Origin of the sequence: Lysinibacillus sp. fls2-241-R2A-57 (assembly GCF_030209535.1) — a bacterium.
Lineage (GTDB): Bacteria > Bacillota > Bacilli > Bacillales_A > Planococcaceae > Lysinibacillus.
In genome coordinates, this window is sequence record NZ_JARVRU010000049.1 from 1 (window position 1) to 57,671 (window position 57,671).

Genomic DNA, 57,671 nt, shown 5'->3' on the forward strand with positions numbered 1-57,671 from the left:
GCGACGGATAGAATTGCAAGGGCGACGGATAGAATTGCAAGGGCGACGGATAGAACTGCAAGGACGACGGAAAGAAGCTGAGGCGACGGATAGAACTACCAGGGCGACGGAAAGAACCGCCAGAGCGACGGAAAGAATCCTCGGAGCGACGGAAAAAAGCTGAGGCGACGGATAGAACCACCGAAATCGAGGATAGCCCCGCCCAGCATCGAATAAAACCCCTAAACCGATCAATTCATCTTCTTAAAACAATAATTTTCTGTAAATTTCAAATATCTCGTTGAAATTTACGTTAGCGTCAATGGTATACTGATGGAAAATCGGAAGGCGATGATGATGTTGAAGACGATTCAAGAAGTGGCTAAGCAGTTTAATGTTTCAACACGGACGATTCGCTATTATGAGGAGCTTGGGCTGCTTCATCCTAATCGTTCATCTACTAATCAACGAACCTTTTCAAAAAAAGAGTTAGCGAAGCTTAAGCTTATTTTCCGAGGAAAGCGTTATGGTTTTTCACTTGAGGAGATTAAGGAAATGGTATTGCTGTTTGATTTTGATCGCACGGGTATTCAGCAATTGGAGCGTACAGTTGAATATGGGGAGCAAAAAATTCGAGAGATTGATAGTAAGATAGCAGAGCTTACACAAATGAAAAATGAGTTGCAGCAATTACAAGGTGTGTTTACTGAAAAATTAGCGACTTTAAAGGGAGAGATGCACGATGAATAGTTCGAATTTGGTAGCACGTAATGCGCGAAAGTATCCTATGAGCGAAGCGGTTATTTGTCAAGGTAGACGAGTGACCTATCGTGATTTAGATGAGCAAGTGACGCGTTTTAGTCATGCCTTATTAGATCAAGGTGTGGGACAAGGCGATAAAGTCATCATTTTTATGCCCAATGTTGTAGAGTTTGTTGTTAGTTATTTTGCAATTCAGCGTATTGGAGCTATTGTCGTTCCAGTAAATGCGAAATTTACGCTACAAGAGGTCGAGTATGTAGCGAAACATGCAGACGCTAAAGCTATTCTAGCCCATGAAGCAATTTTTGCAGCAGTGGAAAATATCACGGTAGTTCCTTTAAAAATTAAAACAGGGCAAGAGCATGCTGGTTGGCTAAACTATGAAACTCTTATTCAACATGCAAGCACTCAAACAATCGATTGCCAGTTGAATGAAGAGGATGTCTCAACGATTTTATATACATCGGGTACAACTGGAAAACCAAAGGGTGTGTTGTTTAGCTATCGCAATATATTAACGGTAGCACAAATGATTGCAGTAGAAATGGAAGTAAAGCCAGAAAGCCGAATCCTTCTCATGATGCCGTTGACGCATTCAGCTCCATTGCATTTATTTTTAATGGCAGGCGTACTTGTAGGCTCAACTATCGTGCTAACACCGACATTTACACCTGATTTGTTTATTGATTCAATCGAGCAGGAAAGGACAACACATTTCTTTGGTGCACCTGTCGCCTATTTGTTAACAGCCCAAATGCCAAGATTGCAAACAACAGATTTATCCTCGATGAAATGGTGGGCTTATGGTGGCGCACCGTTATCACAAAATGAAGTCCGTCATTTACAAAAAGCTTTCAGAACAGAAAATTTAACCTGTGTCTATGGCTTAACAGAGGCTGGTCCAAACGGTTCAATATTGCTTGGTGAAGAGCATGCAACGAAGGCAGGAAGTATTGGTCGGCGTGCACCACTTGGAGCAGAGCTGCGTATTATTAACGATGACGGAGAAGATGTTCGTGTTGGTGAAGTAGGAGAAATTGTCTTACTTGGTGAAGGCAATATGCTGGGCTATAACAAGGATGAAATCGCAACAAAGGCTGCATTTATAGATGGCTGGCTAAAAACAGGTGATTTAGCTCGCATAGATGAGGATGGTTATATTTGGATTGTTGATCGCAAAAAGGATGTTATTTTTTCAGGTGGTGTGAATATTTATCCGAAAGAAATTGAAGATAGAATTTTGAGCTATGAGGGGATATTTGAAGTTGCTGTAATAGGTGTTCCACATCCGGAGTGGGGAGAAACGGTGAAGGCCGTCTATGCCACTAAAACAGAAATTGACGAGGACGAACTTAAAGCTTACTTAGAGGAGCATCTTGCTAAATATAAAATTCCACGCATCTTTGAACGTGTGGAAGCGCTACCACGAAATGCATCAGGCAAAATATTAAAACAAACCTTGAAAGGACAAGAGGTGAGATAGCATGAAGGTTTTACAGCAGGCAGAAATGAGAACAACGAACTTTTTTAAAGATAACGACACACTTCATAAAGTTTTAGAAATGATGCTAGATAAAGAGTTTGCAGAATATGCAACACGTGAGCTAACAGATTTCGGTGAGCTTTGTGCTGGAGATATTGATGTAAGAGCCAAACATACGGATCGAGAGGGTGAACCTCGCTTACAAAGGTATAATGCATATGGTGAAGAAGTGTCAGAGGTCTGGGTTAATGATGGCTATAAAAAAACAATTGAAGAATCATACAATACGGGTATTGTTGGCTATGTGCATAAGGATATTCCGCAATTAGGTAGAAAGGGTAACTATGTGTATAGCTTTGCTCAAGGTTATATACTGTCCCATACAGAGCCAGGCTTTTATTGCCCTGTTACGTTAACAATGGCAACGGCTTATTTACTTGATCATTATGCGAGCGATGAGGTGAAGGAGCGTTTTTTACCACATGTTTGTGCAACAGGAGATACCGAGCTGTATGAGGGAGCTACATTTTTAACGGAGCGTCAAGGTGGTTCTGATGTTGGTGCGAACGTTGTAGAGGCAAGAAAAGACGGTAATCAGTATCGTTTATTTGGTGAGAAATATTTCGCGTCAAACGCAGGAATGTGTGGGGTTGCCATGGTATTGGCCCGTATGGAAGGGGCTCAAGCAGGCTCGAAAGGTTTAACTCTATTTGCGGTCCCGTGGCGCAATGAGGATGGCACTGTTAACAACCTCCGTATTCGACGTTTAAAGGATAAACTTGGTGTTAGAGCAGTACCTTCTGGTGAGGTGGAATTTGATGGTGCATTAGCTTATGTTGTCGGTGAGCCGAATAAAGGAATTTATTATATGTTGGAGGCACTTAATTTATCAAGAATTTGCAATGCTGTTGCTTCTATCGGCATTATGCGCCGTGGTTTTTTGGAGGCGAAGCACTATGTGACAAATCGTCATGCATTTGGCAAGCCTTTAACGCAATATCCTATGATTCAGGATACATTAGGGAACTTTGCTGCCAAGCTTCATGTAGAAGTTGCTACTGTTTTTGATCTAATTCAGCTCTACGATAAAGTAACAAGTGGACAGGGTAATGAACAGGACATCATTATGAATCGCTTAAATATTGCTATTATGAAAAAAGAAACGGCAGAGCAAGCGGTCCATTATGCAAGTGAAGCGATTGAATTACATGGAGGGAATGGCTATATTGAGGATTTCGTTACACCTCGCTTATTAAGAGATGCACAGGTGCTGACTGTGTGGGAGGGAACTGCTAATATTTTAGCATTAGAACTCATTCGTTTAGTAGATAAGTTTCAAGCGCATGAATTGTTTGTTCGTGTCATGGAGGAACGTCTAGAAAAACTAGCTGACAGTCCATTGCTTCAAATTGTAGAGGAGCAATTAGCAAAACTAGACTTGACATTGCGAACATTTAGCGGCTTAGATGAAGCAACGAAAACGTTTGAGGCAAAAAAGGTTGCAGAAAAAATGGCACATGTATATGAAAGTGTTGTAGCGATCGAATGGGCACATAAATTCGGCGGTAAATATGAAAAGCTAGCAGATATTTATTTAGAGAGCACATGGGCATTGCGAGAAATGGGTGCGCCAATGAAAACGGTTCAGTATTTTTCTGATATAGTTTAACTTCTTTCAGCGGGTGTCCAAATACCTGCCGAAATAGAGGAACTTAGTCTAAAAACGCCACGTCTTGTGGTAACAACTGAGTGACCAACATCATGTTGCTGACGCTGCGCTTTCGCACAAAAAACAACTGTTGCTGACGCTGCGCTTTCGCACAAAAAACATCATGCCGCTGACGCTGCGCTAGCACTACGCTTTCGCACAAAAAAACATCATGTTGGTCTAAAGCCTTCGGACGCAATTATGCCGGAGCATAATTGATTTGATTAGAAGTTGTCTCGAATCGAGGCGACTTCTATTTTTTTCATGTATAATAAAATCAACTGAAAATTATAAAGGTTCTTTACTTATGTAAAGTGAAAAGGGAAATCGGTGTCATTCCGATGCGGTCCCGCCACTGTATGTGTGAGTTTTTTCAATTTTCGCCACTGAAAATTTCGGGAAGGCATGGAAAAGCGAATGGAGCACGAGCCAGGAGACCTGCCTTTATAGAAAACACGTTACAGCCTACGAGGATAGGGTGGTGGATTTTGTAAAAGTATTTTTGTGCAAATTTGAACCCCTCATCTTTTTATGATGAGGGGTTATTTGTTTTGTATGATTGATGTCGATAAATTCACAATCGTAGGCGATAAAAGCTAAAATGCATCGATAAATCAGAAAAACAAGTTGTTAAATATAGGCACAGATTGACTAAGGGGGAGAGCCTTTAAATGAGTAGAACGTTTATAGCCTATGTAACAGCAATTACGCTTCTAATTATTAGCATCTGGTGTGGCGTAGCGATAGGCTCAGTTCATATTCCACTAGAAGTATTGTGGAATCAGGCGGCAGATGAAACAGCTGCCAATATTTTATGGAAAATTCGTTTACCTCGAGTTCTGCTGGCTGGACTTGTCGGGGCTTCTCTTGCCATTGCAGGGGCAGCTTTTCAAGGCTTATTAAAAAATCCTTTGGCAGATCCTTATACGTTAGGTGTTTCTTCGGGTGCATCAGTTGGCGCAGTTATGACGATTTTCTTTAGTATATCAATTCCAGTAATAGGGAATTATGCATTACCAATCTTCAGTATGATAGGTGCAATATTAACGATGGTAGCTGTCATGGGCTTTGCTAGAATAGTAGACCGCACGCTAAAAATGGAAACTCTTATTTTAACAGGGGTCATCTTTAGTTCATTTTTAGGCTCCTTGATTTCATTAATGATTGCATTATCTGGTGAGGAGCTACGACAAGTTATGGGATGGCTGCTCGGCTCAGTATCAATGCGAGGTTGGCCTTATGTTCAAATGATTATTCCGTTTGTGATAATTGGTTCAATCATGCTTTGGACACAAAGACGCGAGTTAAATGTTCTGTTATATGGAGAGGAACGCGCGAAGCATTTAGGTGTTAATGTTAAGCGTAGTAAATATATAATTTTGGTAGGCGGGTCAATGTTGACAGGAGCAGCTGTAGCGGTTTCTGGTACGATTGGTTTTGTTGGCTTAGTTGTACCACATATGACGCGGATGCTTTGGGGTTCAGATCACCGTCATTTATTGCCATTATCATTTTTAAATGGGGCAACTTTGCTCATTATTTGTGATTTAATAGCTCGAACAATTATTATGCCAAGAGAGCTACCGATTGGCGTAATTACTGCATTTATTGGCGCACCCGTTTTTTCTTATATTTTTTATAAGCAACGTAGAAGCAAGGGGGGACGGGCATGATTGTTGTTGAACATCTTTCTGGTGGCTATGAAGACGTGCCGATTGTCCAGGATATAAGTTTTTCCGTTGAAAAAGGAAAAATATTAGGGATTTTAGGCCCGAACGGTAGTGGAAAATCCACACTGTTAAAAGTAATGAGTGGCATACTACCAGCAACTGCAGGCACTATATTAGTAGACGGTAAAAATATTAACGCTTATAATGCCCGTGCATTGGCGAAAAAAATGGCAGTGCTACCACAATTACATGCGAATGCCTTTACAAATAGTGTACGTGAGGCGGTATCACTTGGACGTTATCCACATCAAACAGGCTTCTTTTCAAGCTGGACTGAACGCGATGAACAAGCGGTCCAACATGCGATGCTACAAACAGGTGTGAAACGCTATGAACAGACACCGATGGAATTTTTGTCGGGCGGTGAACAACAACGAGTTTTTGTAGCCCAAGCCCTTGCGCAAACGTCGGAAATATTACTGCTAGATGAGCCGACGAACCATCTAGATATTGCCCATCAACGTCAAATTTTAGATATGGTGCGAAAAGAAGCAATTGAATGTGGATTAACCGTTATTATGGTACTACATGATATGAATTTAGCTGCCCTCTATTGTGATGAATTATTACTAATGGAAGGCGGAAGAATGCGAGCATTTGGGGCACCACATGAAGTATTAATCGCTTCGCAAATTGAAGATGTTTATCATGCGCGAGTAGCGACTTATGCACATCCTGAAATTCCAAAGCCTCAAATAACAATGATGCCAGCTTCAGTCGAACATCAGCAACGTGCTGTCATCGAAAAGGAAAATTTCACTGTTACGGATCATTACATTCAGCTTCAATCAGAGTTTCCGTTAAAAACGGTTTCCTCAGCAGTCCATAATCCGGGTATCGGTTGGTATGATTGCCTATTAAATCGCTCTGTACCAATAGATTATGTCATTAGTGATGTAAAGAAAGAGGTCGCTGAATTTTTACAAAAGGAGCATTTTTCACCTACAAGTACAGTCGTTATGTTAACAGCTGTCCCGACAAATCTTGTAGCCATTAATGAATTTAAAGCATCTTTTGGTAGCGTATTTGTTGCTGTTACGGCTGGTGTTGGTAATGCAGTGGATGTGTCACGTGCACATGAAAGACAGGATGAGCCATATATTGGTACTATAAATACATGGGTCATCGTTAATGGTTGCTTATCAGAGGAAGCGTTTTTCCAAGCAATGATGACAGCTAATGAGGCAAAAACAAAGGCATTGCAATCAGAAAATATTCGTGATGAGCTTAGTGGTACGATTGCAACAGGTACTGCTACAGATAGTTTATTAATTGCGGCGACACAAAAAGGGGAAGAAATGCAGTACGGTGGCCCAATTACAGATGTAGGCAAAATTATCGGTAAAGGTGTTTTTGAAACAACTGTACAGGCAATAAAAAATTATCTTCATTCAGTAGAGGGTTTTCTGTAGCGAAAGTGAAACGTCAGCTACAAATGGTTTATTGTAGCGAAAGCAAAACGTCAGCTACAAATGGTTTATTGTAGCGAAAGCGAAGTGTCAGCTACAGATGATTTATTGTAGCGAAAGCAAAGCGACAGCTACAGATGATTTATTGTAGCGTCAGCTATAATTACGCCAAAGTGAAATTGATAAAAATAAATTCTAGGAGATGAGAGAAATGAAGCTTTACACAAAAACTGGCGATACGGGGAAAACAAGTCTTATAGGGGGACGTGTTGACAAAGATAGTTTACGCGTAGAGACATATGGGGCAATTGATGAGTTAAATTCTTTTATTGGCAAGGCAGTAAGTGAATTAGATCGTGAGTTATTCAAGGATATTTTAATTGATTTAGAAACGATTCAGCATGAGCTTTTCGATGCAGGTGGTGACCTTGCTAACGTCATGAAGGAACGACATTATAAGCTGACAGAGCAGCCAATTGAAGTGTTAGAATCTCGTATTGATGCATTATCAGATGAAGCGCCACCATTACAGCGTTTTATTTTACCAGGTGGTGCACCAGCAGCTGCAACCTTGCACATTGCTCGCACTGTAGCGCGTCGAGCAGAGAGACAAATGGTAACGCTTATGAAGGAAATTGAAGATGTACCGACAATTGTGCAAAAGTATTTAAACCGTCTATCGGATTATTTATTTGCGGTTGCACGAGTTGTTAATCATCGATTGAATGTTGCAGATATTGAATATATTCGAAGTGGCAATGTCTTTAAAAAATAACTTGATCTCCAAAAGCTGTGGATGACATTTGATATAGGTTGATTGTACTTTGAAGATTTATCGGAACAAAATCTCATTTTATCGGAATAATTTTAGCTTTTATCGGAATAATTCAGTTTTTATCAACTAAGATCCTACTTTGAAATCTAGCACACTTAAAAAAGTCGATTTGCCATCAAAAACATGATGCAAATCGACTTTTTGAGTATCTGAATACAATCAAAAGGTAGATTTATAATATAAATGAATAAATCTCTTTAGTTTTTCAATGCCCTCTAAAAAAATTCAGGGTGGCTTTTTTTCTTGTAAAATGTAAGAATATAAAATTATCAGAAATATTTCCGTTTTATGTTGACTGAATGCTCACTCATTTATTAGAATAGGAATATAATGATGAAATGATGTACATTTACGTATGAGCTAGCGAATTTATCACAAAGAGAGAAATTGACGACAAATTAAAGGGGGGACCAACCATGAGTCCATTACTAATTGCAAACATTGTTCTAACAGTCGTGGTTGTGCTTTATGCAGTAGGATTGTTCTTCTATCTGTTAAAAACACGCTATAAGTATGTTCAATTGGGGAAAAAGGTTGAGTTTGATGAAAGTGTTAAAGAACGCATTCGCTATATTATGGTCAATGTGTTTGGCCAAAATAAGCTATTAAAAGATCCAAAGAGTGGTTTAATTCACGTAATGTTCTTCTATGGATTTTTAATGGTGCAGCTAGGCGCTATTGATTTAATTTGGAAGGGGTTAGTACCTGGATCACATCTGCCACTTGGCATTTTCTATAGTGTCTTTACATTCATCCAAGAGCTTGTGGTATTAATGATTTTAGTGGCGGTTGTGTGGGCATTTTACCGTCGCTATGTAGAAAAGCTAGTACGTCTAAAACGAGGCTGGAAAAATGGTCTTGTCTTAATTTTTATTGGCGGGTTAATGGTATCAACATTGCTTGCAAATGGTATGGGATTAATTTGGCATGGTGAAGAACTATCATACACTGAGCCAGTAGCATCTGGTATTGCTGCTATTTTCAGCTTCCTACCAGCATCAGCAGCGGCAGTTGTGTTCTACGTGATGTGGTGGGCGCATTTATTAATTTTACTGACATTCTTAGTATATGTACCACAATCGAAACACTTCCACTTGATTGTAAGTCCGATCAATGTGTACATGAATCGTTTAGATCGTACAGGTACGCTAACACCAATCGACTTTGAAGCGTTAGAAAATGCTGAAGATGAAGATGATATTCCAGCAATTGGTGTTGGACGTATTGAAGACTTTACACAAAAACAAATGCTAGATTTATATTCTTGTGTAGAGTGTGGACGCTGTACAAATATGTGTCCAGCATCAGGAACAGGGAAAATGTTATCACCGATGGATTTAATCGTGAAGCTTCGTGATCACTTAACATTTACAGGTGCTGTTGTGACAAAGCAAAAACCTTGGGTACCTTATCAATTCTTTGCTAATACAAAGGGGAATCAGTTAGCGATGGCAGCTGGTGCTGAGGGCGCAGTCATTGAAGATATTTACAGCCCTTCTTTAATCGGCGATGTCATTACGGAAGAAGAGATTTGGGCATGTACGACTTGTCGTAACTGTGAGGATCAATGTCCTGTAATGAATGAGCATGTCGATAAAATTATTGACTTACGCCGTTACTTAACGATGACTGAAGGGAAAGTAAACCCTGACGCACAACGCGCGATGACAAACATCGAACGTCAAGGCAATCCATGGGGCTTGAACCGTAAAGAAAAAGAAAACTGGCGTGACCTAGATCCAACAATTCATATTCCGACAGTAAAAGAGCTGAAAAAATCAGGCGAGGAAATGGAATATTTATTCTGGGTAGGCTCAATGGGTGCATTTGATAACCGCTCACAAAAAATTGCTTTAGCTTTCTGTCGCTTATTAAACGAGGCAGGCGTGAAGTTTGCGATTTTAGGAAATAAAGAGAAAAACTCAGGGGATACTCCTCGTCGTTTAGGAAATGAGTTTTTATTCCAAGAGCTTGCTACAGCGAATATTGATGAATTTGAGAAAAACGACGTTAAGAAAATCGTTACAATCGATCCGCATGCTTATAATATCTTTAAAAATGAATATCAAGATTTTGGCTGGAAGGGCGAGGTTTATCACCATACTGAGCTATTAAATGAATTGATTGATGAAAATCGTTTAGCGTTAAATTACGAAGTTCATGAAACAATTGTGTTCCACGATTCTTGTTATTTAGGTCGTTATAACGATGTTTATGATGCACCACGCGAGATCCTACGTGGTATTCCAGGTGTTAAGCTTGTGGAAATGGAGCGTAATCGTGAGACAGCAATGTGCTGTGGCGCAGGTGGCGGTTTAATGTGGATGGAAGAGCATGTCGGCAACCGTATTAACGTAGCAAGAACAGAGCAGGCTTTAGCAACGGACGCATCAGTTATTTCTTCTGGATGTCCTTACTGTTTAACAATGCTTGAAGATGGTACAAAGGCAAAAGAAGTTGAGGATACAATCAGTACATTCGATGTTGCAGAGCTATTAGAGCGTTCTGTGTTTGGTGAAAAAGTGAAAGCTGTCGAAGAGTCTGTTGAAGAAGCAGCGGATGTGATGGTTGAAGAAGTAGTAGCTTCTGTAGAAAATGTCGAACAAGACAAGAATGCAGAGACTAACGCAGAAAAATGATAGTTATTGCAGAAATATTTTTGTTATCTGAAAAATATAAATTGCACAATAAATAATTGTTTTGTAGAATAAGATTAAATGGGAATGGGAGTTAACTTAAAACTCCCATTTTTCATAGCAAGAGGTCGAGCGAGCGTTCAGTCAACAGAAATGCTCTGATACTTCTTCTAGAACGTAAAACAAAAGGGGTGTTTTACTTGAATAGAGCTGTAATTTTAGCAGGAGCAAGAACTGCATTTGGTAAATTTGGGGGTTCACTATCAGCATTAAGCGCAAGTGATTTGGGTGCAATCGCCATAAAAGGGGCACTTGAGAAAGCGAATATTTCGCCAGATGAAGTGAATGAAGTGATTTTAGGCTCCGTTTTACAAGGGGGACAGGGCCAAATTCCTTCAAGGCAAGCTGCAATAAAAGCAAATTTACCAATAGCGGTGAAAACAGAAACGATTAATAAGGTTTGTGCATCAGGTATGCGCGCTGTAACACTAGCTGATCAGCTAATTCGATTAGGGGACGAAGAAGTGATTATCGCTGGTGGTATGGAGTCAATGTCCAATGCACCGTATTATCTACAAAATGGTCGAACAGGCTTACGCATGGGCGATTCAACAATGGTAGATGGCATGCTACATGATGGCTTAACATGTGCCTTTGATAAGGCAAGGCCACATATGGGAAGCTACGGCAATACGACAGCGAATGAATTTTCTTTAAGTCGTGAGGAGCAGGATGCTTGGTCTGTTCGTAGTCATGAATGTGCGCTTGCAGCAATTGACAACGGTTACTTTGCTGAGGAAATCGTGCCTGTGGAAATTCCACAACGTAAGGGAGAGCCGCTTCAAGTCGATACAGACGAGGCACCAAGAGCTGGTACGTCAATGGAGGTACTAGCAAAACTCAGACCAGCCTTTGACAAGGACGGAACGATTACAGCAGGTAACGCACCTGGCGTTAACGATGGTGCATGTGCTTTAGTAGTAATGAGTGAGGAACGTGCAATGCGTGAAGGTAGAGAGCCACTTGCGGTTATTATCGGCCATGAAGAGCTTGCTATTGAGCCAGAGAATTTCCCACAAACACCGGGGCTTGTTATTAACAAGTTACTGAAAAAGACGGGTAAATCATTAGCGGACATTGATGTCATTGAAATTAATGAAGCCTTTGCAGCAGTAGCTCTTGTTAGCAAGCAACTGGCAGATTTAGATGCTGAAAAGATCAATGTTAACGGTGGTGCAGTAGCATTAGGTCATCCGATTGGAGCATCTGGAGCACGCATTATTTTAACACTTGCACATGAATTAAAGCGCCGTGGCGGTGGTATCGGAATTGCTGCTATCTGCTCAGGCGGAGGGCAAGGCGATGCGATTATGATCGAAGTACCAAAAACAGGGGGACATGAATGATGGGTATTCAAAAGGTAATGGTTATTGGTGCAGGACAAATGGGCTCTGGCATTGCACAAGTTTGTGCACAAGCTGGCTATGATGTCAAACTGAACGATATGAAGCAAGAATTTTTCGAGCGCGGTTTAGGGGTGATTACGAAAAACCTGACACGTGATGTCGAAAAGGGTCGTAAAACTGAGGATGAGAAGGTGGCTATTCTAGGTCGTATTAGTATGTCACTAGATTTACAGGATGCTAGTGATGTAGATATTATCATCGAGGCAGCTGTGGAAAATATGGAAGTGAAGCAATCCATCTTTAAGCAAATTGATCAGATTGCACCGGCACATGCCATTTTAGCTACGAATACATCATCTTTACCAATTACGGAAATTGCTGCTGTTACAAATCGTCCAGAGCAAGTAATCGGTATGCACTTTATGAATCCTGTACCTGTTATGAAACTTGTGGAGATTATTAGAGGGCTAGCTACAAGTGATGAAGTCTACAAAGCCGTTGAAGACATGACAGTAAAATTATCGAAAACACCAGTGGAAGTAAATGACTTCCCAGGTTTTATTTCAAATCGTATTTTACTACCAATGATCAATGAAGCCATCTATGCACTGTATGAGGGTGTAGCATCGAAGGAAGCCATTGATGATGTGATGAAGCTCGGTATGAATCATCCAATGGGGCCTTTAACTTTAGCAGACTTTATTGGTCTTGATACATGTCTATCCATCATGGAGATCTTACATGAGGGCTTAGGTGATAGTAAGTACAGACCTTGTCCATTGCTACGTAAATATGTGGCAGCAGGCTGGCTAGGTAAAAAATCAGGAAGAGGCTTTTACGTTTACGAATAATCCTATGGGGATGGGGCGATTCAAACGAAATGGAATGATACGGGACAACATTTAGGGGTGACATTATAGATGCAATTACGATTTACAGATGAACAAATAATGATGCGTGATATGGTTCGAAGTTTTGCTCAAGAAAAGATTGAACCGTGGGTAGAGCGTATGGAAGCAGGCGAGTTTCCACGTGAGCTACTTACGCAAATGGGAGAATTAGGTTTAATGGGGATAACAACCCCAGAAGAATTAGGCGGCTCTGCGATGGATTTTACATCGTACATAATTGCTATAAATGAACTATCGAAAGTTAGTGCAGTAATGGGTGTTATTTTATCTGTACATACTTCGGTAGGAACAAACCCTATTATTTATTTTGGTAACGATGAACAGAAGAAACGTTATGTTCCAAAGCTTGCTGCAGGTGAATATTTAGGAGCATTTTGTTTAACAGAGCCTAGCGCAGGTTCTGATGCGGGCTCTCTGCAATCAAAAGCGGTGCGAGACGGGGATGAATATGTCATCAATGGTTCCAAGGTGTTTATTACAAATGGTGGAGAAGCAGATGTATATATTGTCTTTGCATCAACAGATCCTACTGCAAAAACACGCGGTATTTCAGCATTTATTGTGGAAAAGGGAACACCAGGCTTAATCATAGGGAAAGATGAACATAAAATGGGCTTACATGGTTCACGTACAGTCCAATTAACATTTGATAACTGTCGTATTCCAGCTGCAAACCTTCTTGGGGAGGAAGGGGAAGGCTTTAAAATTGCGATGGCTAACTTAGATGTAGGACGTATTGGTATTGCTGCACAATCTTTAGGTATTGCTGAAGCAGCGCTAGAAGCAGCTACTGCTTATGCCAAAGAGCGTGTTCAATTTGGCAAACCTATTGCCGCGCAACAAGGGGTTGGCTTCAAGCTTGCTGATATGGCAACTGCTGTAGAATCAGCAAAATTACTAGTATATCGTGCAGCGGATCTACGCTCAAAAGGGTTGCCGTGCGGAGCAGAGGCATCCATGGCAAAACTTTTTGCCTCACGCACAGCTGTACAAACGGCAATCGAGGCGGTACAGATTTTTGGTGGTTATGGCTATACAGAAGACTACCCAGTAGAACGGTATTTCCGTGATGCGAAGGTGACAGAAATATACGAGGGTACAAGCGAAATTCAAAAGCTAGTCATTAGTAAACATTTACTTAAATAAGTCTTATGTTATGTGGTCGAAGTTGATTTTTTACGGACGATGTCAAATGCCTGGGGAAAACCGTCAATTGCTCAGGGCCCCGGTGAACTGCTCGGGTCAAGCGACAAATCGCTCGGGTCCCGCGGTGAACTGCTCAGGTCAAGCAACGATTCGCTCAGATTTCCAAGCAAACTAGGCAATAACCACGAAAACGATATCAAATATAAAAATCAACAGTTTAGCAAGAACAGAGTCTAATTAAAAAAGGGGAAATGGACAATGAACTTTCAATTAACAGAAGAGCATGAACAATTACGTGAAATGATTCGTGATTTTGCTATTAATGAAGTGGCACCGACAGCAGCGGAACGTGACGAGAATGAAGAGTTTGATCGTGCAATTTTCGATAAAATGGCGGAGCTAGGTTTAACAGGTATTCCATGGCCAGAAGAATACGGTGGTGCAGGCTTTGATTATCTTGCATATGTTATTGCTGTAGAAGAATTATCACGTGTATGTGCTTCAACAGGGGTAACTTTATCAGCACATACTTCGCTTGCTGGTTGGCCGATTTATAAATTCGGTAATGAAGAACAAAAACAAAAATACCTTCGTCCAATGGCAGAAGGTAAACATATCGGTGCATATGGCTTAACAGAGCCAGGATCAGGTTCTGATGCTGGTGGCATGAAAACGTATGCAAAACTTGACGGCGATGATTATATTTTAAACGGCTCGAAAATTTTCATTACGAATGGTGGAGTAGCAGATACATATGTTGTATTTGCAGTAACGGATCCAGAAGCTAAACATGGCACAACTGCTTTTATCGTTGAAGCAGGCTTTGAAGGTTTCTCCGTAGGGAAGAAGGAGAAAAAACTAGGGATTCGTTCATCTCCTACAACTGAAATTATTTTTGATAACTGTCGCGTTCCAAAAGAAAACATGCTTGGAGCTGAGGGAGAAGGCTTCAAAATTGCGATGACAACACTTGATGGAGGACGTAACGGTATTGCGGCTCAGGCTGTAGGTATTGCACAAGGGGCATTGGATGCAGCAATTGAATACGGTAAAGAACGTGTACAATTTGGTAAACCGATTACTGCTAACCAAGGTGTATCTTTTAAACTAGCGGATATGGCAACTCAAATTGAAGCATCTCGACTGCTGACATACCAAGCGGCTTGGTTAGAATCAAATGGCCTACCTTATGGTAAAGCATCTGCAATGGCGAAATTAATGGCTGGCGATACTGCGATGAGTGCAACGACTGAGGCGGTTCAAATCTTTGGTGGATATGGTTATACAAAAGATTATCCAGTTGAGCGCTTCATGCGTGATGCAAAAATTACACAAATTTACGAAGGTACGCAAGAGATTCAACGTCTTGTAATCTCTCGTATGTTGACAAAATAACGTATGACAGAAAGAGATAAAAGACCCCAAGTACAGTCAACGGTAAAAGATGAAAATCTCATCGCCATTCGTCGAGAACAAATGATAGAGGGAGCCATTAAACTATTTAAAGAAAAAGGATTTCATCGTGCCACGACGAGAGAAATCGCAAAAGCTGCAGGTTTTAGTATCGGTACATTATATGAGTATATTCGTACAAAAGAAGATGTCCTGTATCTAGTATGTGATAGTATTTATCACCATGCGATGGAGAGACTTTCAAGTTATGAGATTAAGGCAGGAACTATAGAAGAGTTAAAAGAAATGATTCGAGAGTATTTCTTGCAAATTGATAGTATGGTTGATGAGCTGACAATCATGTATCAGGAAACTAAAACATTGTCAAAAGAAGCACAGCGTTACGTATTTAGTAAGGAATTTGAAATGGTTGCTACTTTTGAGCGATTACTAAAACGCTGTGTGCAGTCAGGTGAAATAACGATGACGGATAAACAAATCCATTTGGCAGCAAATAACTTAGTTGTTTCTGGACAAAGCTGGGCATTCCGTAAATGGGCGCTCCACCGTCAGCACTCTATTGACGAATTTATTGAAATGCAAACAACATTGTTTATTTCAGGCATAAAGGGGTTTTAATACGTTCCGTTAAGGGGTTGTCGGTAATTGCATAGAGCGACATTGCAATTACCGACTTTTTTTATGAATAGAAAGCTTTTCATTTAACACAAAGGTGTAATTGATTAAGGGGAGAAAGTGGGGATTTCATATGACAAAGGTAGAAGTATATCGTCCAAAAAATCACGTACGTTTTGTTACAGCATCGAGTCTTTTTGATGGGCATGATGCTTCGGTTAACATTATGCGACGTATTTTACAATCAAGCGGTGTAGAGGTAATCCATTTAGGACATAACCGCTCCGTGGAAGAAGTCGTAAATGCTGCGATTCAAGAGGATGCTCAAGGCATTGCGGTATCTTCTTATCAAGGCGGACATATGGAATACTTTAAATATATGTATGATTTGTTGCGTGAAAAAGGAGCGCCACATATTAAAATTTATGGTGGCGGTGGTGGTGTAATTTTACCACGTGAAATTAAAGAGCTACATGCTTATGGGATTGCAGGAATTTTCTCGCCGGAAGATGGTCGTGTCTTAGGTTTACAAGGGATGATTAATGAGAAAATTAAAGGGACTGATTTCCCAACTGCTACGGGTAATTATCAAGAAAAGCTTGATGCTGTAACGACAGATACACCCGAAATTTTAGCGAATTTAATAACTGCTGCAGAGTCGAATGACGATGAGGAAACGAATAAGATGCTAGAAGAAGCTCGCAAACGCTCAAAAGGGACACCTGTCTTAGGTATTACAGGAACTGGTGGTGCGGGTAAATCTTCCTTAACGGATGAATTAATTCGTCGTTTCTTAAAAGAATTCCCAGATAAACGGGTAGCGATTCTTTCAGTCGATCCGACAAAGCAAAAAACAGGTGGGGCTTTACTTGGTGACCGAATTCGTATGAATGCGATTTTCAATAATCGAGTATATATGCGTAGTTTAGCAACCCGTGGATCTCGTACAGAGCTTTCTGCTTCTATTGGGGACGTACTAAATGTAGTGAAAGTAGCGGGCTATGATTTAATCATTGTAGAAACAAGTGGTATTGGTCAAGGTGATGCGGAAATTACGAAATATACGGATTTATCCATGTACGTTATGACAAGTGAGTTTGGTGCTCCGACACAGCTTGAAAAAATTGACATGATTGATTTTGCAGATGTGATTGCCATCAATAAATTTGAACGTAAAGGCTCTGAGGATGCGCTACGCCAAGTGCAGAAGCAATACCAACGTTCGCGAGAGCTTTGGGATGAATCAATCGATAATATGCCTGTTTACGGTACGATTGCAAGTCAATTTAATGATAAAGGAACGAATGCTTTATTTGCTGCATTAGTAAATATCATTAATAAGAATACAGGAAGTAACTGGGAAACGGGTTATGAGCAATTTGCGAAAACCCAGAAGCAGGATGTTATTATTCCAAACGATCGTCGTTATTATTTACGAGAAATTACGGATACTGTGCGTGGCTATCACAAAAAATCAGAGCAGCAAGTTGGATTTGCTCGCCGTCTATTCCAATTAGAAGGAGCTATTGCAGCGGTTAAGGAAAAAGCGCCAAATGATGCACTTATCGCATCTCTTACTTCTTTAGTAGAAGGTGTCAGAGATGAATTAACGGCTGAGTCCAAACGTATTTTAGATAATTGGCAAGCTTTAAAAGAAGCGTATGCTGGGGACGAATTTGTAACGAAAGTTCGTGATAAAGAAATTCGTACGATTTTAAAGACAACAAGCCTATCTGGTACAAAAATCCCTAAAGTGGCCTTGCCGAAATTCGTAGATTACGGTGAAATTTTACGTTGGGTTTATAGAGAAAATGTACCTGGCGAATTCCCATTTACTGCAGGGGTATTCCAATTTAAACGTGAAGGTGAAGATCCGAAGCGACAATTTGCTGGTGAGGGTACACCTGAGCGTACAAATAAACGATTCCATTATTTATCAAAGGATGATGATGCAAAACGTTTATCAACAGCATTTGATTCGGTAACGCTATACGGTGAGGATCCAGATTACCGACCAGATATTTATGGTAAGGTTGGAGAATCGGGTGTATCCATTTGTACGCTAGAGGATATGAAAAAGCTTTATGCAGGCTTTGATTTATGTGCACCATCAACTTCAGTATCGATGACAATTAACGGTCCAGCACCGATTATTTTGGCGATGTTCATGAATTCGGCTATTGATCAGCAAGTGAAACTACGTGAGAAAGAACTTAGTCGACCTTTGACAGTTGAAGAATTTATGGAGACACGAGAGAAAACATTACAGGTCGTGCGTGGAACGGTGCAAGCAGATATTTTAAAAGAAGATCAAGGGCAAAACACATGTATTTTCTCAACAGAGTTTGCGTTACGTATGATGGGAGATATTCAGCAATACTTTATTGATCATAAAGTGCGTAATTACTACTCAGTATCTATTTCTGGTTACCATATTGCTGAAGCTGGAGCGAACCCAATTTCACAGTTGGCCTTTACATTAGCAAATGGCTTTACGTATGTGGAATATTATTTAAGTCGTGGAATGAATATTGATGATTTTGCGCCAAATCTATCATTCTTCTTCTCTAACGGACTTGACCCAGAGTACACAGTTATTGGACGTGTAGCACGTCGTATTTGGGCAGTTATTATGCGCGATAAGTATGGCGCTAATGAACGTGCACAAAAACTAAAATATCATATCCAAACATCTGGACGTAGTTTGCATGCACAGGAGATCGATTTTAATGATATCCGCACAACGTTACAGGCATTAATGGCTTTACAGGATAATTGTAATTCATTGCATACAAATGCATATGATGAAGCAATTACAACACCTACAGAAGAATCTGTACGTCGCGCGATGGCCATTCAAATGATTATTACGAAGGAACATGGCTTAGCGAAAAACGAAAACCCATTACAAGGTGCATTTATTGTGGAAGAATTAACGGACCTTGTAGAAGAAGCAGTACTAGAAGAGTTCGATCGTATCAATGATCGTGGTGGCGTGCTAGGTGCAATGGAAACACAATATCAGCGCGGTAAGATTCAAGAGGAATCCATGTACTACGAAATGCTAAAACATTCGGGTGAGTTACCGATCATTGGTGTAAACACATACTTAAATCCGAACCCACCTTCGGAGGACGAAATTGATAATATGGAAATTGCGCGTGCATCAACGGAAGAAAAAGAGACACAAATTCATAATTTACATGCCTTCTGGAAGCAACATGAAAGTGAAACGGAAGCGGCAATTGCTCGTTTACAACAAGTAGCTGTAAACAATGGCAATATTTTCGCGGAGCTTATGGAAACCGTAAAAGTAGCTAGCTTAGGGCAAATCACGAATGCTTTATATGAAGTAGGCGGACAATATCGTCGTAATATGTAAATCGTAAACGTGCATATATTCTATTTTATACAAAATGCTTCTGTATTTTTAAGTGTCTAGTCTTAGGATTAGGCACTTTTTTTTAATTCCGTTATAATAGAAATGTAAAAAAAGGGGAGGCGCAGTAGTTGATGAAATCAGTTATTCACTACATGATTATTTTAGCTTTAGTGCTAGGAGTTATTTTCCTTTATGATAAGCAATTTGGCGCTATTCCGATATTATTATTATCTGTCTATTTGTTTTACTTTGGGATAAAAAAAATGCGTGATATAAAAAACCAATAATTGAAGCTAGCAATGAGGATAAAACTTTGTATATAATGGGTATTATGCTTATGATATGGAAAGTTACTTTTGTGCGGCCTTTTTTGCTGCACTCCGAAAATAAAGCAATATAATTTTAAAACGTCCATTGTGATGAGGGAAAGGAAGTGCACGAATGAATTTTCGTGAAATGACAAAGGAACAATTAACGGAAGAATCGTTAATTAACTTAGCTTATGCAATTTTAAATGAAAAACGTGCCTCAGTGTCTTTTAATGACTTATTAACAATACTTCAAGAATTTACAGGCTATAGCGATGAAGAAATGAAAGCTCGCCTACTACAATTTTACACAGATTTAAATGTAGATGGCCGCTTCTTATTTAATCAGGAGGCTGGTTGGGGCTTACGTGAATGGTATAAAGTTGAACAAATCGAAGAAGAAACAGCTCCTTCTGTTAAAACTCATAAGAAAAAATCTAAAGCTGCCCTTGAAGATGAAGAAGATTTAGAAGAAGATTTAGAAGAAGAAGATATTGACTTTGATGAAGACTATGAAGAATTCGTTGAAGAAGATGAGCTAGATGAAGATAATGATAAAGAAGATATTGATTTTGAAGAAGAAGAAGATATAGAAGACATCGATGAGGAAATCGATGAAGACTTTGTTGATGAAGATGAAGATGAAGATGAATTTGAAGACGAAGAGGAAGAAAACTAACTTATTTCAGCAAACATCTGTTGAAATAAGTTAGAAGCCTCTGGCGGATGTCACGGAAATCGGAAAGGAGTTCTTTGTGCATGTACAAAGCCGATTCCGGACGCAATTATGCTGAGGCATAATTGATGATAATGACTCTTTGAATTTTCTTTCTTTTATACTTGTAGTAAAAAATCTTGACTTCTATCGCGGTTACGTTTAATCTTTTACTTGGGCTCCTTAATTAAAGGAGAAAGACCGTGTATGTAATACGCTCCCCCTGCAAACCTATGCAGGAGGGGCGTTTTTTTGTTTTTTTAACTTTATTTAGTTTACTCTCCCAAGCTTATTGCTACAGAAATGAATATAAATGTTCTAAATCATTCATGATGTATAGTAATCAGTGACTGAATAAATGTTAAAGAAAAGAAAGTAGAAAAGAGATAGAAACGATTACAGCTTCGAATCGACTACAATTTTGTAGGCATTCTCGGCTTTTCTTATTTTAGGGATAAGAAATATCAATTTTCTTATCCTGTCGAGACATTTGCATCGTTTTAGCATAGGGACGTGAATGCACTTTTCTTACTAGCAATTTCTAGTACAACATAAGGAGGAATTTTTTCATGACGAAGTATATTTTTGTAACAGGTGGGGTTGTATCATCACTTGGAAAAGGGATTGTAGCTGCATCTCTAGGTCGTTTATTAAAAAATCGTGGATTAGAAGTAACGATTCAAAAATTTGACCCATATATCAATATTGACCCAGGTACAATGAGTCCTTATCAACATGGTGAGGTTTTCGTAACAGATGATGGCGCTGAAGCTGACTTAGACTTAGGTCACTACGAACGTTTCATTGATATTAACCTAGGAAAACATTCTACTGTAACTTCAGGTCGTGTTTATCAGTCTGTATTACAAAAAGAACGCCGTGGTGATTACAACGGTGGAACAGTACAAGTAATTCCTCACATTACAAATGAAATCAAAGATCGTATTCAACGAGCTGGTCGTGAAACAAATGCAGACGTTGTTATTACTGAAGTAGGCGGAACAGTGGGAGACATTGAATCACTGCCATTCCTTGAAGCGATTCGCCAAATGAAAACAAATTTAGGCCATAACAATGTAATGTATGTTCATTGTACGCTTATTCCTTATATTAAAGCTGCGGGTGAGCTTAAAACAAAGCCAACTCAGCACTCTGTAAAAGAATTACGTTCTTTAGGTATTCAACCAAATATTATCGTTGTGCGCACAGAGCAAGAAGTGCCTCAGGATATGAAAGAAAAACTAGCTTTATTCTGTGATGTTCAGCCACACGAAATTATTGAATCTCGCGACGCTGAACATTTATATGAAGTACCATTAAATCTTCATGCACAAGATTTCGATGATATTGTTCTTGACCATTTTGGCATTGACGCTCCAGAAGCGGATATGGAAGAATGGCGTGAGCTTGTAGCAAAAGTGAAGAGCTTACCAAATAAACGAAAAGTAGCATTAGTAGGTAAATATGTAGAATTACAAGATGCTTACATTTCTGTTGTAGAGGCATTAAAACATGCAGGCTATGCATTTAATTCTGATATTGAGATCGACTGGATTAATGCAGAACATGTAGATGCTGACAATGTAGCTACTCTATTAAAAGGTGCTGACGCAATTTTAGTTCCAGGTGGCTTTGGTGATCGTGGAGTTGAAGGTAAAATTTTAGCGACACAATATGCTCGTGAAAATGATGTACCATTCTTAGGTATTTGCCTAGGTATGCAACTTGCGACAATTGAATTTGCTCGTAACGTACTTGGTTTACAAGGAGCACATTCTACAGAGCTTGATGCAAATACAGAATATCCTATTATCGACTTCCTACCAGATCAAAACGACAGTGTAGACATCGGTGGTACATTACGTTTAGGTTTATATCCATGTAAGTTAAAAGATGGCTCAAAGGCAAGTCAAGCCTATGGTAAAGAGCTTGTTTATGAACGCCACCGCCATCGTTATGAATTTAACAATGAATATCGTGAAGCAATGGAAGCAGCAGGCCTTATCTTCTCAGGTACAAGCCCCGATGGCAAATTAGTGGAAATTATCGAGTTACCAGAAAAGAATTTCTTCGTAGCATGCCAATTCCACCCTGAACTTGTATCACGTCCAAACCGTCCACAACCATTGTTCCGTGATTTTATCGGAGCAACATTCAAATAATGAAAAAAGAGTTGTCTCAAGCACTGAGACAACTCTTTTTGTTTTCCGGCAAACCGAGATTATTCCGATAAATCTTCAAAGTATTCCTATATAAAAAGAGTTGTCTCAAACGCAGAGACAACTCTTTTTATAGATTCTTTATAACTCTTCGTCATCAAGACCAAGCATTTCATCATACGCAATTTTTACTGCTTCATAAACAAAAAGGGCAGCAATAGCATGTGGCACAACTATGCGCTCTCCTAAATCGTTCGGTAATAAACCACCACGTATGCGTGTAGAAATATACGTATACGCTAAATCTGCTAGTGGGTTTTCAGAATCCGCTACTTCGCTAGCAACTGCTGCAAACGGAATAAAATTGTTATTGAGTTGTTGTGCTAAAGCTAATGCTTCTTCATCATGTGCACTCCGTGTGAAAATGAATACACGATCAGCTTCCGTTATCATTGTATCCTTTGTCCACGGTACTAGTTTGCTAAAACGTTCAACTGCATGACATGCATTTAATTCGACAACTTGCATTTCACCAAAGCATGCGAAATAGACGTTACCTTCACCAATACCTGCTTGTGCAAGTAATCGTGCTGTTTCTTCGATAGCTTCCTCTTCATTTTGTGTTATTCTTTGTAATAATCCACTAAGTTGTGTTGTTAGAATTTTTGACATGGTCCCACCTCAATCAATATTATATGTTTGAAAAGAGCATAAAGCAAAAGTAGATAATTTATAATACTAGAAGGTATTAAGCTATTGAAGGAGAATAATACATAATATAGGAAGTTTTTTTTTGCAAGAATAATAACTCAAAAAGGGCGGAATGAAATGTGAAACGATTACTAATTGTTGATGATCAACCTGGAATTCGTTTGCTTTTAAATGAAGTGTTGAAAAAAGAAGGTTATGTTACATACTTAGCTGCAAATGGTACTGAAGCACTGCGATATGCAGAAGAAGAAATGGATTGTGTCCTATTAGATATGAAAATTCCGGGGATGGATGGTATTGAAATTTTAAAGCGCTTAAAAGAGAAGTGGCCACAACTTCCAGTATTCATGATGACTGCTTATGGTGAACTGGATGTTGTACAGGAAGCATTAGATTTAGGCGCAATTCGATATTTTACTAAGCCTTTTGATATTTTTGAAGTGCGTGATGAGGTTAATAAAACATTACAGGTTTAGATGAACAGGCAGTGGTTAACACCGCCTGTTTTTCATGGTTATTATACGATTAGTAGAAGTTTTCTACCGTTTCACTTTCATTTTGCTTCCACAATAAATGGCTCATCACTATAACGTGTGGTTGGTTTCCGTTCCAACTGGGCGCTTTCCGATGAGCCGCTTTTATTTTTCTGCAGCGCAATGATAGCGACACAAATCTTTAATGAGCTGCAGTTTTGAGATTTATCGAGAACTTTTGATTGTTTATCGACCAACTTTATCGATTTATCCACCAACTTTTTAAATTTATCACCCAACTTTTTTAATTTATCGACCAACTTTCGAAAAATATCGACATCTACCTTCATGCAACACTATCTGACCGCATGGGGGCTTGAACCTCCGTTACGTTGCACTACATTACGGTTGGACACTGCCGCTTCGTTGCACTTCGCTTTCGTACAGAAAAGAAGACGCTGCTGCTGCGCTTTCGCGAGACCTCCGTTGCGCTTCGCTTTCGTGCAGAAAAGAAGACGCTGTCGCTACGTTGCTCTTCGCTTTCGCGTAACCTCCGTTCCGTTGCACTACACTACGGTTGGACACTGTCGCTCCGTTCCACTCCGCTTTCGTGTAGAAAATAACAGCCCCTGCTTTTCAGGGGCTGTTATTTTTGCTATGATTAAATAGCATATTTATGTAGAAAGAATAGTCCTATAGAGGAGGATTTTTAGTATGGCATTAGTATCTATGAAAGAGATGTTAATTAAAGCAAAGGCAGAAGGTTATGCAGTTGGTCAGTTCAACATCAACAACCTTGAGTGGACTCAAGCAATTTTACAAGCAGCAGAAGAAGAAAAATCTCCAGTTATTCTAGGCGTTTCAGAAGGCGCAGGTAAATATATGGGCGGATTTATCTCCGTTGTACACATGGTAAAAGGTTTAATGGAATCTTATGGCACTACAGTACCAGTAGCTATTCATCTTGACCATGGTTCAAGCTTTGAAAAATGTAAAGAAGCGATTGACGCTGGCTTCACTTCAGTTATGATTGATGCATCTCATCATCCATTCGAAGAAAACATTGCAATTACATCTAAAGTGGTTGAATACGCGCATTCTAAGAATGTTTCTGTTGAAGCAGAGCTTGGTACAGTTGGTGGAGACGAGGATGGTGTAATCGGTGGTATTATGTACGCGGATCCAGAAGAATGCCGTAAAATGGTTGAGTTAACAGATATCGATTGCTTAGCACCAGCTCTTGGCTCTGTACATGGTCCTTACAAAGGAGAACCAAATTTAGGCTTTAAAGAAATGGAAGAAATCTCTAACTTAGCTGACCTTCCATTAGTATTACATGGTGGTACAGGTATCCCAACAAAAGATATCCAACGTTCAATTTCATTAGGTACAGCAAAAATTAACGTTAATACTGAAAATCAAATTGCTGCAACAAAAGTAATCCGCGAAATTCTTGATAACGATAAAGTTGTTTATGATCCTCGTAAATTCCTTGCACCAGCACGTGAAGCGATTAAAGCAACTGTAACTGGGAAAATCCGCGAATTCGGCAGTGCACAAAAAGCATAATTTTTGCATTTAATAAGTTAAAAAAGTATAGATGACTACACATAATAAGAGAAGCGTTGATGCTGTTATCGACCTTCTCTTGTTTTTGAAATAAAAAATTTTTGGCAAATATTCAATTATAAGGCTCATCATTAAAGTTGAGGATGACATTTATTAAACGCATGTCGTGTGAATAAGTTGATTGGAGTGAAGACTGAATGCATCCAGAAAAACGCTCAGTCGGAACGGAAATTAACCTTAAGCATGATGATGAACCTAAACAGTGATCAGGAGGGAATATTATGAAATTTTTCATTGATACAGCAAATTTCGAAGAGATTAAAGAAGCACACGCATGGGGTATTTTATCAGGCGTTACAACAAACCCATCATTAGTTGCTAAAGAAGAGAATGTTTCTTTCCATGATCGACTTCGTGAAATCTCAGAGCTTGTAGACGGCTCAGTGAGTGGGGAAGTAATTGCTCTTGATGCAGAAGGTATGATTAAAGAAGGCTTAGAATTAGCTGCTATTGCTCCGAATATTACAGTTAAATTACCAATGACTCCAGCTGGCTTAGAGGCGTGTCGCTTCTTTGCAGACAAAGGTATTAAAACGAACGTAACATTAATTTTTAGTGCAAACCAAGCATTAATGGCTGCTCGTGCGGGTGCAACATATGTATCACCGTTCATCGGTCGTTTAGATGATATGGGTCAAAATGGTGTAGAGCTAATCGAAACAATTGCAGATATTTTCACAATTCATAATATCGACACGCAAATTATTGCTGCATCTATTCGTCATCCGCAGCATGTAACGGCGGCAGCACTTGCTGGTGCACATATTTCAACTACTCCATTTAAAGTGTTAAAGCAACTTTTCAACCATCCATTAACGGAAAAAGGAATTGAAGGATTTTTAGCGGATTGGAATAAGAGAAAAGGCGAATAATAAGATTATATAGTGAGCCATTCGCAAAAAAATATTACTTTCCAATCATGAGGGAGAACGCAAAATGGATGTTTATAAAATTACAGGCGAAAATCGTCTGCAGGGTACAATTAAAGTTAGTGGTGCAAAAAATAGTGCGGTCGCCTTAATTCCGGCATCAATTTTGGCGAACTCTCCAGTGACAATTGGAGGTTTACCAGAAATTTCTGATGCGTGGACATTAAAGGCTTTATTAGAGGAAATTGGTGGGGAAGTTTCATTTGAGGATGGCACAATGACAATTGATCCAACGGACATGATTGCGTTGCCATTACCAAACGGCAACGTGAAAAAGCTTCGTGCCTCCTATTACTTAATGGGCGCTATGCTAGGTCGCTTTAAAAAAGCTGTGATCGGTTTGCCTGGAGGCTGCTTCTTAGGTCCGCGTCCTATTGATCAACATATAAAAGGCTTTGAGGCATTAGGTGCAAAAATCACTAATGAGCATGGAGCAATTTATTTACGCGCTGATGAATTAATTGGTGCAAAAATATATTTAGACGTTGCCAGTGTTGGAGCAACAATTAATATTATGCTAGCTGCTGTCCTTGCAAAGGGACGTACAGTTATTGAAAATGCAGCGAAAGAACCAGAAATTATTGATGTGGCAACTCTTCTCACTAACATGGGTGCTAATATTAAAGGCGCAGGTACGAGTGTTATTCGAATTGAAGGTGTTGAGGAGCTTCATGGTACGGAGCATACGATTATTCCGGATCGCATTGAAGCTGCCACGTTTATGATTATGGCTGCTGCTTTAGGTGAAGGCGTTACGATCGATAATGTTATTCCACTGCATTTAGAGGCGATTACTGCGAAGCTTCGTGAAATGGGTGTGAAGATTGATATCGGTGAAGAAAGTATTTTTGTGCCAAAAACGGATCTCTCCACATTGCATGCAGTTGATGTTAAAACATTAGTGTATCCGGGGTTCCCAACGGATATTCAGCAGCCACTTGCTGTATTAATGTCTCAGACATTTGGTTCCTCAAAGGTAACAGATACAATCTATACAGCTCGCTTTAAGCATATTGATGAACTTCGTCGTATGAATGCCAATGCACGTGTTGAAGGAAATACAGCTATTATTACAGGTCCTAGTAAATTACAGGGCTCAACTGTAACAGCTACTGATCTTCGTGCTGGTGCCGCATTAGTATTAGCAGGCCTTTTAGCTGAAGGCGAAACAGAAATTCATGATATCTATCATATTGAGCGCGGCTATAGCTCACTTATTGAGAAATTACGTGATTTAGGCGCTAATATTCGACGTGAAACAATAATGGCACGCGTAGCAGAGGCGAAGGAATAATGAGAGCTAAAAGTTTTGAACTAACTATGTTACAATAGAGGTAATTTGAATGTTTCGGTGAAGAAGTATGCCGATAACGGGAGGCAAATAGAACAATGGAACGTAGTTTATCGATGGAAGTAGTCCGAGTAACAGAGGCAGCAGCAATCGCATCCGGGAAATGGATGGGTCGCGGTTTGAAAATTGAGGCAGATGATGCAGCAACGACAGCGATGCGCGTAATGTTCGATACAATTCCAATGCATGCTACAGTAGTGATTGGTGAAGGCGAAATGGATGAAGCACCAATGCTTTATATTGGTGAAGAGCTTGGCTTGCGTAATGGAGGTCCTAAAGTAGATATCGCAGTTGACCCATTAGAAGGTACAAATATTGTAGCGAAGGGTACAAATGGTGCAATGACAGTTCTTGCCATTGCAGATAAGGGTAATCTGTTAAATGCACCAGATATGTACATGGAGAAAATTGCAGTAGGACCTGAAGCGGCAGGAAAGGTCGATATTAATGCTTCTGTTACGTATAATTTATTACAGGTAGCAAAAGCTAAAAATAAAGATATTTCAGATGTAGTAGCTACTCTTTTAGATCGACCACGTCACCAAGCGATTGTTGATGAAATCCGAGAAGCTGGCGCGCGTATTAAATTTATTCAAGATGGCGACGTTGGGGCAGCTATCAATACTGCTTTTGATGAAACCGGCATTGATATTATGTTTGGTACAGGCGGTGCTCCAGAAGGTGTTATTTCAGCTGTTGCATTAAAATGTTTAGGTGGAGACTTCCAAGCGAAACTAGTACCAGAAGATGAGGAACAGTTAGAGCGCTGCAAAAAAATGGGCGTAGACGTAGATAAAGTTCTTCATTTAGATGACCTAGTTAAAGGTGACGATGCTATTTTTGCAGCGACAGCTGTAACAGATTGCGAGCTATTAAAAGGTGTTCAGTATAAAGGAGCCTACGCATTAACACATTCCGTTGTTATGCGAGCTAAATCTGGAACTGTGCGTTTTGTAGAAGGTCGTCACGCTCTTGATAAAAAACCTAGCTATTAATAAATTTTTCTTCTAAAATATACCTAGTGCATCTTTTTGCGCTAGGTACCTTCTTCTAAAAAATTAAACCATCCCATAGTTTTAAAAACTTCTATGATAACCCCAAAAATTGCATTATATTTTGAAAAAGACTGGAGTTGTGCATATGTCTGCATTGACAATCGCTCAATTAGAAAACATGACGTTAAAAGAGCTTTACGCCCTTGCACGCCAATATAAAATTTCATATTATAGCAAGCTAACGAAAAAAGAATTAATATTTGCTATTTTGAAAACGCGTTCAGAGCAAGAGGGCTATTTCTTTATGGAAGGCGTACTAGAAATTGTTTCGCAAGAGGGCTTTGGCTTCCTTCGACCAATTAACTACTCTCCAAGTAAAGAAGATATTTATATTTCTGCTTCTCAGATTCGTCGTTTTGATCTACGAAATGGGGACAAGGTGTCTGGTAAGGTGCGTCCACCTAAAGAAAACGAACGCTATTATGGACTACTACAAGTGGATGCTGTTAACGGCGAAGACCCAGAAGTGGCAAAGGAACGTGTGCATTTTCCTGCATTAACGCCTTTATATCCTGATCGACAAATTAAACTTGAAACAACACAGCGCAATTTATCGACACGTATTATGGATTTAGTGGCACCTGTAGGCTTTGGTCAACGTGGATTAATCGTTGCACCACCAAAAGCAGGGAAAACATCGTTATTAAAAGAAATAGCGAATGCCATTACAACAAATTATCCTGACGCAGAGTTAATTGTATTACTTATTGACGAACGCCCTGAGGAAGTAACTGATATTGAACGTTCTGTGAATGCAGATGTAGTGAGTTCGACTTTCGATGAGGTTCCAGAAAATCATGTGAAAGTTGCAGAAATTGTGTTAGAACGTGCACGCCGCTTAGTTGAGCATAAACGTGACGTTATTATTTTAATGGACTCTATTACACGTTTAGCGCGCGCTTATAACTTAGTTATTCCTCCGAGCGGTCGTACGCTTTCAGGTGGTATTGATCCTGCTGCGTTCCATAGACCAAAACGATTCTTCGGTTCTGCACGTAATATTGAAGAAGGCGGTAGCTTAACAATTTTAGCAACAGCTTTAGTGGATACAGGGTCTCGTATGGATGAGGTCATTTATGAAGAATTTAAAGGAACAGGTAATTTAGAGCTTCATCTTGATCGCCAATTGGCAGAGCGCCGTATTTTCCCTGCGCTTGATATCCGTCGTTCAGGTACACGTAAGGAAGAGCTTCTGCTTGAGCCTGAGCAACTTGAAAAGCTGTGGGCGATTCGTAAAACATTCTCAGACGCACCAGATTTCGCGGAGCGCTTCATGAAAAAATTACGTACAACAAAATCAAATGAAGAATTCTTTGAAAAGTTAAATGAAGATATGAAAAAGGCTACTAAAGGTAAGGGCCTACTATAAACATGAATCACCATTGACTAGCAATAGTTGATGGTGATTTTTATCTATTTTCTGTTTGAGAATATTTACTATTGGCTCATCTCCCTATTAAGGCTAGGCGACTCCTTAGAGATTAGCTTCACAGATGACCCTGAAGCGTAAGTGAAGTGGCTCATCGGACGCCTTCAGTCGGAACAGAAATCAACCCCTGTTACAGTGCAGAGTCTAAAACTAAATATATTCAAAACTATTGTCAAACGTATATTTTATATGGTACTATTGCAAAGTATGCAACGTGTACATATGTAGCTGACATATTCGAGCTATGTAAGGTGCAGTTCGATATTACTCTGTTCCAGATGGTTCAGGGCGAGAGGAGAAAACGAATATGAAACAAGGAATTCATCCAGACTACAAAGTAGCAACAGTAACTTGCTCTTGTGGTAACACTTTCCAAACTGGTTCAGTAAAAGAAAACATCGTTGTCGAGTTCTGCAACGAATGTCACCCATTCTATACTGGCCGTCAAAAATTCGCGTCTACTGATGGTCGCGTGGATCGTTTCAACAAAAAATACGGTCTTAAAAACTAATGTTAGTTTAATACCTGCCAAGCATGTGCTTGGCAGGTATTTTTTTCAGTATATCAAAATAGTAAGAATCCCGTTGATGCAAGTCTTTTCAAAATCCAGATTGACAAAAAGAAAGGGAGAAGACACATGGCACAGCTATATTTTAAGCACGGCGCAATGAATAGTGGTAAATCTATAGAAATTTTAAAAGTTGCGCATAACTATGAAGAACAACAAAAACCTGTAATGATGTTTACATCAGGATTAGATACACGAGATGAGGTAGGCTTTATTTCAAGTCGAGTAGGCTTACGTCAACAAGCCATTCCTGTTAATGATGATACAAATATTTTTGAGCTAGTAAAAAACAATACCGAAAAACCATATTGTGTACTAGTTGATGAAGTACAATTTTTAAAAAAAGCTCATGTTTTGCAATTAGCAAACATTGTAGATAAGTTAGATATTCCAGTCATGGGCTTCGGTCTAAAAAATGATTTCCAAAATGAGCTATTTGAAGGTAGTCAGTACATGCTTACATATGCAGATAAAATTGAGGAAATGAAAACAATTTGCTGGTTCTGTCATAAAAAAGCAACAATGAATTTGCGTGTTGATGAAAGTGGAAAGCCTGTTTATACCGGTGATCAAATTCAAATTGGAGGGAATGATTCCTACTATCCAGTTTGCCGAAAATGTCACGCGCATCCGCCGCTATAACGCTAAGAAAAAGTAGCATACATGTGGAAATTTTCTTATACTAAGTAATGGAAATAAAGAATGTTCATACTTTAGTGTAAGTCTGATTTAGATTTTTCTTTTTCAGAAATGCGACAGTTATAAAAGAGGAAACTTATAAAAAACTAAATAGAGGTGAAACCCATGTTTGATCGATTACAAGCAGTGGAGGATCGTTACGAAAGGCTAACAGAGCTTTTAAGTGATCCTGATATTGTGAATGACAATAAAAAATTACGTGAATATTCCAAGGAACAATCAGATATCCAGGAAACTGTAGATTCTTACCGTGAATATAAAAGTGTAAAAGAGCAATTAGTTGAAACACGTGAGATGCTAGATAGTGAAAAAGATCCTGATATGCACGAGATGGTGAAAGAAGAATTTAACCTACTTAAAGATCAGCAAGAAGAGTTAGAAGAACGTTTACGTATTCTATTAATTCCAAAAGATCCTAATGATAATAAAAACGTTATTATGGAGATCCGTGGTGCAGCTGGTGGCGACGAGGCGAATATTTTTGCGGGAGATTTGTTCCGTATGTACTCTCGTTATGCAGAGACACAAGGTTGGAAAATTGACATAATGGAAGCAACGCCAAACCCAATGGGCGGCTATAAAGAAGTTATTTTCATGATTAATGGTCAAGGTGCGTATTCTAAATTCAAGTTTGAAAATGGTGCACACCGTGTGCAACGTGTACCTGCAACAGAGTCTCAAGGCCGTATCCATACATCGACAGCGACAGTAGCCTGCTTACCTGAAGTGGAAGAAGTAGATGTTGAAATCCATGAGAAAGATATCCGTGTTGATACATTTGCATCTTCTGGTGCCGGTGGTCAATCGGTAAATACAACGATGTCAGCTGTACGTATGACCCACTTACCGACAGGTGTTGTTGTATCGATGCAAGATGAACGTTCACAAATTAAAAACCGTGAAAAGGCGATGAAAATTCTACGTGCTCGTGTTGCAGATATGTATTTGCAAGAAGCACAAAAGGAAATCGATGCCACACGTAAATCAGCTGTAGGTTCAGGCGATCGCTCTGAGCGTATTCGCACATACAATTATCCACAAAACCGTGTAACAGATCATCGCATTGGTTTAACGATTCAAAAGTTAGATCAAATCGTCGAAGGTAGACTAGGCGAAATCATTGATGCACTTATTTTAGAAGAGCAAGCATCAAAGTTAGAGCGATTAAATGATGACTTATAATAATGTAATGGAGGCCCTTCAATGGGCTTCTTCTTTTTTAGTGGATCATGGTTGTGAGGAAACAGCAGCGCGTATTGTCATGCAACATGTACTGGGCACTAGCTATTCAGAAGTGATGTTACACTTACAGGACGTATTAACAAATGAACAAAAAGATCAATTTAAAAAACTAATCGAAGAGCATGCGAGTGGACGACCTGTACAGTATTGTGTCGGTAGTGAAGAATTTTACGGTCGTTCATTTATTGTCGATGAGTCAGTACTTATTCCTAGACCTGAGACAGAGGAATTAGTGCTTGGAACAATCAATCGCATGAACAAAATGTTTAATCATAGAGCATTGAAGCTTGCAGATATCGGAACTGGTAGTGGTGCAATTGCTATTTCTATGAAGCTAGAATGTCCAGAGCTAACAGTCGTAGCCACTGATTTATCCGAAACTGCTTTAACTACAGCGCAAAACAATGCCCAAAGATTAGCGGCAGATATTGATTTCCGATTAGGCGATTTAACGGCTCCTTTAGCAGGTGAAAAATTCGATATTGTGTTATCTAATCCGCCGTATATTGCTTTTGATGAAGCGAAAGAAATGTCAAGAACTGTGCTAGAGCATGAACCACATAGTGCTCTTTTTGCAGAAGAAGACGGACTTATTTTATATAGAAAATTGGCTGAGCAACTACCAGCACTTGTGAATAAACCGGCCCTCATCGGCCTTGAAATCGGTTATACACAAGGGGAGCAGGTGGCTAAATTCTTTAAAGATAGTTTTCCACAGGCTATTGTTTCGATAGAAAAAGATATTAATGGTAAGCCGCGAATGATTTTTTGTGAAATTCATGTATAAAGTATCTACTTCTTGCCAACAATGTTGAGCAAGGAGGGATTTTTATGTTAAACGAATACAAGATTATTAGATTACCTAAACAAAATATTTTTCTAGCTTTTGTAAAACTAGTTTTCATTGCGATTGCTTTACAATTATGTATTTTATATATTCCATCATTAGTAGGTTTTGCGAAAGAAACTACGAAGTATGAGCAAGAAAATGATTTTCGTATACGCGTTATTGCCAATAGTAATACGACACAGGATCAGCATGAAAAGGAGCAGCTTGTCAAAGATTTAAAGCCGTATTTTAAACAAGTAGTAGCTAGTGCTGGAGCAGGAACTGTGGATAACGAGCAAATACTTTCGTTAAAACAAGAAATTGAAGCAGAAATAAAAGAAAATTATCCACAACTTGATACACAGGTTGTAATTGGGGATAACTTATTTCCACCAAAGAGACAGAACGCTGTGCTTTATCCACAAAATATGTATCAATCTATTGTCGTGAAAATCGGTGATGCACGTGGTGATAACTGGTGGTGTAGCGTATTCCCATCAGTTTGTGAGCCTGATAAAGAAGAACAAAAAGAAGAAGAGGAAGAACAAGTTACATTCTTTATTTGGGAATGGATTAAAGGTTTTTTTGAATGAATTGTGCACAAATTCAGATAACTTATACACAATTTTTAATAAGTTATAAACATTTTGTGGATAATTCAGTAAAAACGAATAGTTAAAGGAAGGTTTTAATCATGAAAACCGTTTGCAAGATTGTGGATAGTAATGTGAATAGTCAGACAAATTATGCACAGGCTGTGGATATCTTAAATGCAGGTGAGGTTGTGGCATTTCCAACAGAAACGGTTTATGGCTTAGGTGCTGTTGCAACAGATGACACAGCGGTCAAAAAGATATTCGAAGCAAAAGGTCGTCCTTCAGACAATCCACTAATTGTTCACATTGGCACGAAAGAGGAAGTTGAGCTCTATATAGAGCATATTTCAGAAGTAGCCAAAAAATGTATGGATTTATTTTGGCCAGGTCCACTGACACTTGTTATGCCTGTAAAACCAAATGTGTTGGCAAATAGTGTGACAGCTGGACTAACGACTGTCGGCATTCGCATGCCAGATCATCCAGTTGCACTCGCATTACTTCGACAATTAAAAAAGCCACTTGCTGCGCCGAGTGCGAATCGTAGTGGGAAGCCAAGTCCTACAGAAGCAGTACATGTTCAGGATGATTTGGCAGGGTACATACCTTATATTTTAGATGGAGGTTCTACAGGAATTGGGCTCGAATCAACAGTATTAGATGTTACACACGAACCTCCAGTTATTTTGCGTCCAGGTGGAATTACAAAGGAAATGTTAGAGGATAAGATTGGGCCAGTTATTCAGCCGTCAAAAACAGAGCAGAAATTAGAGGCTACCCCAAAAGCCCCTGGCATGAAATATACACACTATGCGCCAAACGCTCCTGTCCTATTAATTGAAAGTGATTTAGGGGAAGTTCATGATGCTGTCCATCAATTACAAAAACAAGGACATAAAGTAGCACTACTTGCACCAGCTAGTTTTGTTAACAGCGAGGCTGATTTTTATTTTTCAGTAGGAGAAGCTGGTAGTAAAGAAGAAATGGGTGCGACTTTGTACCATGCACTAAGAGCCTGCGATAAAACAGCGGCAACAATTATCTTAGCGACCACTACATCGACTGAAGGAGTAGGAGCTGCGATTATGAATCGACTTGAAAAAGCTGCTGGGGGTAAATGGTATACCCTATAAATAAATTAAAAAAGTATGCTAGAAGTTACTTCTGGCATACTTTTTTTGTATTGGTGATAAAAATCTGCTTATCCTTTTATATTTATGCTCTGGCTGTGGAAGCGTAACGATGCAATTATATCGATGCATAATTGATCACCTCGTTACTAAGGAAAATGTCATATGATAATACTGTATTTTCGAGCATAAAATGATAAAATATTAGAGAGCGAAGGAGTGCTTTCTTGCAGGGAATTCTTGCAGGTATTATAACGTCTGTAGATGTGATTGGTTTATATGTGTTAATACCAAATGTTAGATATCGATTATTTTTGTCAGTGTGGACGGCTGCTTTGCATATGCTTTTCCCTTTATTAGGTTTCGAATTAGGAAACTATTTAGTTCGTTTCTTATTAGACTGGGGACAATGGATTTCAAGTATTTTATTATTTTGTATTGGCTTGCATTTACTATTATTCTCGCATAAAGATGAAAAAGTAACGATTTCTCCAATACTTTTAGCCGTGACTGCAAGCCTAGACACCTTTTCAGTAAGTATTTCTTTTGGTATGCTACATTTAGAGAAAACATTATTTATTATTAGTGCAGGTGTAAGTGCTCTTATTTGTTCTTATGGGTCATTAGTCATTGCGCGTAGAAGTCAGGTCTTGTTAGGCAATAAATTCCAAAAGATTGCAGGGGTTATTTTAATCATTATGGGTTTTTTAGCTATTTGGCACTAGAGAAAACAAAGGAAGGTGATAAGTGTGAAGATATTATTTGTTTGTACTGGGAATACTTGTCGCAGTCCGATGGCAGAAGTTATTTTGAAACATAAACAAATTGGCAATATAGAAGTCCGTTCAGCAGGTATTTATGCTATGCCTAATGCTGAGATGTCTGCACATGCGCAACAAGTATTATATGAAGCAAATATGACACATCAGCATTTAGCAACACAATTATCAATAACTGAAATGGAATGGGCTGATTTAATTTTAACAATGACGACAGCCCATAAAGATACAATCATCGCTAATTATCCACATGTAGCACAAAAAGTTTTTACTTTAAAAGAGTATACAAGTGAAGGTAGCTTAGGAAATGTTGTAGATCCTTACGGTGGTAGTAAAGAAATTTATGAAGTAACATTTGCAGAATTAAAGGAATTGGTAGAACGATTAGTAAAAAAACTTGAAGAGAATTGAGGAGCTCTATGAAAAAACAGTTTGGCTTACGACTTAAACTAGTATTATTTGTTAGTATTCTTGCACTAATCACATACAGTATCAGTTTTATATTTATCGAATATATACAACCTACCTTCTTCCCAGAGAGTAATCGTCAACTGTTTGAAATTGTTACTTATCTGTTAGGGATTACGTGGTCAGGCATTTTGGCTGCGATTTTCTGTGTAGTCTTAATTAAACCTTTACAGCAGCTTGAAAATTCTGCTTCCCGTGTAGCGGAAGGAAAAATTGGACAGGATGTAGAAATGCCGAAAACAAGTGATGAGATTCGTTCTGTTGCAGAGGCATTCCAGCAAATGGTGTTAAATTTACGACAAATGGTAGAAAGTATAGACCAAAACTTCCAACAAACAAATCAATCGATTATTCAACTATCTGATGAAGCGGCTGTTGCCACGACAAAGGCAGAGGGTATTGCCTATACGGTAAAGCAGATTTCTACAGGTGCAGAGTCTTCAGCTGCAGCAGTACAAGATACAGCTGAGGCAATCGAAGATGTACGAGCTCTCGCTACAGAAGTAAATAGTAGAGCCGAGGCATCAGCAACGCAATCTAAAGAGATTCTATATAATTTAACGACAACAACAAAAGCAATCGAAACGTTAGTGAATAGTATTCAGCAAATTGCTGCTGGCAATAATGAAGCATTAGAAAGCATTCGTGTATTAGAAGATAATGCTGGACAGGTAGAGCGCATCATTGGCTTAGTTGGTGATATTGCAGCACAAACAAATTTACTAGCTTTAAATGCTTCGATTGAGGCAGCACGTGCTGGAGAACATGGAAAAGGCTTTGCCGTAGTAGCTGAAGAGGTTCGTGGCTTGGCAGATGAGAGTGCGAAAGCAGTACAAGGCATTACTTCTCTTATTCAATCAATGCAACAAAACGTTGAAATTGTTGTCAAACAAATGAATCAGCAAGTGGCATTTGCGACAAAAGAAGCTGCACGTGTATCAGAAACGACAACAGCGGTAGAAGGAATGTCGTCAAGTGTACATGAAATGGCAAGTGCAATTGTAGAAATTTCTTCACTAATTGAACAACAAATGCATAATATTGAAACTACTGCCCGTCAATCTCAAGAAGTTGCAGCCATTGCTCAAGAAACATCAGCAGGTGCACAAGAGGTTCGCAGTGCAGCAGAAGAACAAGCATATGCCATTGAACAAGTAGAGCAACTAGCAGAAGGCCTAAAGAAACAATCAGAAGAGCTACATAAAATGATTCAACAATTTGACAGACAAGCATAGATGTAATTTTAAACTGTAGCAAACTCGAGTGAAGATCTCGAGTTTGCTGCAGTTTTTTTGTATTTCATATTAAATGTAAAGTGATGGGAGGAAGAGGCAGAGCGGCGGATGGAAGAGCTAGGGCGATGGAAAGAAGCCAAGCGACGGATAGAAGAGTCAAGGTGATGGATAGAAATAAGGAAGTGACGGAAAGAAGGGTCCGAGCGACGGATAGAATCAAAGAAGCGACGGATAGAATCAATGAAGTGACGGAAAGAAGAGCCGAAACGACGGATAGCCAAAGAAGTGACGGAAAGAAGAGTCCAAGCGACGGATAGAATCAAAGAAGCGACGGAAAGAAAAGCCGAAACGACGGATAGCCAAAGAGGCGACGGAAAGAAGGGTCCGAGCGACGGATAGAATCAATGAAGCGACGGAAAGAAGAGGCTGAGCGATGGATAGAAAGGTAGAATCGACGGATAGAACAGCCAAAGTCGTGGGTAGAACCGTCAAAGTCGTGGATAGAACAGCCAAAATCGTGGATAGAACCGTCAAAGTCGTGGATAGAACAGCCAAAGTCGTGGATAGAACAGCCAAAGTCGTGGATAGAACAGCCAAAATCGTGGATAGAACCGTCAAAGTCGTGGATAGAGCAGCCAAAGTGATGGATAGCTCCGTTAAATCGGCGGATAGGGCCGGCGAAGCGACGGAAAGAAGGGCCAAAACGACGGATAGCCAAAGAAGCGACGGAAAGAAGAGTCCGAGCGACGGATAGAATCAATGAAACGACGGAAAGAAGAGTCGAAACGACGGATAGCCAAAGAAGTGATGGAAAGAAGAGTCCAAGCGACGGATAGAATCAAAGAAGCGACGGAAAGAATCAAGGAAGCGACGGAAAGAAGAGCCGAAACGACGGATAGCCAAAGAAGCGACGGAAAAAAGAGTCCAAGCGACGGATAGAATCAAAGAAGCGACGGAAAGAATCAAGGAAGCGACGGAAAGAAGAGCCGAAACGACGGATAGCCAAAGAAGCGACGGAAAAAAGAGTCCAAGCGACGGATAGAATCAAAGAAGCGACGGAAAGAAAAGCCGAAACGACGGATAGCCAAAGAGGCGACGGAAAGAAGGGTCCGAGCGACGGATAGAAAGGTAGAAGCGACGGATAGAACAGCCAAAATCGTGGATAGAAACGTCAAAGTCGTGGATAGAGCAGCCAAAGTGATGGATAGCCCCGTTAAATCGGCGGATATTGATATAGTATGTCCACTGTAGTTGAAAGGCTAAAAAAACTTCGGAAGATGGAATATTACAACAATAGATTAGAATCCGAATTTATCAACATGATATTCACATTATCCACAGAAAAATGGATTTGAAAGTGAATGATTTTATGTTAATATACAAGAAACGTTCGTCTTTTAGGGGAAATCAGCATAAAAATGCAAGAAAAATCATGTTATTTATGAGATAGAAGTGGTACACTAGTGTTGACTATAATTTCGAAATGAGGGAACCCAGTGAGAATAGCAATTTCTTCTGATCACGGAGGCAATAATTTACGTCGTGAGATTATGCAACTGTTAGATGAGCTAAATATTAGCTACGAAGATTTTGGTCCACAATCTGCGGATTCAGTAGACTATCCTGATTATGCAAAACCAGTTTCTGAAGGTGTTGCTAGCGGGGAATTTGATAAAGGTATTTTAATTTGTGGGACAGGCATTGGTATGTCTATTGCTGCTAATAAAGTTAAGGGGATTCGTTGTGCTTTAGTGCATGATGTATTTAGCGCAAAGGCAACGCGTTGTCACAATGATTCAAATGTTTTAGCGATGGGTGAGCGTGTTGTTGGGCCAGGCCTTGCACTTGAAATCGTTAAAACGTGGCTTGAAACAGATTTTGAAGGTGGTCGTCATACACGCCGCATTGAAAAAATCGCTGAGCTAGAGCAATAAGTAAAGTAATTATATTTGTTACCTCATGTCATAAGCTAGCCAGTTTTAACAAAGGCTTTATAGTGCGTGACATAAATAGATATATAAATAAAGGGGCTGAGCATCTTGGTTGTACAACAAATACGAACACATTTGACTCAGTTACTCAGTGAATTTGAAGAGCGGGTAACCCTACGACCGAATACAATTTTTGTCGTAGGCTGCTCAACATCTGAAGTGATTGGTCAGAAAATTGGCACAGCAGGAGCGCTTGAAATTGGAGAGGCGATTTTTGAGCCGTTGCAGGCATTTGCAAAGAAACATCAGCTGCATCTAGCGTTCCAAGGCTGTGAGCATATTAATCGTGCTATTACAATGGAAGCAACAACTGCAGAACAATTTGGCTATGAACCAGTAACCGTTGTACCAGTGCGTACAGCAGGTGGCTCGATGTCCGCTTATGCGTTTACGCAATTTACAAATCCAGTTGTTGTAGAAGCTGTGCAAGCAAATGCAGGTATTGACATTGGTCAAACACTCATTGGTATGCATTTAAAGGCAGTAGCCGTACCAGTTCGTACTTCTGTGCGAATGGTAGGAGAAGCAGTTGTAACGATTGCAACAACACGTCCGAAGCTAATTGGCGGAGAACGTGCAGTATATAAATAAAACTACCTCTGAAATCAGTGGTATACAAATGACGATTATACTTAGGAGGCTTTTTCGAACATGGCATACGAAAAATTAGCAGTACAAGACAAAGCAGTATTAGATGGGATTCTTGCGGAAAAGAAACGTCAACAAGCAAATATCGAGTTAATTGCATCAGAAAACTTTGTTTCTGAAGCAGTAATGGAAGCACAAGGTTCTGTTTTGACAAATAAATATGCTGAAGGTTATCCAGGTAAACGCTACTATGGCGGTTGTGAACACGTAGATGTTGTGGAAGATATTGCACGTGATCGTGTAAAAGAAATCTTTGGTGCAGAATACGCGAACGTTCAACCACACTCTGGCGCACAAGCAAACATGGCTGTATACCACACAATTTTAGAACCAGGTGATACAGTTCTTGGGATGAATCTTTCTCATGGCGGTCACTTAACGCATGGATCTCCTGTAAACTTCTCAGGTATTCTTTATAATTTCGTTGAATATGGCGTAACGAAAGATACACAAGTAATCGATTATGAAGATGTACGCCAAAAAGCATTAGAGCATAAACCAAAACTAATTGTTGCAGGTGCATCTGCATACCCACGTGAAATCGATTTCGCTAAATTCCGTGAAATCGCTGATGAAGTAGGAGCATACTTCATGGTGGATATGGCACATATCGCGGGTCTTGTAGCTGCTGGTGAACATCAATCACCAGTACCATACGCTGATTTTGTGACATCTACAACACATAAAACATTACGTGGCCCACGCGGTGGTTTAATCCTTGCTTCGAAAGAATGGGAGCAAAAGCTTAATAAATCTGTATTCCCAGGTATCCAAGGTGGACCATTAATGCACGTGATCGCTGCAAAAGCTGTAGCATTCGGTGAAACATTACAACCAGAATTCAAAGAATATGCAAAACAAATTAAAGCTAATGCTAAAGCTTTAGCAGAAGTATTAATTGCAGAAGGTGTTGAAATTGTATCTGGTGGTACTGATAACCACTTGTTACTTCTTAATGTGAAATCTCTTGGTCTAACAGGTAAAGTAGCAGAACACGCACTTGATGAAGTAGGGATCACAACAAATAAAAATACAATTCCTTACGATACAGAATCTCCATTTGTAACTTCTGGTATCCGTATTGGTACACCAGCTGTGACATCTCGTGGCTTCAAAGAAGAGGACATGAAAGAAGTTGGTGCAATTATTGCAACAGTTCTTAAAAACCCAGAAGATGAAGCAGTCAAAGCTGAAGCGAAAGATCGCGTAAAAGCTTTAACTGACAAGTATCCATTATACGCATAATTTAATATAAAAGAGGCTGTGACATAACTGGCCAAAACCTAAAAAGCGCGAGAAATCAATTTAGCAACGTTGATTTCTCGCGTTTTTTTGATGTTAAATTTAGTGTTGTATGAAGATAGATGTCGATATTTTTCAAAAGTTGGTTGATAAACTAAAAAAGTTGGTCGATAAACAATCAAAAGTTCTCGACAAATCTCAAAACTGCAGCTCATTAAAGATTTCTGTTGCTGCCGTTGCGCTCCACTCCAATTTCGCTGCAGACAGCCTCTTATTATTTAGGAAACTGTAAGAAGCATCTTTTCTGGTACGCAACTTTTGGTTCATTACCAAAAGTTGCGTATGATAGTTGCCCTGTATATTAGTTGATCTTCGTTACGGCTGGACGCCTCCAGTCGGAACGGACACCAACCACACGTTATGGTGATGAGCCTTAAACCTGGTAGAAAAGGCTATATTATAGTAGATTGTGGACAAGTGGTGTCCTGATAAAGATGAAATTTTTATGAAAGTGACAATTTATTGAATTTTTTATGTACAATGTAAGAGAGAATTGAAGCAATCGAGGGAGGAGGGGCTGGATGGTTACTAAAGAGATGGTCGTAGAAAATGAAATGCTATTAAATACAATTCGAAGATTAGCTAATAATTCTAAGGAAAGGTACGTTATTTTTGATGCAACAAATAATCATTGCGTATTGGAATGTAATGATTCTTTTTGTGTGCTTACAAATACTACACGATCCCAAATAATAAATAACGATTATTTTTCATTGCTGTCAAACGAAGAACAGATGACAACTATTGAAATGATTAAACAAAAAATACATAGCGGAGTTATGGTGCAAGCAAAATTGCACCATAGTTGCTTCGATAAACCTCCTTTTTGGGCAGAGATACAAGCACTTCCATTTCAAAATAATAAAAATGAAACATTATTTGTATTAGTACTTGTGAAGGATGTGACGTATTATCACACTGAGGAATTTTTAATACGTCTTGAGAAAGCAATGTATGAAGCGATTGAAAAGGACAATTCCTTTGATAAAAAGATGAGCATTATTTGCAATGGCTTAGATGAATTTTTTATGCCAAATACATCAAGTATGATCCTTGTCAAAACGGAAGCAAATCAATTGCAAGTTTTTAGAGGGAATAATAAAACAAAAGGTATATCGCAGCGTTGTGAAAACAAGGGATTTTTTAAAGAAGTCATGACAGGGAAAACATCCATTCTAGTTAAGAACTTGGATGAAATTGATATTCCAAAAGAACATAAAATATTTGCCTATTCATCTAAAAAGCAATTTGCATGGTTTATGCCCATACACAATCAACAACAGCAAGCAATTGGATTGTTTGCGATATTTTTAAAGCAACATCATAGTGACCAAGAGTTTTTTGAGAACATGTTTCGCAAAATTGGTGCGCTTGTTGCATTGGCACACTCGTATGCAAAAACGCAGAAAAAGATATGGGATTTAGCCTATACCGATATCACAACGGGGCTACCTAATCGACATAGTTTTTTAAATAAGGTAGAAAGAGAGAAAGAATGCGGTCAAAATGGCAATATCAAAATCGTAAAGCCAAGCGAATTTCATCAAATTGTGGAGTTATATGGCCGTGAAGCGGGAGACGAGCTTTTAAGACAAATTGCCAATCGTCTAAATGAACAGCAGAATGAACACAACGAATATATTGCTAGATTTACTAGCTCTAGTTTAATCATTTCAAAAGCGACAGCCAATGAAGATTTCTTATATTATGAATTGCGTATAAAAGAGATCATTCGTCAGCCTTTTATTGTGGGTGGAAAGCAAATTTATATTACACTGAAAACGGGCATTGCTCCATTTAACGGTGAGATCAATATTGCTGACGCGATTCGCTTCGCAGATAATGCTGTATCCTTTGCGGCTGATAAACCGGGTACTCATATGGAAATATTCACACAAGAAAGAAATGATGTGCTTGAGCAGCAAATGACAGTGTTAAACCATTTGGCACAAGCGTTAAAAAACAAAGAAATCTCGGTAAATTTACAGCCAAAGGTTGATTTACGAACGGGTGAAATTCAAAGCATTGAAGCACTGGCCCGTTGGATTTCTCCGGAACTTGGCTTTGTGTCACCAGCGATTTTTATTCCAGTGGCGGAAAGTGCGGGAAAGGTACGAGAAATCGATATTCAAATATTAGAAATTGTACTTTCATGGTTAGCGGAGCGTAAGAGATTAGGGAAAGAATTAGTGAAGGTCGCGGTAAATATTTCACCTAATCATTTTTACTATGCTAACTTTGTACAGGATACGTTACAGCTCGTTCAGAAATACGATATTGATCCGAAATATATCATTTTAGAAGTGACAGAAAATATTGGTCTAGTTGATTTTCAGACAGCTTTTTCTATTATCCAAGAATTAAAGGGCTATGGCTTTAAAACGTCAGTGGATGACTTTGGAACGGGCTTTTCATCATTAAGTTATTTACAAAGACTGCCGTTTACGGAATTGAAAATAGATCGAAGCTTTATTAATGCTATTAATGATGCTGCGACGCTCGCTGTTGTTCAATCTATTATTCAATTAGCATTAAATCTAGGGATGACTTCGGTTGCAGAAGGTATTGAAAGTAAAGAACAGGCTGAGATTTTACGTACCCTCGGCTGTACAGTAGGGCAAGGATATTTCTATTACAAACCGATGCCAATAGAACAGTTAGATGCAATACTCGATAAATAATCGCTAGTATATGTAGGAAACATTCTAGAAAAGGAGTTGTCCCAAATTAATTTTTGAGACGACTCCTATTTTCTGTTATACTAGGTGAGATAAAAATGAAATCCGAACGGTTAGGAGAGAATCCCTTTGAGCAAAGTATACGTATTTGATCATCCACTAATCCAACACAAATTAACTTATATTCGCGATAAGAATACAGGAACAAAAGAATTCCGTGAGCTAGTAGACGAGGTCGCAACATTAATGGCATTCGAAATTACACGCGATTTACCAGTAGAGGAAATTGAAGTTGAAACACCTGTTACAACTGCTAAAACAAAAGTACTTTCTGGTAAAAAAATTGCGATTGTACCGATTTTACGTGCAGGTATTGGCATGGTAGATGGCGTATTAAAGCTAATTCCAGCGGCAAAAGTAGGTCATATCGGTCTTTATCGTGATCCAGAAACATTAAAACCTGTAGAGTACTATGCAAAACTTCCTGCAGATGTTGAAGAACGTGATTTCATCATCGTAGACCCAATGCTTGCTACGGGTGGATCAGCAGTGGAAGCGATCAACTCACTGAAAAAACGTGGTGCGAAAAGCATTAAATTCATGTGCTTAATCGCTGCGCCAGAGGGTGTAAAAGTTATTCAAGATGAGCATCCAGATGTAGATATTTATATTGCTGCACTTGATGAAAAATTAAATGACCACGGCTATATTGTACCTGGTCTAGGTGATGCAGGAGACCGTCTATTCGGTACGAAATAATATCACAAGGTTCACCACTGAAAGTTAGGATGACATTTTGATAATATGTATGTCATGTTGATAAGTTGATTGGAACGGAAATCAACCCCACGTTATGATGATGGGCCAATAATAAACAGTTGAATCAATTGAGTTTGTAATTTTTAAGCAACTTATAACTTTTGAAAGCGTCCTTCAACATTGAAGGACGTTTCCTAGTATGTTTAGGCGGTACTTCTTTTGAAGTCTGATGCTTGCCTTATCTGGCGCAGATCAATGGGAGTAAAGCACTTTTCATATACTATAATAAAGGACGGTGCAAATCGTTTTGACGAAAAAATGGAAAGTAATGACGATTTTCGGTACGAGACCAGAGGCTATTAAAATGGCTCCACTTGTATTGGAATTACAAAAGCATTCTGAGCAAATTGAATCGATTGTTACGGTAACAGCCCAACATCGCCAAATGCTCGATCAAGTATTAGAAACATTTAAAATCACACCAGACTACGATTTAAATATTATGAAAGATCGTCAAACATTAATCGACGTGACAACTAATGCATTACAAGGCTTAGACAAAGTTATGAAAGAAGCAAAGCCTGATATTGTTTTAGTACATGGCGATACAGCTACAACTTTCATTGCAAGCTTAGCTGCATTTTATAACCAAATTGCTATCGGACATGTAGAGGCAGGTCTACGTACGTGGAATAAATATTCACCATACCCAGAGGAAATGAACCGCCAGTTAACAGGTGTTATGGCTGACCTTCATTTCGCGCCGACAGAAGTGTCAAAGAAAAATCTTTTAGATGAAAATAAAAACGCTGAAACTATTTTTGTGACTGGTAATACTGCGATCGACGCATTAGCTACTACAGTAAGTGAACATTATTCACATCCGGTCTTAGAAAAAATAGGTACAGATCGTATGATTCTATTAACCGCACATCGTCGTGAAAACCTAGGTGAACCAATGCGTCATATGTTCCGTGCCATTACTAGAATTTTAGCAGAGCATGAGGATGTACAAGTTGTTTACCCAGTGCATATGAACCCGGCTGTACGAGAAATTGCTAATGAAATTTTAGGAGATCACAAGCGTGTACATTTAATTGAACCTCTTGAAGTCTTTGATTTCCATAACTTTGCGGCTAATTCCTATATGATTTTAACTGATTCTGGTGGCGTCCAAGAAGAAGCTCCTTCATTAGGTAAACCAGTTCTAGTGCTTAGAGACACAACAGAGCGTCCAGAAGGTATTGCAGCAGGGACATTAAAGCTAGCAGGTACGGAAGAAGAAACAATCTATTCGCTAGCGAAACAATTAATAGAAGATACAAATGCCTATGAAGCAATGGCAAAAGCATCAAATCCATATGGAGATGGACATGCTTCTGAGCGTATCGTAGAGGCTCTTCTAAGATTTTTACAAAAAGACAAGTAATGTACTATTTTTAGAACTAAAAAAATGAGTCTAATGTACCTATTGTGATAGGGGGGCTAATTTACGAGCGAAAACGCGTCGTAAATTAGCTTTTTTTTGCATGAGTGCGAAATCTAGTTTTGAAACTATGAAATTTCATACACAAATTTGTCAACAATTTGACAAGAATATAGAGGCTGTGAAGTTTTTCTCCTTTACTAATTGACTTCAAATATCTCCTATTGTATGCTTACAAAGGGTAAGAATGATAAGGGTTTCTGTTCGTTAATAGACGTTGAAACGCTTGTTATATCAAGTTTCTACTAAATTGACAGTTCAAACTAAAGCTGTCGGTTTGCAACGTTTTGTGCGTTTCGGGGTGTAAGACATTTTTTTGAATTTACACCTGTAATTTCAAAAGGCCTCTCCCGTTACTATTCCGCTGTGAGTAGTGTTTTTCACTGCTCTTTTCTGATTTCACATAGTGGTCAGCAAACACTTTCTTTACTCGAAAAAATGATTCAGGAGATTATAAACCAATGCTAGATTTGCATCACATTTTTGCTGTGCAGAAGAGAGCGTTATTTTTTTTGCTCGCACTCTGTGCATTAGGCTGGGGATTTACACCCTATCAGACGGTTTTTGCAGGCATCGCAATCGGTGCATTCTTTGGTACATATAATTTTTGGATTTTAGTTCGCCGTATGGAGAAGTTTGATCGATCCATTAGTGAAGGGAAGAAGATAGGCTCACTTGGTACAATGCTTCGTTTTGGATCAGGTGTGGCGGCAGTCGCTCTTGCAATTTCGTTGCCAAACTATTTTCACTTAATTAGCACGGTCATAGGGCTAATGATTCCGTACGTTTTTCTCTTTGTCGAGAGAATTGTATCACATGTAAGGAACCGCTAATGTGCTTTAAATTAGAAAGAGAGGTGAAAAATAACAATGAATCATGAAGCTCCATTAAAAACGGTTGACTTTGGTCTGTTTTCACTAACATTCAACCTTTCAACTGTTATGATGTTACTAGTTGCGGCTTTAATCGTTTTCTTAATCGCGGTTATCTCAACTAGAAGCCTAAAGTTAAAACCTACTGGTATGCAAAACTTTATGGAATGGATTATGGATTTCGTAAAGAACATCATCAAAAGCAACATGGACTGGAAAACTGGTGGACGATTCCATATTTTAGGTATCACACTTATTATGTTTATCGCAGTATCTAACTTATTAGGTCTTCCATTCTCAATCATCTATGATGGCACACTATGGTGGAAATCCCCTACAGCTGATCCAACTGTTACTATGACGCTTGCAGCAATGATTTTAGTTTTAACTCATTACTACGGTATTAAAATGAGAGGTACAGGTAATTATGTTGGTACATTCTTCAAGCCAATGTCATTCATGTTCCCATTAAAATTAGTAGAAGAGTTCGCAAACACTTTAACATTAGGTCTTCGTCTTTACGGTAACATTTATGCGGGTGAGATTTTACTAGGCTTACTTGCAGGTTTAGCATCAACAGGTGCTATGGGATTCATCGGAGCAATTGTTCCTACGATAGCATGGCAAGGTTTCTCTATTTTCATCGGCTTTATCCAAGCCTTTATCTTCACAATGTTAACAATGGTTTACATGGCTCATAAAGTGAGCGATGACCATTAATATAAAGCATATATTTTATGCTTGAACCAAAAAAACAAACAATTCCAAGGAGGAAATTTTCAAATGACAGGTTCATTAGGTTTATTAGCAGCAGCAATCGCAATCGGTTTAGGTGCACTTGGTGCAGGTATCGGTAACGGTCTTATCGTATCAAAAACAGTAGAAGGTATCGCTCGTCAACCAGAAGCTCGTGGCGTTCTTCAAACTACAATGTTCATCGGGGTTGCATTAGTTGAAGCCCTACCGATCATCGCAGTAGTAGTAGCATTCATCGTAATGAACAAATAATTCAGTTGTACACTGAATTTTACTAGTGGCGAAGCAGGATTCTCAGATGAAACTTCGCCATTCATTTTGGAACTGATAAAAGCTATGTGTAAATATAGCTTTTTAAAATAGGTAGTTTTTCAAGTAATTATAATTATGTTGAAGTCAAAGCTCTTGAAGGGAGTGAAACAATCGTGTTTTTAGATTATCTTGTACTAGGTTCAAGCACTGGTGGAGGTTTCAATAGTGGTGATATCGTATCAACATTAGTGATTTTCTTAGTGCTAATGCTATTACTTAAAAAGTTCGCTTGGGGTCCACTTATGGGCATCATGCAACAACGTGAAGAATTAGTAGCTAGTGAAATCGAAGCTGCTGAAAAAGCTCGCAAAGATTCGCATCAATTCTTAGAAGAACAAAAGAGCCTTCTTAAAGAAGCTCGTACGGAAGCACAATCGATTGTTGAAAGCGCTAAGAAGCAAGGCGAAGTGCAAAAAGAAGAAATTCTTACTGTAGCTCGCAATGAAGCAAACCGCTTAAAAGAATCGGCTTTACGTGAAATTGAGTCTGAAAAAGAAAAAGCTATTGCAGCTGTACGTGATGAAGTCGTTTCATTATCTGTACTTGCAGCATCTAAAGTCCTTAGCAAAGAGATTTCTGAGGCAGACAACCGTGCTCTAATTGAAGAGACGATTGCGAAGGCAGGGGAAGCTCGATGAGTAATTCAACTGTAGCAAAACGTTACGCTCAAGCGCTTTTTGAATTAGCGCAACAAAAAAACATTCTTGCTGAAGTTGGAGCAGACTTAAACGAACTAACAAATGTTGTCAAAGAATCTCCAGATTTTTTTACACTTTTAAATGCTCCTAAGTTCTCTATCGAACGCAAGAAACAAATGATAGCTGAAATCTTCGCTGGTGCAACTCCAGAAGTTTTACACACAGTTCAACTACTTGTTGAGAAAAAACGTGTAAACGAAGTGAAGCTAATCGCAACAGCATATGCTGAACTTGCTGCACAAGCACAAGGTATTGCAGATGCTACTGTATTTTCAACTCGTGCACTTTCTGCTGAAGAGAACGCTAATATTTCGGCAGCGTTTGCAAAACTTGTTGGGAAACAATCATTAAACATTACAAACGAAATCGATCCATCTTTACTTGGTGGGGTTCGTGTTCAAATCGGTAACCATATTTATGATAGCTCAGTAGCGAACAAGCTTGAGCGTCTAAAACGTGAATTAATCGGTTAATAATTTAGAAATGTGAGAGGTGACATACATGGGCATCAAGGCTGAAGAAATCAGCAGTCTGATTAAACAACAGATTGAGAATTATGAATCTGAACTTAAAGTAAGCGAAGTTGGTACAGTTATCCGTATTGGTGACGGTATCGCTCTTGCTCATGGCCTCGACAACGCCATGGCTGGAGAACTTTTAGAGTTCTCTAACGGTGTTATGGGTATGGCTCAAAACCTAGAAGAAGGTAACGTTGGTATCGTAATCTTAGGTCCATACACAGACATCAAAGAAGGCGATGAAGTTCGTCGTACAGGTCGTATCATGGAAGTACCAGTTGGTGAAGAACTAATTGGTCGTGTTGTAAACCCACTTGGTCAACCAGTGGATGGACAAGGTCCTATCAACACAACAAAATCTCGTCCAATCGAAAGTCCAGCTTTCGGTGTAATGGCTCGTAAATCAGTACACGAACCACTACAAACTGGTATCAAAGCGATCGACGCTCTAGTACCAATCGGTCGTGGTCAACGTGAGTTAATCATCGGTGACCGTCAAACTGGTAAAACATCAGTAGCGATCGATGCAATTCTTAACCAAAATGACCAAAACATGATTTGTATCTACGTTGCAATCGGTCAAAAAGAATCTACTGTACGTGGTGTAGTAGAAACTCTTCGTAAAAATGGCGCTTTAGATTACACAATCGTTGTGACAGCTTCTGCTTCTCAACCAGCTCCATTATTATTCTTAGCACCACTTGCTGGTGTATCTATGGCAGAAGAATTCATGTTACAAGGTAAACACGTTTTAATCGTGTATGATGATCTTTCTAAACAAGCATCAGCTTACCGTGAACTTTCACTTCTTCTACGCCGTCCTCCAGGTCGTGAAGCTTACCCTGGTGACGTTTTCTACTTACACAGCCGCTTACTTGAACGTGCTGCGAAGTTAAATGAAACATATCAAAATGGTTCTATTACAGCTCTTCCATTCGTTGAGACACAAGCTGGGGATATCTCTGCATACATCCCAACTAACGTAATCTCAATTACTGATGGACAAATTTTCTTACAATCTGACTTATTCAACTCAGGTGTACGTCCAGCGATTAACGCCGGTCTTTCTGTATCACGTGTAGGTGGATCTGCTCAAATTAAAGCGATGAAAAAAGTTGCGGGTACACTACGTCTTGACTTAGCTGCATTCCGTGAGCTTGAATCATTTGCTCAATTCGGTTCTGATTTAGATAAAATCACACTTGGTAAACTTGAGCGTGGTAAACGTACGGTTGAAGTTCTTAAACAAGACCTAAACAAACCACTTAAAGTTGAAAAGCAAGTTGCTATTCTTTATGCATTAACTAAAGGTCACTTAGATGATATTCCAGTACAAGATATCGTTCGCTTTGAAGGTGAATTCTTAAGCTGGTTAGATACAAACCACACAAACGTTTTAGATCACGTTCGTACTACAAAAGAGCTTGCTCCTGATGCGGATTATGTTGAAGCAATCAATGCATTCAAAAAAACTTTCGCTAAATCAGAATAAGTTCGAGATAGTCACTTGATTAAAAAACAAAAGGTGGTGAAATACCAGTGGTAAACTTACGCGAAATTAAAGGTCGTATTACTTCAACAAAGAGTACGAAACAAATTACGAAAGCGATGCAGATGGTTTCTTCTTCAAAGTTACGTCGTGCAGAGCAAAACGCTAAAGCGTACGTTCCTTACATGGAAAAAATCCAGGACGTAGTAGGCGCAATCGCTTCAGGAACAAAAGACAGTGGACATCCAATGTTAACTGCTCGTCCTGTTAAGAAAACAGCTTACTTAGTCATTGGTTCTGACCGTGGTCTTGCAGGTGCTTACAACTCAAGTATCCTACGTCAAGTACAACGTACAATTGACGAGCGTCATAAATCAAAAGACGAATACGTTATTTTAGCGGTAGGTCGTGTTGTTCGTGATTACTTTGTGAAACGTGATCATAATGTCATCAGCAGTGTGGTTGCTCTTCCTGACCAACCATCATTCGCTGATATTAAAGAAATCGCTCGTAATGCTGTTGGTATGTTCATTGACGGTACGTATGATGAACTTTATATGTACTACAATCACTTTGTCAGCGCAATTGCTAACGAAGTGACAGAGAAAAAACTTCTTCCATTAACGGATCTTGCACCTGCTAGCAGTAATGCTTCTTACGAATTTGAGCCATCTGGTGAAGCAATTCTAGAAGTATTACTTCCACAATACGCGGAAAGCTTAGTTTACGGGGCATTATTAGATGGGAAAGCAAGTGAACATGCTTCTCGTATGACTGCTATGAAAAATGCAACTGATAATGCATCTGATCTTATTTCAGACCTTTCATTGCAATATAACCGTGCACGTCAAGCAGCAATTACACAAGAAATTACAGAAATCGTTGGTGGAGCTGCAGCCTTAGAATAGGCCAGCTTCCCAATGTCGTATAAGAATACGATAGGAGGGTACACAGTAATGAATAAAGGACATGTTATTCAAGTAATGGGTCCAGTTGTTGACGTAAAATTCAGCAATGGCCAATTACCAGCAATCTATAACTCACTAACAGTTAAGATTGAACGTCCTAATGAAGAACCAACAATTCTTGCATTAGAAGTTGCTCTTCATTTAGGTGATGATTCTGTTCGTACAATTGCAATGTCATCTACGGATGGCTTACAACGTGGAGCAGAAGTAACAGACTCAGGAAAAGCTATCTCAGTACCAGTTGGTGAAGTTACTTTAGGGCGTGTATTCAACGTACTAGGAGAAGTAATCGACTTAGGTGAAGAGATTCCAGCTGACGTTCGTCGTGATTCGATTCACCGCGAAGCACCAGCTTTCGATGAACTTTCAACTACAGTTGAAATTCTTGAAACAGGTATCAAAGTAGTAGACTTATTAGCACCATATATCAAAGGTGGTAAAATCGGTCTATTCGGTGGTGCCGGTGTAGGTAAAACAGTATTAATCCAAGAATTAATCAACAACATCGCACAAGAGCACTCAGGTATCTCTGTATTCGCTGGTGTAGGTGAGCGTACTCGTGAAGGGAACGACTTATTCTTCGAGATGAGCGATTCAGGCGTTATCAAGCAAACAGCGATGGTATTCGGTCAAATGAACGAGCCACCAGGTGCGCGTATGCGTGTAGCTTTAACTGGTCTTACAATGGCAGAATACTTCCGTGATGAGCAAGGTGCTGACGTACTTTTATTCATCGACAATATCTTCCGTTTCACACAAGCAGGTTCTGAGGTTTCTGCCCTATTAGGTCGTATGCCTTCTGCGGTAGGTTACCAACCAACACTTGCAACTGAAATGGGTAAATTACAAGAGCGTATCACATCTACTAACAAAGGTTCTGTAACTTCTATTCAAGCGATCTATGTACCAGCCGATGACTATACTGACCCGGCGCCAGCTACAACTTTCGCCCACTTAGATGCAACTACTAACCTTGAACGTAAATTATCAGAAATGGGTATCTACCCTGCGGTTGACCCATTAGCTTCGACTTCTCGTGCTTTATCACCAGAAATCGTAGGCGCTGAGCACTACGCAATTGCTACTGGTGTACAACGTACAATCCAACGTTACCGTGAACTACAAGATATCATTGCTATCTTAGGTATGGATGAGTTATCTGATGAAGATAAACAAACAGTAGAACGTGCTCGTCGTATTCAATTCTTCTTATCTCAAAACTTCCACGTTGCGGAACAATTTACTGGTCAAAAAGGTTCTTATGTACCTGTTAAAGAAACTGTTCGCTCATTCAAGGAAATCCTTGATGGCAAATGGGATCACCTACCAGAAGATGCTTTCCGTCTAGTTGGTTCTATTGATGAGGTAGTTGAAAAAGCGAAAAGCATGGGCGTAGAGGTTTAATACTAGGGACGAGGAGGAAAAAATATGAAGACAGTTCTAGTCAATATTGTCACTCCCGACGGCCCAGTATACGATTCTGAAGTATCAATGGTAATCGCTAAAACAACTTCAGGAGAAATCGGTGTTCTTGCAGGCCATATTCCTATGGTCGCTCCACTTGCAATTGGTGCAGTGAAGCTTAAAAAAGAAAACGGTTCTACTGAAATGGTTGCTTTAAGCGGTGGTTTCATTGAAGTTCGTCCTGATAAGATTTCAATTTTAGCTCCTTCTGCTGAAATTGCTGATAACATCGATGTTAAACGTGCTAAAGAAGCCGTTAAACGTGCTGAAGGACGAATTCAAAGTAAACAAGACAACATTGATTTCAAACGTGCTGACCTAGCATTAAAACGTGCGTTGAATCGTATCAACGTTCATGAGGGTAATATCTAATTCAAATTTTAACGGGCAGATTCAATATCTGTCCGTTTTTTAACTTTATCCCAAATGCAACCAATCGCGAGTGTTGCTAGAGGAATAAATATGGAGGAAACAACATGGAAATATATGAGGCAATAGGACAAGAATCTTTAATAGGCATTTTATCGCATATATTTTTTATCGCTATTGCTTTTTACGCGCTACAAGCTTTGATGCTAGAAAAGCTTTTCAAGAAGAATAAAGTATTTCAAATTCAATTAATTTATATTTTATTAAGCATTACGATAGGATCAGCTGTTTCAAATTTCTTTCTCCAAATTTCAAACTGGTCAGGGAAACTTCCGTATTTATTTTAATAGCTCCTTATGACTATCTTTTTTGTTAGTAATTGAAAACTACATATTTCACAGGACTTTATAACATAATTATGTGGTCCTTTGAAATATGTAAAAATAAGCTTAACTACCTCATAGGTGCTAAGATCAATGCGGGTTTAAGTTATTTCTCAGTGGATGTCCAAACATTCGCTGAAAGAAGTCTTATTAGATTTTGTTTTTTGTTCATAAATTTTTGGGTATGTATTAGAAATTAACGCTTTTCTTCCATGTTATTGGTCATTCACAAAAAAAAAAATCATGCGTACAATAAATTAATAGCAAAATATCAATAAATGTCTTAAAATAGTGATTTGGATACTTGAACGAGCGTAAGAAAAGTTGTACTATAGAGTTGTTTGTTTACTGATTATGACATTATACTTCTTGTTAAAATAAAAATTTGATAGGTTAATAGATTGAATTCGGAGGGACATAAGGTGGAAAAAATAATAGTGACTGGCGGCAAAAAGCTACAAGGAAAAGTACGTGTAGAGGGCGCAAAGAATGCAGTGTTACCAATCCTGGCGGCGGCTTTACTTGCTTCTAAAGGAGAAAATGTAATTAAAGAAGTCCCTAACTTAGCAGATGTCTTCACAATAAACGAAGTACTTAAAAGTCTAAATGCGGCAGTTACATATATACCTGAGGACAATACAGTATATATAGATACAACAAAAGAACTTTCTAGTGAAGCTCAGTTTGAATTTGTCAGTAAAATGCGTGCATCGATTTTAGTGATGGGTTCTTTACTTGCTCGAAATGGCTATGCTCGTGTTGCTTTACCAGGGGGCTGTGCAATCGGTTCTCGTCCAATTGAGTTACATTTAAAGGGCTTTGAGGCTATGGGAGCAAAAATCTCTTTTGGTCATGGATATGTAGAAGCGAAAGCTGATGGAGGTTTAAAAGGTGCCAATGTGTATCTGGACTTCCCAAGCGTTGGGGCAACAGAAAATATTATGACGGCTGCAGCTTTAGCAAAAGGAACAACTGTCATTGAAAATGCTGCAAAAGAGCCTGAAATTGTAGATCTTGCAAACTTTATTAATGGTATGGGTGGTCGTATTTTCGGTGCAGGTACGAATACAATTCGTATCGAAGGTGTCGATACATTGTATGGAACAGAACATCATATTATTCCTGACCGTATTGAAGCAGGCACATTTATGGTTGCAGCAGCAATTACAAAAGGCGATGTAACAATTGAAAACGCTGTTCCTGAGCATATGACAGCATTAATTGCAAAGATGCGTGAAATGGGTGTAGAAATTACGGAGCTAGATGAAGGCATCCGTGTAAGTGCTCCTAATACATTAAAAGCTGTTGATATTAAAACAATGCCACATCCAGGCTTCCCAACAGATATGCAATCTCAAATGATGGCATTGATGTTAACTGCTGAAGGTACGAGTATTATTACGGAAACGGTTTTCGAAAATCGTTTTATGCATGTTGAAGAATTCCGTCGCATGAATGCCGGCGCTAAAATAGAGGGACGTTCTGTGTTTATCGAAGGGCCTGTAAATCTTCAGGGTGCTGAAGTTATGGCGACTGATTTACGAGCTGCGGCTGCACTAATTTTAGCAGGTCTTGTATCTGAAGGTGTGACTAGAGTTACAAAACTTCATCACTTAGATCGTGGTTACGTTGATTTCCACGGCAAATTAGCTTCACTTGGCGCAAATATTGAACGTGTACCAGCTGAAGATGTTATCATTCAAGAGAAATCAACAGTTGAATTACCAACAAACTAAATAGATTTCAAAACCCTTTGCTTAGTTGCAGAGGGTTTTTTCTTTATAGTATGTGAAAGAGAAGCGAGAGCTACATGAAAAGCAAGTACAACACCATATAAGAAGATGTTAGATCCTATTTTGGTGCTTTTTTAAGGCTCATCGGACGCCCCCAGAAGCTTTGCTCTGTGCGAAAGCGAAGCGACAGCTACAATTGTTTTATCTGTGCGAAAGCGAAGCGTCGGCGACAAATGTTTTATCTGTGCGAAAGCGAAGCGTCAGCGACAAAGCGCCCAGCCGGAACGGAAATCGACCCCACGTTATGGTGAAGTACCATTTTTAGATAGCCCTCTCTAGTAATGTTTTCTCATGCGTACCGAAGCTTACTGCGCCCAGGTCCACATAATTTGAAGAGTTTGAGCATATTATTCCTTATGAAAAAATGGATAACGAGTATAGGCATAGTTTGTTTGATTGGAGCATTATATATGCTTCCTGTGGCATTTAGTGAGAAACGTATGGCTGAGGATTTACCTTCAACGACAGAGCAAGCCTGTGAAATATTTATAGAAGTGGAGGGACAACAGGAGAAAATCCCTTTAGAAACGTATGTGACTGGTGTAGTGGCTGCAGAAATGCCTGTTTCATTTAAAAAAGAAGCTTTAAAAGCGCAGGCGATTGCAGCGAGAACATACGCATTGAAATCGACAAATTACGGTAAAATAGCTATCGCGCCTACAGTTGCTAGACAGGTTTTTTACAATAAGGAGCAAAGAAAAGCGAACTGGACTAGCAATTTCCCGGGGAATGAAAAGAAAATTGTCGAGGCCATTAACGAAACGAAAGGACAAGTTCTTCTATATAATAATGAATTAATTACGGCAATGTTTCACTCTACTAGCAATGGTAAGACAGAAAGTGCCTATGGTTATAGCGGCAATGATCTACCATATTTACAAAGCGTTGCAAGTATATCTGATCAATCATCACCAAAGTTTTCAGCTATAAAGGAATGGACATTAACTGAATGGAATGCACTGTGGCCTGTTAAATGGCAAGCAAGTGATTTCAACCGTGTACAGTATTTTTTAAATGATTCAGGACGTGTTGAGCGCATGCAGCTAGGCAAGAATGTGTGGTCAGGTCGAGAAGTTCGAACACTTTTACAAATACCATCAACTGATTTTAAGATTTCCTATAATACGGCTACAGGAAATGTGCAGGCTAGCACGAAAGGATATGGGCATGGGGTAGGAATGAGTCAATACGGAGCAGCGGCTATGGCAAGTGATGGGAAAACTGCTGCCGAAATTTTACACTATTATTATCAAGATATTGAAATAAAATCGATAGATGCATGTTTAAAATAACTTCTAGTTGTTCACACTGCAACTAGAGGTGATGAAAATGAGAGAGGATAAAAATAGTAAAACTTCTCAAAATCAAAATGAAAAAGTTCAATTACAGAAGAAACCGTGGTTTTGGCCAGCAGTTTACGGTGGTGGCGCTCTAATGCTAGCAGGAATGCTATTTGGATACAATA

The 57,671-nt window shown here is 39.2% G+C and carries 61 protein-coding genes and 1 riboswitch (1 of these 62 running past the window's edge); of the genes, 51 read left to right on the plus strand and 10 right to left on the minus strand.

The features are described 5' to 3' along the window. Positions 1-234, minus strand: a 234-nt coding sequence (locus QRN68_RS10365) for a hypothetical protein (RefSeq protein WP_285396808.1), incomplete at its 3' end; no start/stop codon positions are given. Positions 235-339: 105 nt separating this feature from the next. Here QRN68_RS10365 and QRN68_RS10370 point away from each other — a divergent pair. Genes QRN68_RS10370 through QRN68_RS10380 form a run of 3 tightly spaced genes read left to right on the plus strand, consistent with a single transcriptional unit; the run spans position 340 to position 3,893 of the window. Further along, positions 340-729, plus strand: coding sequence for a MerR family transcriptional regulator (locus tag QRN68_RS10370; protein WP_285396872.1), 390 nt, complete (start codon positions 340-342; stop codon positions 727-729). Next, entirely contained in the window at positions 722-2,224 is a 1,503-nt protein-coding gene (locus QRN68_RS10375) for a class I adenylate-forming enzyme family protein (RefSeq protein WP_285396809.1), read from the plus strand. The genes QRN68_RS10370 and QRN68_RS10375 overlap by 8 nt, the downstream gene beginning before the upstream one ends. A 1-nt stretch (position 2,225) precedes the next feature. Further along, positions 2,226-3,893, plus strand: a complete 1,668-nt coding sequence (locus QRN68_RS10380; RefSeq protein ID WP_285396810.1) for an acyl-CoA dehydrogenase family protein — start codon at positions 2,226-2,228, stop codon at positions 3,891-3,893. Here QRN68_RS10380 and QRN68_RS10385 read toward each other — a convergent pair. Beyond that, complete coding sequence (locus QRN68_RS10385; protein WP_285396811.1) at positions 3,890-4,048, minus strand: hypothetical protein; 159 nt, start codon at positions 4,046-4,048, stop codon at positions 3,890-3,892. The two genes, QRN68_RS10380 and QRN68_RS10385, sit on opposite strands and share 4 nt — an antisense overlap. A gap of 161 nt (positions 4,049-4,209) precedes the next feature. After that, positions 4,210-4,392: riboswitch (cobalamin riboswitch) on the plus strand. Between the two features lie 211 nt (positions 4,393-4,603). Here QRN68_RS10385 and QRN68_RS10390 point away from each other — a divergent pair. From QRN68_RS10390 to QRN68_RS10450, 13 genes are all read left to right on the plus strand, one after another. Continuing rightward, complete coding sequence (locus tag QRN68_RS10390; protein ID WP_285396812.1) at positions 4,604-5,605, plus strand: FecCD family ABC transporter permease; 1,002 nt, start codon at positions 4,604-4,606, stop codon at positions 5,603-5,605. Further along, on the plus strand, positions 5,602-7,074 hold the full coding sequence (locus tag QRN68_RS10395) for an adenosylcobinamide amidohydrolase (protein WP_285396813.1): 1,473 nt from the start codon (positions 5,602-5,604) through the stop codon (positions 7,072-7,074). The genes QRN68_RS10390 and QRN68_RS10395 overlap by 4 nt, the downstream gene beginning before the upstream one ends. A 208-nt stretch (positions 7,075-7,282) precedes the next feature. Continuing rightward, positions 7,283-7,846 (plus strand): cob(I)yrinic acid a,c-diamide adenosyltransferase, encoded by a 564-nt coding sequence (locus QRN68_RS10400; protein ID WP_285396814.1) that lies wholly within the window; start codon positions 7,283-7,285, stop codon positions 7,844-7,846. Between the two features lie 476 nt (positions 7,847-8,322). After that, entirely contained in the window at positions 8,323-10,545 is a 2,223-nt protein-coding gene (locus tag QRN68_RS10405) for a heterodisulfide reductase-related iron-sulfur binding cluster (protein ID WP_285396815.1), read from the plus strand. A 197-nt stretch (positions 10,546-10,742) separates the two neighbouring features. Beyond that, the gene (locus tag QRN68_RS10410; protein ID WP_285396816.1) at positions 10,743-11,948 is read left to right on the plus strand and encodes an acetyl-CoA C-acetyltransferase; all 1,206 of its coding nucleotides are present in this window, start codon (positions 10,743-10,745) and stop codon (positions 11,946-11,948) included. Next, positions 11,948-12,799, plus strand: coding sequence for a 3-hydroxybutyryl-CoA dehydrogenase (locus tag QRN68_RS10415; RefSeq protein WP_285396817.1), 852 nt, complete (start codon positions 11,948-11,950; stop codon positions 12,797-12,799). Before QRN68_RS10410 ends, QRN68_RS10415 begins: the two co-directional genes overlap by 1 nt. A 69-nt stretch (positions 12,800-12,868) precedes the next feature. Continuing rightward, the gene (locus tag QRN68_RS10420; protein WP_285396818.1) at positions 12,869-14,005 is read left to right on the plus strand and encodes an acyl-CoA dehydrogenase; all 1,137 of its coding nucleotides are present in this window, start codon (positions 12,869-12,871) and stop codon (positions 14,003-14,005) included. Between the two features lie 258 nt (positions 14,006-14,263). Next, positions 14,264-15,400, plus strand: coding sequence for an acyl-CoA dehydrogenase (locus QRN68_RS10425; protein ID WP_285396819.1), 1,137 nt, complete (start codon positions 14,264-14,266; stop codon positions 15,398-15,400). A 3-nt stretch (positions 15,401-15,403) separates the two neighbouring features. Further along, complete coding sequence (locus tag QRN68_RS10430) at positions 15,404-16,036, plus strand: TetR/AcrR family transcriptional regulator (RefSeq protein ID WP_285396820.1); 633 nt, start codon at positions 15,404-15,406, stop codon at positions 16,034-16,036. 130 nt (positions 16,037-16,166) lie between these two features. Then, a complete protein-coding gene (gene icmF, locus QRN68_RS10435; RefSeq protein ID WP_285396821.1) occupies positions 16,167-19,415 on the plus strand; it encodes a fused isobutyryl-CoA mutase/GTPase IcmF in 3,249 nt (1,082 codons plus the stop codon). A 128-nt stretch (positions 19,416-19,543) separates the two neighbouring features. Further along, positions 19,544-19,702 (plus strand): hypothetical protein, encoded by a 159-nt coding sequence (locus QRN68_RS10440; RefSeq protein WP_285396873.1) that lies wholly within the window; start codon positions 19,544-19,546, stop codon positions 19,700-19,702. Positions 19,703-19,856: 154 nt separating this feature from the next. Next, positions 19,857-20,402: a DNA-directed RNA polymerase subunit delta gene (gene rpoE, locus QRN68_RS10445; protein WP_285396822.1), complete on the plus strand. Its 546-nt coding sequence runs from the start codon at positions 19,857-19,859 to the stop codon at positions 20,400-20,402. Positions 20,403-21,007: 605 nt separating this feature from the next. Next, positions 21,008-22,600, plus strand: coding sequence for a CTP synthase (locus QRN68_RS10450; protein WP_285396823.1), 1,593 nt, complete (start codon positions 21,008-21,010; stop codon positions 22,598-22,600). Positions 22,601-22,738: 138 nt separating this feature from the next. On the opposite strand, the gene QRN68_RS10455 is transcribed toward QRN68_RS10450, so the two are convergent. Next, the gene (locus tag QRN68_RS10455) at positions 22,739-23,269 is read right to left on the minus strand and encodes a DUF2529 family protein (protein ID WP_285396824.1); all 531 of its coding nucleotides are present in this window, start codon (positions 23,267-23,269) and stop codon (positions 22,739-22,741) included. 158 nt (positions 23,270-23,427) lie between these two features. Here QRN68_RS10455 and QRN68_RS10460 point away from each other — a divergent pair, with 158 nt between their 5' ends. Next, positions 23,428-23,784 (plus strand): response regulator, encoded by a 357-nt coding sequence (locus QRN68_RS10460; protein ID WP_285396825.1) that lies wholly within the window; start codon positions 23,428-23,430, stop codon positions 23,782-23,784. A 77-nt stretch (positions 23,785-23,861) separates the two neighbouring features. On the opposite strand, the gene QRN68_RS10465 is transcribed toward QRN68_RS10460, so the two are convergent. After that, complete coding sequence (locus QRN68_RS10465) at positions 23,862-24,131, minus strand: hypothetical protein (protein ID WP_285396826.1); 270 nt, start codon at positions 24,129-24,131, stop codon at positions 23,862-23,864. A gap of 52 nt (positions 24,132-24,183) precedes the next feature. After that, the gene (locus QRN68_RS10470) at positions 24,184-24,348 is read right to left on the minus strand and encodes a hypothetical protein (protein ID WP_285396827.1); all 165 of its coding nucleotides are present in this window, start codon (positions 24,346-24,348) and stop codon (positions 24,184-24,186) included. A gap of 147 nt (positions 24,349-24,495) precedes the next feature. Between QRN68_RS10470 and QRN68_RS10475 the strand changes: the two genes are divergently transcribed. From QRN68_RS10475 to QRN68_RS10540, 14 genes are all read left to right on the plus strand, one after another. Continuing rightward, positions 24,496-25,350: a class II fructose-bisphosphate aldolase gene (locus QRN68_RS10475; protein ID WP_285396828.1), complete on the plus strand. Its 855-nt coding sequence runs from the start codon at positions 24,496-24,498 to the stop codon at positions 25,348-25,350. A 281-nt stretch (positions 25,351-25,631) separates the two neighbouring features. After that, positions 25,632-26,282, plus strand: a complete 651-nt coding sequence (fsa, locus tag QRN68_RS10480) for a fructose-6-phosphate aldolase (protein ID WP_068986678.1) — start codon at positions 25,632-25,634, stop codon at positions 26,280-26,282. 64 nt (positions 26,283-26,346) lie between these two features. Continuing rightward, positions 26,347-27,633: a UDP-N-acetylglucosamine 1-carboxyvinyltransferase gene (locus tag QRN68_RS10485; RefSeq protein ID WP_285396829.1), complete on the plus strand. Its 1,287-nt coding sequence runs from the start codon at positions 26,347-26,349 to the stop codon at positions 27,631-27,633. Between the two features lie 95 nt (positions 27,634-27,728). Further along, complete coding sequence (gene glpX, locus QRN68_RS10490) at positions 27,729-28,685, plus strand: class II fructose-bisphosphatase (RefSeq protein ID WP_285396830.1); 957 nt, start codon at positions 27,729-27,731, stop codon at positions 28,683-28,685. A gap of 145 nt (positions 28,686-28,830) precedes the next feature. Continuing rightward, on the plus strand, positions 28,831-30,114 hold the full coding sequence (gene rho / locus QRN68_RS10495; protein ID WP_053484460.1) for a transcription termination factor Rho: 1,284 nt from the start codon (positions 28,831-28,833) through the stop codon (positions 30,112-30,114). Positions 30,115-30,481: 367 nt separating this feature from the next. Then, the gene (gene rpmE / locus QRN68_RS10500) at positions 30,482-30,685 is read left to right on the plus strand and encodes a 50S ribosomal protein L31 (RefSeq protein ID WP_285396831.1); all 204 of its coding nucleotides are present in this window, start codon (positions 30,482-30,484) and stop codon (positions 30,683-30,685) included. 126 nt (positions 30,686-30,811) lie between these two features. Further along, positions 30,812-31,384, plus strand: a complete 573-nt coding sequence (locus QRN68_RS10505) for a thymidine kinase (RefSeq protein ID WP_285396832.1) — start codon at positions 30,812-30,814, stop codon at positions 31,382-31,384. Positions 31,385-31,546: 162 nt separating this feature from the next. Beyond that, positions 31,547-32,623: a peptide chain release factor 1 gene (prfA, locus tag QRN68_RS10510; protein WP_285396833.1), complete on the plus strand. Its 1,077-nt coding sequence runs from the start codon at positions 31,547-31,549 to the stop codon at positions 32,621-32,623. Next, entirely contained in the window at positions 32,610-33,470 is an 861-nt protein-coding gene (gene prmC / locus QRN68_RS10515) for a peptide chain release factor N(5)-glutamine methyltransferase (protein ID WP_285396834.1), read from the plus strand. Before prfA ends, prmC begins: the two co-directional genes overlap by 14 nt. Before the next feature lie 44 nt (positions 33,471-33,514). Next, complete coding sequence (locus QRN68_RS10520; RefSeq protein ID WP_285396835.1) at positions 33,515-34,105, plus strand: stage II sporulation protein R; 591 nt, start codon at positions 33,515-33,517, stop codon at positions 34,103-34,105. A gap of 101 nt (positions 34,106-34,206) precedes the next feature. After that, positions 34,207-35,241 (plus strand): L-threonylcarbamoyladenylate synthase, encoded by a 1,035-nt coding sequence (locus QRN68_RS10525; protein ID WP_285396836.1) that lies wholly within the window; start codon positions 34,207-34,209, stop codon positions 35,239-35,241. Between the two features lie 224 nt (positions 35,242-35,465). Beyond that, positions 35,466-35,963, plus strand: coding sequence for a manganese efflux pump MntP (locus tag QRN68_RS10530; RefSeq protein WP_285396837.1), 498 nt, complete (start codon positions 35,466-35,468; stop codon positions 35,961-35,963). Positions 35,964-35,987: 24 nt separating this feature from the next. Further along, complete coding sequence (locus QRN68_RS10535) at positions 35,988-36,428, plus strand: low molecular weight protein arginine phosphatase (protein WP_285396838.1); 441 nt, start codon at positions 35,988-35,990, stop codon at positions 36,426-36,428. A gap of 8 nt (positions 36,429-36,436) precedes the next feature. Next, the gene (locus QRN68_RS10540) at positions 36,437-37,720 is read left to right on the plus strand and encodes a methyl-accepting chemotaxis protein (protein WP_285396839.1); all 1,284 of its coding nucleotides are present in this window, start codon (positions 36,437-36,439) and stop codon (positions 37,718-37,720) included. Positions 37,721-37,728: 8 nt separating this feature from the next. Here the strand turns inward: QRN68_RS10540 and QRN68_RS10545 are convergent, their stop codons facing one another. The 4 genes from QRN68_RS10545 to QRN68_RS10560 are packed head-to-tail and all read right to left on the minus strand — an operon-like array spanning position 37,729 to position 38,916. Next, positions 37,729-38,043: a hypothetical protein gene (locus QRN68_RS10545; RefSeq protein WP_285396840.1), complete on the minus strand. Its 315-nt coding sequence runs from the start codon at positions 38,041-38,043 to the stop codon at positions 37,729-37,731. Beyond that, a complete protein-coding gene (locus QRN68_RS10550) occupies positions 38,040-38,480 on the minus strand; it encodes a hypothetical protein (protein WP_285396841.1) in 441 nt (146 codons plus the stop codon). The genes QRN68_RS10545 and QRN68_RS10550 overlap by 4 nt, the downstream gene beginning before the upstream one ends. Beyond that, the gene (locus QRN68_RS10555) at positions 38,477-38,686 is read right to left on the minus strand and encodes a hypothetical protein (protein ID WP_285396842.1); all 210 of its coding nucleotides are present in this window, start codon (positions 38,684-38,686) and stop codon (positions 38,477-38,479) included. Before QRN68_RS10555 ends, QRN68_RS10550 begins: the two co-directional genes overlap by 4 nt. Next, on the minus strand, positions 38,683-38,916 hold the full coding sequence (locus QRN68_RS10560; protein WP_285396843.1) for a hypothetical protein: 234 nt from the start codon (positions 38,914-38,916) through the stop codon (positions 38,683-38,685). Before QRN68_RS10560 ends, QRN68_RS10555 begins: the two co-directional genes overlap by 4 nt. Positions 38,917-39,216: 300 nt before the next feature. Here QRN68_RS10560 and rpiB point away from each other — a divergent pair, with 300 nt between their 5' ends. From rpiB to glyA, 3 genes are all read left to right on the plus strand, one after another. Further along, positions 39,217-39,654 carry a ribose 5-phosphate isomerase B gene (rpiB, locus tag QRN68_RS10565; protein ID WP_285396844.1) on the plus strand — a complete coding sequence of 146 codons (438 nt, stop codon included), beginning with the start codon at positions 39,217-39,219 and terminating at the stop codon, positions 39,652-39,654. Positions 39,655-39,759: 105 nt separating this feature from the next. Next, positions 39,760-40,302, plus strand: a complete 543-nt coding sequence (locus QRN68_RS10570; protein ID WP_285396845.1) for a TIGR01440 family protein — start codon at positions 39,760-39,762, stop codon at positions 40,300-40,302. A 60-nt stretch (positions 40,303-40,362) separates the two neighbouring features. Next, positions 40,363-41,604 carry a serine hydroxymethyltransferase gene (gene glyA / locus QRN68_RS10575; protein ID WP_285396846.1) on the plus strand — a complete coding sequence of 414 codons (1,242 nt, stop codon included), beginning with the start codon at positions 40,363-40,365 and terminating at the stop codon, positions 41,602-41,604. Positions 41,605-41,642: 38 nt separating this feature from the next. Here glyA and QRN68_RS10580 read toward each other — a convergent pair whose 3' ends face one another. Next, entirely contained in the window at positions 41,643-41,816 is a 174-nt protein-coding gene (locus tag QRN68_RS10580) for a hypothetical protein (protein WP_285396847.1), read from the minus strand. A gap of 366 nt (positions 41,817-42,182) precedes the next feature. Between QRN68_RS10580 and QRN68_RS10585 the strand changes: the two genes are divergently transcribed. The 17 genes from QRN68_RS10585 to QRN68_RS10665 form a co-directional block, all read left to right on the plus strand. Next, positions 42,183-44,342, plus strand: a complete 2,160-nt coding sequence (locus QRN68_RS10585) for a bifunctional diguanylate cyclase/phosphodiesterase (protein WP_285396848.1) — start codon at positions 42,183-42,185, stop codon at positions 44,340-44,342. Between the two features lie 126 nt (positions 44,343-44,468). After that, complete coding sequence (upp, locus tag QRN68_RS10590; RefSeq protein WP_285396849.1) at positions 44,469-45,098, plus strand: uracil phosphoribosyltransferase; 630 nt, start codon at positions 44,469-44,471, stop codon at positions 45,096-45,098. A 307-nt stretch (positions 45,099-45,405) separates the two neighbouring features. Next, positions 45,406-46,527 (plus strand): non-hydrolyzing UDP-N-acetylglucosamine 2-epimerase, encoded by a 1,122-nt coding sequence (gene wecB, locus QRN68_RS10595; RefSeq protein ID WP_285396850.1) that lies wholly within the window; start codon positions 45,406-45,408, stop codon positions 46,525-46,527. Between the two features lie 518 nt (positions 46,528-47,045). Beyond that, the gene (locus tag QRN68_RS10600) at positions 47,046-47,417 is read left to right on the plus strand and encodes an ATP synthase subunit I (protein ID WP_197139682.1); all 372 of its coding nucleotides are present in this window, start codon (positions 47,046-47,048) and stop codon (positions 47,415-47,417) included. Positions 47,418-47,453: 36 nt separating this feature from the next. Then, the gene (gene atpB, locus QRN68_RS10605) at positions 47,454-48,176 is read left to right on the plus strand and encodes a F0F1 ATP synthase subunit A (protein ID WP_285396851.1); all 723 of its coding nucleotides are present in this window, start codon (positions 47,454-47,456) and stop codon (positions 48,174-48,176) included. 63 nt (positions 48,177-48,239) lie between these two features. After that, positions 48,240-48,464, plus strand: a complete 225-nt coding sequence (gene atpE, locus QRN68_RS10610) for a F0F1 ATP synthase subunit C (RefSeq protein ID WP_004269474.1) — start codon at positions 48,240-48,242, stop codon at positions 48,462-48,464. 173 nt (positions 48,465-48,637) lie between these two features. Then, positions 48,638-49,162: a F0F1 ATP synthase subunit B gene (gene atpF / locus QRN68_RS10615; RefSeq protein ID WP_285396852.1), complete on the plus strand. Its 525-nt coding sequence runs from the start codon at positions 48,638-48,640 to the stop codon at positions 49,160-49,162. Then, positions 49,159-49,695 (plus strand): F0F1 ATP synthase subunit delta, encoded by a 537-nt coding sequence (locus QRN68_RS10620; RefSeq protein WP_285396853.1) that lies wholly within the window; start codon positions 49,159-49,161, stop codon positions 49,693-49,695. The genes atpF and QRN68_RS10620 overlap by 4 nt, the downstream gene beginning before the upstream one ends. Positions 49,696-49,723: 28 nt before the next feature. Continuing rightward, positions 49,724-51,232, plus strand: coding sequence for a F0F1 ATP synthase subunit alpha (atpA, locus tag QRN68_RS10625; protein ID WP_285396854.1), 1,509 nt, complete (start codon positions 49,724-49,726; stop codon positions 51,230-51,232). 47 nt (positions 51,233-51,279) lie between these two features. Next, positions 51,280-52,137 (plus strand): ATP synthase F1 subunit gamma, encoded by an 858-nt coding sequence (gene atpG / locus QRN68_RS10630; RefSeq protein ID WP_285396855.1) that lies wholly within the window; start codon positions 51,280-51,282, stop codon positions 52,135-52,137. Between the two features lie 48 nt (positions 52,138-52,185). Continuing rightward, on the plus strand, positions 52,186-53,601 hold the full coding sequence (atpD, locus tag QRN68_RS10635; protein WP_285396856.1) for a F0F1 ATP synthase subunit beta: 1,416 nt from the start codon (positions 52,186-52,188) through the stop codon (positions 53,599-53,601). Positions 53,602-53,625: 24 nt separating this feature from the next. Beyond that, positions 53,626-54,033 (plus strand): F0F1 ATP synthase subunit epsilon, encoded by a 408-nt coding sequence (locus tag QRN68_RS10640; RefSeq protein ID WP_285396857.1) that lies wholly within the window; start codon positions 53,626-53,628, stop codon positions 54,031-54,033. Between the two features lie 104 nt (positions 54,034-54,137). Further along, positions 54,138-54,377, plus strand: coding sequence for a DUF1146 family protein (locus QRN68_RS10645; protein WP_285396858.1), 240 nt, complete (start codon positions 54,138-54,140; stop codon positions 54,375-54,377). Positions 54,378-54,835: 458 nt separating this feature from the next. After that, the gene (murA, locus tag QRN68_RS10650) at positions 54,836-56,149 is read left to right on the plus strand and encodes a UDP-N-acetylglucosamine 1-carboxyvinyltransferase (RefSeq protein ID WP_285396859.1); all 1,314 of its coding nucleotides are present in this window, start codon (positions 54,836-54,838) and stop codon (positions 56,147-56,149) included. Between the two features lie 204 nt (positions 56,150-56,353). Next, a complete protein-coding gene (locus QRN68_RS10655) occupies positions 56,354-56,485 on the plus strand; it encodes a hypothetical protein (RefSeq protein ID WP_285396860.1) in 132 nt (43 codons plus the stop codon). Between the two features lie 77 nt (positions 56,486-56,562). Continuing rightward, positions 56,563-57,498, plus strand: a complete 936-nt coding sequence (gene spoIID / locus QRN68_RS10660) for a stage II sporulation protein D (protein ID WP_285396861.1) — start codon at positions 56,563-56,565, stop codon at positions 57,496-57,498. 37 nt (positions 57,499-57,535) lie between these two features. After that, positions 57,536-57,671 carry the 5' end (the start) of a M23 family metallopeptidase gene (locus tag QRN68_RS10665; RefSeq protein ID WP_285396862.1) on the plus strand. Its footprint extends 539 nt past the window's final position, so the window shows 136 of its 675 coding nt (coding positions 1-136); it begins with the start codon at positions 57,536-57,538; its stop codon lies beyond the right edge, outside the window.

Coding starts and splice junctions, on each gene's coding strand:
- icmF (WP_285396821.1), top strand. CDS start 16,167: ATGACAAAGGTAGAAGTATATCGTCCAAAAAATCACGTACGTTTTGTT.
- QRN68_RS10640 (WP_285396857.1), top strand. CDS start 53,626: ATGAAGACAGTTCTAGTCAATATTGTCACTCCCGACGGCCCAGTATAC.
- QRN68_RS10400 (WP_285396814.1), top strand. CDS start 7,283: ATGAAGCTTTACACAAAAACTGGCGATACGGGGAAAACAAGTCTTATA.
- QRN68_RS10600 (WP_197139682.1), top strand. CDS start 47,046: ATGCTAGATTTGCATCACATTTTTGCTGTGCAGAAGAGAGCGTTATTT.
- QRN68_RS10580 (WP_285396847.1), bottom strand. CDS start 41,816: ATGAGCTGCAGTTTTGAGATTTGTCGAGAACTTTTGATTGTTTATCGA.
- atpE (WP_004269474.1), top strand. CDS start 48,240: ATGACAGGTTCATTAGGTTTATTAGCAGCAGCAATCGCAATCGGTTTA.
- QRN68_RS10390 (WP_285396812.1), top strand. CDS start 4,604: ATGAGTAGAACGTTTATAGCCTATGTAACAGCAATTACGCTTCTAATT.
- rpmE (WP_285396831.1), top strand. CDS start 30,482: ATGAAACAAGGAATTCATCCAGACTACAAAGTAGCAACAGTAACTTGC.
- QRN68_RS10380 (WP_285396810.1), top strand. CDS start 2,226: ATGAAGGTTTTACAGCAGGCAGAAATGAGAACAACGAACTTTTTTAAA.
- QRN68_RS10485 (WP_285396829.1), top strand. CDS start 26,347: ATGGATGTTTATAAAATTACAGGCGAAAATCGTCTGCAGGGTACAATT.
- prmC (WP_285396834.1), top strand. CDS start 32,610: ATGATGACTTATAATAATGTAATGGAGGCCCTTCAATGGGCTTCTTCT.
- QRN68_RS10375 (WP_285396809.1), top strand. CDS start 722: ATGAATAGTTCGAATTTGGTAGCACGTAATGCGCGAAAGTATCCTATG.
- QRN68_RS10420 (WP_285396818.1), top strand. CDS start 12,869: ATGCAATTACGATTTACAGATGAACAAATAATGATGCGTGATATGGTT.
- glpX (WP_285396830.1), top strand. CDS start 27,729: ATGGAACGTAGTTTATCGATGGAAGTAGTCCGAGTAACAGAGGCAGCA.
- QRN68_RS10430 (WP_285396820.1), top strand. CDS start 15,404: ATGACAGAAAGAGATAAAAGACCCCAAGTACAGTCAACGGTAAAAGAT.
- QRN68_RS10450 (WP_285396823.1), top strand. CDS start 21,008: ATGACGAAGTATATTTTTGTAACAGGTGGGGTTGTATCATCACTTGGA.
- QRN68_RS10620 (WP_285396853.1), top strand. CDS start 49,159: ATGAGTAATTCAACTGTAGCAAAACGTTACGCTCAAGCGCTTTTTGAA.
- QRN68_RS10425 (WP_285396819.1), top strand. CDS start 14,264: ATGAACTTTCAATTAACAGAAGAGCATGAACAATTACGTGAAATGATT.
- QRN68_RS10415 (WP_285396817.1), top strand. CDS start 11,948: ATGGGTATTCAAAAGGTAATGGTTATTGGTGCAGGACAAATGGGCTCT.
- QRN68_RS10540 (WP_285396839.1), top strand. CDS start 36,437: ATGAAAAAACAGTTTGGCTTACGACTTAAACTAGTATTATTTGTTAGT.
- QRN68_RS10505 (WP_285396832.1), top strand. CDS start 30,812: ATGGCACAGCTATATTTTAAGCACGGCGCAATGAATAGTGGTAAATCT.
- QRN68_RS10645 (WP_285396858.1), top strand. CDS start 54,138: ATGGAAATATATGAGGCAATAGGACAAGAATCTTTAATAGGCATTTTA.
- QRN68_RS10405 (WP_285396815.1), top strand. CDS start 8,323: ATGAGTCCATTACTAATTGCAAACATTGTTCTAACAGTCGTGGTTGTG.
- rho (WP_053484460.1), top strand. CDS start 28,831: ATGTCTGCATTGACAATCGCTCAATTAGAAAACATGACGTTAAAAGAG.
- rpoE (WP_285396822.1), top strand. CDS start 19,857: ATGAATTTTCGTGAAATGACAAAGGAACAATTAACGGAAGAATCGTTA.
- atpB (WP_285396851.1), top strand. CDS start 47,454: ATGAATCATGAAGCTCCATTAAAAACGGTTGACTTTGGTCTGTTTTCA.
- prfA (WP_285396833.1), top strand. CDS start 31,547: ATGTTTGATCGATTACAAGCAGTGGAGGATCGTTACGAAAGGCTAACA.
- atpA (WP_285396854.1), top strand. CDS start 49,724: ATGGGCATCAAGGCTGAAGAAATCAGCAGTCTGATTAAACAACAGATT.
- spoIID (WP_285396861.1), top strand. CDS start 56,563: ATGAAAAAATGGATAACGAGTATAGGCATAGTTTGTTTGATTGGAGCA.
- QRN68_RS10525 (WP_285396836.1), top strand. CDS start 34,207: ATGAAAACCGTTTGCAAGATTGTGGATAGTAATGTGAATAGTCAGACA.
- QRN68_RS10395 (WP_285396813.1), top strand. CDS start 5,602: ATGATTGTTGTTGAACATCTTTCTGGTGGCTATGAAGACGTGCCGATT.
- glyA (WP_285396846.1), top strand. CDS start 40,363: ATGGCATACGAAAAATTAGCAGTACAAGACAAAGCAGTATTAGATGGG.
- QRN68_RS10475 (WP_285396828.1), top strand. CDS start 24,496: ATGGCATTAGTATCTATGAAAGAGATGTTAATTAAAGCAAAGGCAGAA.
- QRN68_RS10465 (WP_285396826.1), bottom strand. CDS start 24,131: ATGAAGGTAGATGTCGATATTTTTCGAAAGTTGGTCGATAAATTAAAA.
- fsa (WP_068986678.1), top strand. CDS start 25,632: ATGAAATTTTTCATTGATACAGCAAATTTCGAAGAGATTAAAGAAGCA.
- QRN68_RS10585 (WP_285396848.1), top strand. CDS start 42,183: ATGGTTACTAAAGAGATGGTCGTAGAAAATGAAATGCTATTAAATACA.
- QRN68_RS10455 (WP_285396824.1), bottom strand. CDS start 23,269: ATGTCAAAAATTCTAACAACACAACTTAGTGGATTATTACAAAGAATA.
- QRN68_RS10520 (WP_285396835.1), top strand. CDS start 33,515: ATGTTAAACGAATACAAGATTATTAGATTACCTAAACAAAATATTTTT.
- atpD (WP_285396856.1), top strand. CDS start 52,186: ATGAATAAAGGACATGTTATTCAAGTAATGGGTCCAGTTGTTGACGTA.